Here is a 50,833-nt window from a genome sequence, read left to right as displayed (position 1 = left end):
GGCATTCCGAGGCCGTGGCTCGACGAGCTGTACGACGGCCCCGCCCTTGTCACCGATCCGGACGGGCGCGCCGCGGTTCTCAATGAAATGGCCTACGCCGCCAGCCGGCGAAAGGAAGTCGATGCCAACGTGCTGTCCGACATGCTGGAGCTGTCCGAAGCAGCCAGGACCTGGGCTCTGCTCGAGCACGAGGAGGCCTGGGCCATGGGCCTGTTGAGGTATGAATCTGCAGAGGAGTGGGAGATGGACGAGCCAGAACGGATCGTGGTCGGCAGAACGCCGGGGAATGCCGCTTAGGCATAATGGATAGTTGCGTCGCTCGGACCAATTCTCGGTCCAACCTGTGTGTTTCGGTGGGGGGAGTAGGGGAGTTTCACCCAGCAAAATCAACGCTCTGGCACACCTTAACCCCCACCGCATAGCGCATGGTGATATTGGCGGTAGAAATCAAGTGCTTGTCCTGCGGGGGTTCCAGAGGTGTATTTAGGCCCTTTCGTCAGTCTTGGGCCAATCTTGGGCCAATTCGACTCGGGGCAGCAGCTTCTCCAGCTCCCTCCAGTCCGAGGAGGAGCTGATCCATTTCGCGTAGGTAGAGAGCAACATCTCGACGCCATGGCCGAGCTGGTTCGCGATGAACACTTCGGTTCATCCCGGCCATCAGGCACAGGGTTGCGTAGGTGTGGCGGGTGTCGTACTGCCGGCGTTCACGGATGTTCAGCGCCTTGAGCGCTGATTTGCAGTGGCGGATTGTAACACTTGGTTCGTTGATCCACAGCCCACCTTTACTCAGCTGGAACACAAATGGGCTTGTAGGGTGGGCCGATTTTGAAGCCATCCGCCTCACGTTGGCCAGGCGCTGAGCGCTCGGTTTTTCAGCAACACCACCCGGTTCGTCCGGTCGGCGCGGCTGGCGGTCAACGATGATGCGCTGGATTGTTGCGGTGCGGTCCCCGAGGTCGATGTCCTGCCATTGCAGACCCATGGTTTCACTAGGGGGGGCGTCCGATCGCCGTCTGCTCTTAGACTTCACGCCTTTTTCGCAAGCCTTCAAAGGATTGAACCATGGCCTGAAACTCTGAGTTTGCATGCGCTTCTATTGCGGCAAGACGCGTTTCAACCGTGTTTACAGGACGTGATCGCTGAGATCAGCCTTCCGTCCAGGGTGGATGGGTGGATAGCTAACTGGTAAGCTACTCGTTTTAGATATCAAAATGCCATGATTACGCGGATTATTGCGGCGACGATCGCTGCGTTTAGCTTGTTTGTAAGTCCATATGCAGCTGCTTGGTGGATGGAGGATGGTAAACCTAGGTATTTGGTATCCGAGGTCAGATGGTGCCAACTCGTAGCCATAGATGCCGTCGACGTAATGGCGGCGAAGCAGTTCAAAGAGCCTCTTGCAGAGTACGACGGAATCCTCGGTGAGTTAGGGGTTGGCTATAGATTTCGACTAGAAGAGAAGGCAAAGGGGTATCCCGTTGGCGATACCCAAGACGAAAAAACCAAAATCCTTCGCCAGTTTGTAGAGGATGTACAGGTTATGTGCTGGGATGATCACAGGAAAGTGGTTGCACCCACCGAGCCTAAGCCAGGTCCATCCTTCCGTGGTTGAGCTTTTCACCAATAGATCCGGCTGACGCCATATTTCAAGCAAGCCCGCAAAGCGGGTTTTTATGCCTGGAGAAATGTATGACGACACGGGGGCGGATCGCATCCACAGCATCCATCCAGTGCGCCAGCGCCTCGACAGATCGCTGCCTCTCATCGTCGGGCATCTTCGAACCATTCAAGTGAGTGGTTGGAGAGGGTAAGGGCGGCCCAAATGGAAGGGGTGAATGCCCTTCGGTGCTAGCGATCAAAGCCGATGACCTTCTGCGCGTTTTTTCTAGAGACGGCATTTGACTGTTTACATGGATGTATGGATTCTGGCGCTATCGAACGTTTCTCTGAGCTTCAGCAATGACTAGTTTACGTGCCGCGACAGTCGAACTAAATGGAGTCGCTTCCACCGCGGAGTTACATGCTGTACTAAGCGAGGCGCTAGGTTTTCCGAATTGGTACGGCTGCAATTGGGATGCCTTTTGGGATGCAGTCACTGGATTGGTTGAGATGCCAGGTCAGCTGCGGTTACTGGGGTGGAGATCGTTAGTGGGATGCCTGCCTGTTGACGCTGCATTGCTGAAAGAGTGCTTAGACGATCTCGCTACCGAGTATCCAGAGCTGGCTCCAATGGTGATTTTCGACTGATGTGATGCATGACTTGGCTATCGCTTGGCTGTGGTAGAGTTCGACCTCTTAACAAGGAGGTGTCAATGAGCAGCAGAGGAACAGATTGTCAGATCGACAATATCGAATTCAACGTCAGCGACATCAAACGCAGCAAGGAGTTTTACGGCGCAGTATTCGGTTGGAGCTTCGTTGACTACGGCCCCACATACACTGAGTTCAGCGACGGCCGGCTCACTGGTGGTTTCACCACGGGCGAGCCTGTCAGGCCCGGTGGCCCGCTGGTCATCTTGTATTCGGACGACCTCATTGATGCCCAAGGCAAAGTAGTGGCTGCGGGCGGAAAGATCAGCCGAGAGGTGTTTTCGTTTCCGGGCGGCAAGCGATTCCACTTCACTGATCATGATGGGTATGAACTGGCCGTCTGGACCGCAGCGAACTGAGCGAAGGAAGCCCTGCGACTTGCTGAAAACTTCCTCCCGGTACCGCCTCAGACTCTCATTGGAACGGTAATCGGCAGTGATGGTGAGCACATGCCTTTGACCAACTGAAGACGCATTGGATAGCCCCGGCCAGGCTGGACCACATTCTCGGTTTCAACTGGCGGGCGGTCACCTGCGCGTACGCATCCACTCATCCGCGACATCCCCCATGGTGGAGGGTGCTCCGCTCTTGATCCAGGCCATGAAGGTCCGATCGAACTTGAACGCCGCGCCGCATTCACCGAGCAGGAACTGCCGGACCTTCTGCGTGTTGCGGTAGTTCTTGTCGAGCAGGGTCGTGCGGGTGATAGGTCCTGCGTGCCAGTCGAAGCTCATTTCCACTACCTTGGATGGCCAGGTTCGCTGGAGCCTAGCATCACTTGTTGTGGTCTGGCGCCTCTCCGGCAGCCATGCGGCTTTCGCCGTGACGGGCCCATCGTCACGGCTCAACGCCTTCAATTCGCTGGGCGGCAGGTGCACATGCAGCTGCCGACGGCGCTGCTGGATGATTTTCTGGATGCGTCTCATCGGGGCACACCTCGATTGGCATCCTTGCGTAGAGCCGGAGTGAGTGATCAGTAAGCGCCTGTTTGCGCGATAGACCCACCACGTCTGACCAATGGACATGGTCCTGAAGCGGGCAGGCTGGAATGGGAGTTGCTTGAGTCAAGCAAACCCACCAGGCGGGAGTGCAGACATGTTCCAGGATGACCTCTATTTCATGAGCTTCGTGGTGGCCGCCGTGCTGGCCGTGGATGTGGTGGCGGTTTTCGTATTCTTGCAGGCCAGTGCCTGATCCCCGCGCCTGGGGACACGTCCCCAGAATCGGGGCCGGGCGCAAGGGTGTCGCGGTTCGCTCGCGGTGATAAACTTTGCCGTTTGCCAGACAGGGAGTGTGGTATGGGCTTGCGTGAAAGGCATGCAGCGTTGCTGGAATGGCTGACGCCCCGGCGCAGACGCCAGATAGGTGGAGGCTTTGCTGGCGTCTGGGTGGTAGGTGTTTTGGTGCACCCAGGGCAGTACCTGACCTATATCGTAATCTTTGCCAGCGTCATCATGATGGGGGCCTGGTCGCCCGCTTCGCCAGACAAGCACTGAGGAACATCGTCCAGGCGGTGATTGCGATTTCAAGGAGAACATCATCAAGACTTTGTCGATTTACTGGAGCGCGCTGATGGGCCGGGTAAAGGCTGCAACTGAGCGATTCACGGCCCGGCAACGCTGCGTTGTCGGCGGGGCCTTTCTGGTTGCCTGGGGTGTTGGAATTGTCGCGTTCCCCGGCGTCGATCTTGTCTTGCTGTATATCGGTTCCATGCTCATGTTCTTCAGCGCGGTGACCGTACGGATCAATACACGGCGCTGAGAGACCTTGCGGTGCATGGCAGCGGCTTTGCCGACACCCGGCCAAATCCGCTGTTGCAGATCCCTGCTCATGGCTGAAACAGTTCATGTTGTCGGGTGAATGTCTGATTTTTCGTTCGACACTCATTTGCGTGTTCCGCTTGTCCGCCAGCAGTGCCGACTGGTCGGGCGCTTGTAGACTCACCAGTGCTGTACGCAAATCCTACTCATAAGGAGCATGAGTCATGACACAGCAACGGGCTTTCAAAGAAGAACTGACCGCCGATATTCAGGTACCCCCTGGTTATGTCTACCTGAGCAGCGGTCGTTGCGATGTTAAGGGCAAGGAAGGTGAGCGGGCCGGCGCTAACTTCGTCGAAGCGCAGATCCAGCAGTACAAATCCTTCATCCTCAGGACCACTGCCGGCGCGGGCACCTTCATGGTTCGCCTGGACTATTCCGGTGGCAGCGACAAGAACCTGCAGTACGTCAGCATCGATGACAGCTACTCCACCCAGGAGACCTTCAACATTCGCAGCGTTTCGATGAACAATCTGCGCGGTTTGTTCGCCGCCGGCAAGAGCTCGGCCAACCTGAGCTTCTATGTGTTCGGCAAACCTTGATCGCGATTGATTGACCTGTCCGGGCTCCGGTCGATTGAGGGCCGGAGTTCCGCGGTCATGCGCATGTGCTAGATTCCCCTGCCTCGCTGGCATCGCAAGGCGATGTCGGTCATGTCTGGTAGAAGGGAGCTGCGCCTTACCCATGTTCATCGAGACTCCTCGTCTTGTCCTGCGCCCTTGGGCAGAGCGGGACATCGAAGCCTTTGCCCTCGTCAACGCCGACCCCGAAGTCAGGCGCTACTACTACCCGGCAATACTGACGCCCGCTGAAACCTGCACGATGCTTGCCGAGTGCGATCGGCACCTGCAAACGCACGGTTTCGGCTTTGTCGCGGTCGAGCGCAAGGTGGATGGCGCGTTGATCGGCGGGCTTGGCTTGTCCTCGACCGGGGACGAGATACCGGGCGGCCCGCATGTCGAAATCGGCTGGATCCTCGGGCGTGAACACTGGCGCAAGGGCTACGCATTCGAGGCGGCCAGCGCGTGCCTGGCCTACGCGTGGTCGACCCTTGGGTTGCCCCAGATCATCGGTTACACCTCGAGCATCAACACACCCTCCAGGGCATTGATGCAGAGGCTGGGCATGCGTTCGGATCCGCTGGAGGACTTCCTCGACGTGACGGTGCCTGAAGGCAATCCGTTGCGACCCCACGTGCTCTACCGGATCGACCGGCCCACCCAGGCGATATAGCGAACCGGCATACCGCCCCCGTCACTCCGGGGCTAGGCTTGTAGATCGTAAGCAGACTATTAAAAAGGGTGGTGGCTGTGTGACTCTGTCCAGGGCATCCTGCTGGGGTGGTTGGAGTCTGTATGAATCGCTTGATGATGGCATTGGCCGCCAGCCTGCTGCTGGCCGGTTGCGCGCATGATCCCGATATCCGGGCCGGGCGCGACAACACCTTCGGCGTGACCGCGAAAGCCCCGCCGGATTACCTGAACTGCGTCAAAGCCGAGCTTCCCGCAAACGCGACGACCTTTATCGTGCAGAACCAGGACGCCCTCGAGCTGTTTGTCGCCAGCCTTGATCCGAACAAGGCCGACGGCCTGGTGAAGGTCCAGGGCTCCCCTGGGCGGCAACAATACTCCGCCTATCAACGCGATGCCTGGTATGACAAGGGGCGCCTGCTCGATGCCGCGCTGATGTGTTCGAGGGTATGATCGGCGCTTCGCGGGACGCTGCCGTTTGCCTCGTCCCGCGAAACGCTCTTGTCCTACTTCACTTCGGACGATTCTCATGTTGAACGGATTCAACCATCTCACCCTGGCCGTCTCCAACCTCGCCGACAGCATCGTGTTCTACCAGCAGGTACTGGGCTTCAGGCTCAGTGCTCAGTGGGAGCGGGGTGCCTATCTGAGCCTGGGCGAGCTGTGGCTGTGCCTGTCGGTCGATCAGGTAGAGGCGGGCGACCTGCAGCGCACGTACACGCACTACGCGTTTTCCATTTGCCAGGGCGACTTCGCGGCCTTCGCCCAGCGCTTGCGCGAACACGACGTGCGCCTGTGGAAGCAGGACAGCAGCGAAGGAGACTCGCTGTATTTCCTCGACCCGGATGGCCACCAGCTCGAAGCGCATGTCGGTGATCTGCAATCGCGGCTGGCGGCCTGCCGGGCGAAGCCTTATGCAGGCATGGTGTTCTACGACTGACGCAACCGCGCCATGCACAGCGCGTCGACAAACACCCCATCGCGCACACCGTAGTCGCGCAACCGGCCTTCGACCTCGAAGCCGAACTTGCGATACAGCGCCAGTGCCGGTTCGTTGTCGGCGTAGACGGTGAGCTGGACCCGGCGCAGGTTCATCCAGTTGTCGGCAATGTCGAGGATGGCCGTCATCAGCCGTGAGCCGACGCCCTTGCCTTGCCAGGCCTGGGCAACGCCCATCAGCAGTTCGCCCAGGTGCGCCTGGCGGATGCGTGTGCTCTGGTCGAGGCCGATATTGCCGATCACCTGGCCTTGGTGCACCGCCACCAGGCGGATTTGTCGGTCATGGTAGGCGGCCAGGCGCTCGCGCCACACTTCGACGCCCTGATAGGGCATCTGCAGCACCTGGCGGCACACCGCGGGTTCGTTGTAGAGCGCGGTGATACCGTACAGGTGCTGCTCGGCAAAGCGTTCGATGACGATGTCGGGCGAGGCGTCGTTCACTGTGTTTCCGTCCTTTGAAAAACGAGTGGCGCCTCAGTGTACGGGGCGGCGCTGCGGACTGGCCAGTGGCGATGGCTGGGCAAGAAAGCGGATGCGTGGCCGCGCCGCGATGGGTACAGTGCAGCGAACGTCATCCTGCCGGAGCCTGCCATGTCCTGTGCCTTCACCCTCATGCAATCGCCTGTCGGCACCCTGACCCTGGTGGCGCGGGGCGAGCGGCTGGCCGCCGTGCTGTGGGAGCATGAGCGGGACAACCGGGTGCGCCTCGGCGAGCTGCACCGCGACGACCAGCACGGCGTGCTGCGCGAGACCGCCCGCCAGCTGGGCGAGTACTTCGCCGGGCAACGCCAGCGCTTCGAGCTGGACCTGGACTTTGCCGGGACCGCGTTCCAGCGTGAGGTGTGGGCGGCGCTGTTGAGCATTCCCTTCGGCGAGACCCGCAGCTACGGCCAGATCGCCCGGCAGATCGGCAAGCCCGATGCGGTTCGGGCGGTGGGCGCGGCCAACGGCCGCAACCCGATCTCGATCATCGCGCCCTGCCACCGGGTGATCGGGGCCTCGGGCAGTCTCACTGGTTTCGCCGGTGGCTTGCCGGCCAAGCAGTATCTGCTGGCGCTGGAGGGGCGCCAGAGCCTAGGCGTCAGCTGAGCCAGGCACAGAATACCGTCAACACCAGCGCCAGCACGGTGCCGGCAAACAGGCTGTAGTGGCGGTGGGCACGGCGGGCGTGGGCTTCGACTTCGCGCAGGTACTGCCCCGCAGGCGGGGCGTCCGGGCGATGGCGCAGACCTTCGGCGATATCGGCCAGGCGCCCGCGAATCAGGGTGCCCACCAGGTACCAGACACTGGCATAACTGGCCAGGATCACCAGCGCATACTTCATGCGCACAGCTCCAGCGGCCATGCCTGGGCAGTGCCGGTCGCCGTGTCGAGCAGCAGCAGGCCTGGCGCTACGTCTCCGAGGCAGGCCAGCAGGTTGCCTTCGGCATCCCAGGCCGCGGACTGCCCGGCCCCCACGTAAATGTCCGCAGGGCCGACGCAGTTACTCATGATCACCGGCATGCGCAGCCGCCGGGCAACCTGCGGGTAGTGCGCAGCCCCTGCGCGGATGCCTTCCTCGGTCTTGACCACGCTGACCAGATAAAGGTCGGCGCCCTGGGCCTGGGCGTGCGCGGCGTGCTCGAGGAACATCGATTCATAGCAGATGGCCGGCGCCACCTGGTGGCTGCCGGCGGCGAACACCAGCGAGGTGCTGCCGGGCACGAAGTAGTCCAGTTCGTCGTCATGCAGGCGCTGCTTCGCATACACCAGCGGCGCCAGCCTCGGGCGCAATACCAGCATGCCGATGCGCACGCCGGCCATGGTCGGCATCGGCAGGCCGACCGCCGCCGTTACGCCGAAGCGATCGCACGCGGCTTGCAGCGGTACCAGTTGCGGCGAGTCGGCGGGCATGGCCAGTTGCCGGGCCAGCGTTGGTTCGTAGCCGGTCAAGGACAGTTCGGGGAACACCAGCAGTTCGGCGCCCAGGGCCGCGGCCTGTTCGATGGCGTGCAAATGATGGGCGATATTGGCGGCCACATCGCCTTTGCTCAAAGCCAGCTGTACTGCGCAGCTCTTCATGGAGTATCCGTCCTTGGCATGTCGTCGGCAGTCGAGGATACAATCGACGGCCGTTCCCTCCCAGTACCGATGTGTCGATTTCATGGACGAAAACACAATGACCCACGCCGCCACCATACCCGCCGACTCGCTGATCGCAGCGCATGCTGCTAAGGCGGGTTTTCGCCATTGCCGGGCGATTGAAATTGCGGACGACGGGCGGCCCGCCATGGCGCACTTCCTGCGCCTGATGACAAGCATGCCCGGCTGGATCGACACGCTGATGGTGCTGCGCAACCGCCTGGTCGCGCTGCTCGGCCTCAAGGACCTGGGACGCTTGACCGCCATAGACCCGGCCCGCGCCCCGGGCAGCTACCAGCCCGGAGAGCGGGTGGGGATTTTCACCCTGGTGGCCAACACCGAGGATGAGGTGCTGCTGGTCGACCGCGACCAGCACCTGGACGTGCACATCGCCCTGCTGCGACGCCCGACGGCCGAGGGTCGTTGCGAGGTGCTGGTGAGCACCGTGGTGCGCACGCACAATCGGCTTGGCCGCCTGTACATGCTGCCGGTGGCACCGTTCCATCGGCTGATCGCGCCCATCGCCCTGCGCCGTCTGGCGTGGTGACGCTCAAGAGGGCGGCTGGGCGAAGCGCTGGCGGAACCAGTCGCCGAGCATGGCCTTCTCCGCATACAGCCGGTCGTTGTTGCCCAGGCGGCCTGGGCGGCTGAGGTACGTCTTGTCGCTCAGGTGCTCCTGGGCCTTGAGCGCGGGCTGGCCGGGCTGCTGCAGGGTGTAGTCGAGGTCGATGCTGGGCCAGGTGACTTCGCGCATGAAGCGCACATCGTAGGCCTGGCTGTGCCAGGGCTCGAACTGGCCGGCCAGGTCGATGTCGCGGATGTCGATGACCAGTTGCTGGCCGGGCCGCAAGTAGCGCTGGCCGAGTTTCTGCAGGTGCAGGGTGAGGACTTTCAGCACCTGCGGGTCGGCGCTGCGAGGGTAGGCCCGATTGTCGAGGCTGGCATCGCGGAATTTCTCGGGGTGCTCGAAACGCACCTCGACCTGCGCGGTCGAGGCGCCCTGTGCCATGCTGTCTAGTGCCAGCACCATCAGCACGGCACTGGCCAGGGTGGTTCGCATGATGCACCTCCGGGTTCGGGCGGTTTACCCGCTTATTTTACGCCGGTGCCGGAAAGAAGCAGAGGAATGATGCAATGACTGCGTTCAGGCGGATCGCCGCCAACAGCCGTGGCCGTGACTTGGCCGTGGGCGATATCCATGGGCATTTCAAGCGTTTGCGTGAATGCCTGGAGGCGGTCGGTTTCGATCCGCTGGTCGACCGTTTGTTCAGCGTCGGCGACCTGGTCGACCGTGGGCCGGGCAGCGCACAGGCGCTGCAATGGCTGGCCGAGCCCTGGTTCCATGCGGTGCAGGGCAACCACGAGTCGCTGGCGGTCAATCACCTGCGCGGCGACCGGGTCGACCTGGACATGTACCGGGCGGCCGGCGGCGGATGGTTCCTCGATTTGCCAAAGGCCGAGCAGGTGCGGTTCGTCGAGGTGTTCGAACGCCTGCCGATCGCCTTGCAAGTCGACACGGCGGGCGGGCCGGTCGGCCTGCTGCATGCCGACAGCCCGTTCGACGACTGGGCGCAGCTGTGTGCGAGCCTGCAGGCCGGGGATGACATGCAGGTGCGTGAGGTGTGCCAGTGGTCGCGCCGGCGCCTCAAGGAGGGCGACAGCCGCCCGGTCAAGGGCCTGCGCGCCTTGCTGGTAGGCCATACACCGGTGCTGGAGATCAAGGTGCTGGGCAACGTCTGGCACCTGGACACCGGCGGCTGGAGCCGTGGTCACTTCACCCTGCTCGAACTGGATGGCCTTAAGCCGCTCAGCGCCAAGCCAGGTGCGTGAGAACAGCGCCGGCCAGCAGGATCAACATCAAGCCCGAGGCGCGCTCGAGCCAGGGCAGGGCGCGGGCGAAGCGGCGCAGTACCCGCGGGTTGCCGATGGCCACGGCAACCGCGAGGTCCCAGGCCAGGACGATGGCGAACATCCAGATGCCATAGCCCAGCTTGGCCCAGGTACCGCTGCTGGCGATCATGCTCGCGAGGCTTGCATAGAACAGTGCGTTCTTCGGGTTGAGGATGCCCGAGGCGAAGCCCATGCCCAAACTGTTCAGCCAGCCACGCGCAGACGTTGCCAGGCCAGGTTCGCGGGGCGTCAGGGTTGCTTGCCCGGCATGGCGCAGGAACAGTTGGCCGAGGTAGAGCATGTAGCCACAGCCAGCCAGCTGGATGGTGACGAACAGAGGGCCGCCATCGCGTAAAAAGGACACCCCGGTAAACGCCGCACAGATGAACATGCCGTTGGCCAGGGCGATCCCGGCACAGGCGCCACTGGCGAGCCGCCAGCCGGCGCTGGCCGAGGTGCGGGCCACCAGGAAAAAGTCCGGGCCGGGTGAGAGCAGGGCGAGGAAGTGGGCGGTGGCGACGAGCATGAACAGTTGCATGGGGGCGGGCTTCCTGGTGGAGGTAGCCGCAGTCTGTTGCTGGTGATGGGTGGAGTATTGAAGATTATTGCAGGGGGCCGCTGTGCGGTGATGTCAGTGCTTCAGTGCCGCCCGGTAGGCCCCAGGCGTCACCCCGACATGCGCCTTGAACACCCGCTGGAAGTGGCTCTGGTCGGCAAAGCCCAGGTTATAGGCCACCTCCGCCAGCGCCTGGCCCTGGCGCAGCAGACACCGGGCTTTGTTCACCCGCGCGTTGAGCAGGCAGGCGTGAGGGGTCATGCCGGTAGCGACGCTGAACGCCCGTATTAACTGGTAGCGCCCCATGCCGGCTTGGCGCGCCAGGCGCTCCAGGCTCAGTTCGGCCAGGTCCTGCTCCTGTGCGTGGTCCAACAGTTCGCGCAGTGTCGACGGCGGCAATGGTGGCGCCGCCAGCAAGGCCGGGTGCATGGAGAAATCATGTTCGCCGATGAAGGCCACCAACGCAGCCTCTTTCTCGAAGGTTGGCGCCGGTGAAAACAGCAACCTGTTCAGCGCGCAGAACTGCAGGTACAGCGCCTGTGAGCGAGTGACCCGGGCCACGGCACCGGGCTCGCCTGCGGCAACGCCGGATTCGAGGCGTAGCTGACGCAGCCACTCGGCATCCAGGTGCAGCATCTGGTAACTCCAGGCCTGACCCGGTTGCGGGTTGCAGGCATGCACCCGCTGCGCCGGCACGAACACCAGGGTACCCGGCGTCAAGCGCTCCTCACCGCTGGCGGCGCCGGTGAAGCGGCTGCTGCCGGCATCCACTGCGCCGATGGAAAAGCTGGGGTGGCTATGAGCCTTGTAGCAGGCGCGGCTATGGCAAGCGCGCCGGCTCTCGACGTACGGCATGGCCGGGTCGTACCAGATTTCGCTGCTCGGGCGGGTCATGGCGAGGTGCCTTGAGACGGACGGAGGGCGCCAGTCTAGCGTCTGGTCGCTGTTACGGCCATTTGCCGCGCCACTGTGCTTGACGGGCCTGCCCGCCAGGCGCGACGCTGCACCGGTCCCTGCCGGAGAACAAGAATGGACCTGTCGAGCCTGCTGCTGTTCATCCCCGCCTGTTTCGCTCTGAACATGGCGCCGGGCCCCAACAACCTGCTGTCCCTGCACAATGCCAGCCGCTATGGCCTGCGCACCGCTTGTGTGGCCGGTGCCGGGCGCCTGCTCGCCTTCAGCGGCATGATCGCCCTGGCCGCGATGGGCCTGGCCGTGGTGCTGCACACCAGCGAGTACCTGTTCCTGGCGATCAAGGTGCTGGGCGCGGCTTACCTGTTCTATATCGCCTGGCAGCTGTGGCGGGCACCGGTTGGCGAGGCGGCGGTGGCCGGCGAGCAACCTCGCGGCACCTGGAAACTGGCGCGCCAGGAGTTCTGGGTGGCGGCGGGCAATCCCAAGGCAATACTCATCTTCACCGCGTTCCTGCCGCAGTTCGTCACCGTGGGCAGCGCCACCCCGGTCAGTGAACAGTTCCTGCGCCTGGGCGTGCTGTTCCTGTTGCTGGAGTGGGCGGCCATCGCCATCTATGCCGGGCTTGGCGCGTACCTGCAGCGCTGGTTCGCACGGCCCGGGCCACGGCGCATGTTCAACCGGGTCAGCGCCTCGCTGCTGGGGTGCGCGGGGCTTGGCCTGCTGGCGGCCCGTCGCTGATCCGCTGTTTTCCATCGCAGCTGAGTATTGCCGCGCTTTGCGCTTGCTGAGACCTTTCCATGTTTCTGCCCGGAGCTTTTTCGCCGGGTGACAGGCGGTGGGTCTATCCCGGGAGCGTGGTGTGAAGTGGTGGAGCAAGGCAGGTCGGCAAGACCCGCGGATCAAGGAGCTGAACGTCGCCCTGGAGCATTCCCGTTCACAGTTGGCGGCATCTGAGCAGCGCGTCCGCGAGGCGGAATCAAGGGCTGAGGAACTGGCGCGAGAGAACCAGGTGCTCGGGCACCTGGCCGGCAACCTCTCGGCGTTCTCGCATTCCCTGGAAATGACCCAGACGTCGTTCGCCAGCCTCGCCCACAGCATGGAGCAGGAAAGACAGTACGCCATCCGCATCCAGGGCATTGCCAGCAGCAACCAGGCCAGCATTGATGCCATCGCGACCAACCTCGAGCAGCTGGCCGATGCCTCCGGCGAGGCGTCGGAGAAGGTCGGCAGGCTCGATCATCAGGCCCAGCAGGTTGGCGGTGTGCTGGAGATCATCCGCGAGGTGGCAGACCAGACCAACCTGCTGGCCCTGAACGCGGCCATCGAGGCGGCGCGGGCGGGCGATGCCGGGCGCGGCTTTGCCGTGGTGGCCGATGAGGTCAGGACCCTGGCCAGGCGCACAGCCGACGCCACCGCCGAGATCGGCACGCTGGTCTCGGCCATTCGTGCCGACAGTGCGCAAAGCCGAGGACATATCGCCAGCCTGGCCGAGCATTCGTCGTCATACAGCGGGGTCGGCCAGTCCGCGGCCAGTACCATGCGCCAGTTGCTCGACATGTCAACGGTGGCCGAAGGATCGGCATCGGTGTCGGCGCTGCGCAGCTTCTGCGAGCTGGCCAAGCTCGATCACCTGATCTACAAGTTCCGCGTCTACAAGGTGCTGTTCGGCGTTTCGCAGGAGCGCGGTTCGGACTTTACCGACCATACCCACTGTCGCCTGGGCAAGTGGTATCGCGAGGGGGACGGGGCGCTGCACTATGCGCATCTTGCCGGGTACAAGGATATCGACGCGCCCCATGCCGCCGTGCACCGCTGCGCATTCGACGCCATCGATGCCCATGCCAGCGGCGATACCGCAGCGATGCTCAAGGCGGTGGCCGACATGGAGAGCGCCAGCCTTGCCGTGCAGGAGGGTTTGGAGCGCGTGGTCGCCAGTGGTGAGCAATCGCCTGCGTTGTTGCAGAGACGGCGCGAGAGCGAGGCTCAGTCGCGATAGAACGTTTGCACCAGGTGATAGCCGAACTTGCTCTTGATCGGTCCGTGCACCACCCGCAGGGGCTTCTTGAAGATCACCTGGTCGATGGCGCCGACCATCTGGCCCGGGCGTATTTCACCCAGGTCGCCGCCGCGCTTGCCGGACGGGCAGGTGGAAAATTTCTTCGCCAGCACGTCGAAAGCCTCGCCGTTGGCGATGCGCTGCTTGAGCTTTTCGGCTTCGTCAGCGGTCTTGACCAGGATGTGGCGGGCTTGGGCTTTCATGGGGTTACCTGTGCTTCGGGGCAAAAGGGCGACATTATGCCTGATGTCGCCCTCAGCGTAACTCCGGGCGGTCGCGGAACTGCTGCAGCGCCCCGGGGTTGGCCAGGGCGTCGGTGTTCTTCACCGGCCGGCCATGCACCACGTCGCGGATCGCCAGCTCCACCAGCTTGCCGCTGAGGGTGCGCGGGATGTCGCTGACCTGGACTATCACCGCCGGCACATGGCGCGGTGTGGTGAACTGGCGAATCACCTGACGGATACGCAGGCTGAGCGCCTCGTCGAGCTGCAGACCGTCGCGCAGGCGCACGAACAGCACCACGCGCACATCGTTATTCCAGTCCTGGCCGATGGCCACGCTCTCCAGTACCTCCTCGACCTTTTCCACCTGGCGGTAGATCTCGGCGGTGCCGATACGCACGCCGCCGGGATTGAGCACGGCGTCGGAGCGGCCATGGATGATCAGCCCGCTGCCAGGCACCTGCTCGGCGTAGTCGCCCTGGCACCAGACACCTTCGAACTGGCTGAAGTAGGCGTCACGGTAGCGCTGGCCGTCAGCGTCGCCCCAGAAGCCGAGCGGCATCGAGGGGAAGGGATGGATGCAGACCAGCTCGCCTTTCGCGCCGCTGACCGGCTGGCGTTGTTCATCCCAGACTTCCACCGCCATGCCCAGGCCCTTGCCGGAGATCTCGCCACGACGCACCGGCAGCAGCGGGTTGCCGGCCACGAAGCAGGCGACGATATCGGTGCCACCGGACATCGAGGCCAGGCACACGTCGGCCTTTATCTTGGCGTAGACATAGTCGTAGCTGTGGGGCGACAACGGCGAGCCGGTGCAGAGGATCAGGCGCAGGCTGCCCAGGCCATGGGATTTCGCCGGCTCCACAGCGGCCTGCTCCAGGGCGGCGAGGTACTTGGGGCTGGTGCCGAAGGCGCGGATGCCTTCGGCATCGATCAGGTCGAGCAAACGCTCGGGCCCGGGGTGAAACGGCGAGCCGTCATACAGCACCAGGGTGGCGCCGACCGCCAGCCCGCTGGCCAGCCAGTTCCACATCATCCAGCCACAGGTGGTGTAGTAGAACAGCACATCGTCGGCCTTGAGGTCGTTGTGCAGGCCGTGTTCCTTGAGGTGCTGCAACAGCACGCCGCCAGCGCGGTGGACGATGCACTTGGGCACGCCGGTGGTGCCGCTGGAATAGAGGATATACAGCGGATGATCGAAGGGCTGCGCGGCGAAGGTCGGCGTCCCGCCGGGCGTAAAGTAATCGGCCCACAGGGCCGTCGGCTTGCCGGTGAACTCATCGGCGCGGGTCTGCGGCCGGGTATGCGGCACCACCAGCAACTGCTCGATGCTCGGTAGCTGGGCCACGACCTGGTTGATCTTCTCCACCTGGTCGATGACCTTGCCGGCATATTGATAACCGGCGCAAACCACCAGCAGCCGAGGGGCGATCTGGCCGAAGCGGTCGATGATGCCGTGGCTGCCAAAGTCCGGCGAGCAGCTGGACCAGACCGCGCCGAGGCTGGTGGCGGCGAGCATGGCCACCAGGGTTTCCCAGGTGTTGGGCATGACCGCGGCGATACGATCGCCCGGCGCGATGCCGGCCTGGCGAAAAGCCTGCTGCAAGCCGGCGACCTGCGCGGCCAGTTGATTGTGGGTGAGGCTGTGGCGGCCGCCGTCCTCGCGCACGGCCACCACGGCCGGACGGTCATCGCGGCGCTGCAGCAGGTGTTCGGCGAAATTCAGGGTGGCGCCGCGGAACCAGCGCGCGTCGGCCATGTGTTCGCCTTCCTCGAGGATGCTCGATGGCGGCGTGTGCCACTGCACATGGAAGTACTCGGCGAGGGTCTGCCAGAACTGCGGGCGCTGCTCGATGCTCCAGCGGTGCAGGGCGGCGTAGTCGTCGAGCTGAAGGTTGAAACGCCGGTTGACGCGACGACGGAAGGCGTCCATCCGGCTGGCTTCGATCTGGGTGGTGGTGGGGCGCCAGAGTACGTCGTTCATGCGGAAGTCTCGGTCAGGGCTGAGAGTCTTGTCGCGGTGCGAGCCCGCTCCGCTACAGGAACGGGCTTGTCTTGTTCCACTCTAGCCTTTACTGGGCGAGCCAACCGCCATCGACGTTCCAGGCGGCGCCACGGACCTGGCTGCCGGCCTCGCTGCACAGGAACAGCACCAGTTCGCCGAGGTGGCGAGGGGTGACGAAGGCGAGGGAGGGCTGTTTCTCGGCCAGCAGGTCGTGTTGCGCCTGCTTTGCATCGCCACCGCCGGCGGCGCGGTCGTCAATCTGCTTCTGCACCAGCGGCGTCAGTACCCACCCCGGGCAGATGGCGTTGCAGGTGACGTTGCTGGTGGCGGTCTCCAGGCCGATCACCTTGGTCAGGCCGACCACGCCATGCTTGGCGGCCACGTAGGCGGCCTTACCGGTGGAACCGACCAGGCCGTGCACCGAGGCGATATTGACGATCCGCCCCCAGCCACGCGCGCGCATGCCCGGCAACACCAGGCGGCTGCCATGGAACACCGCCGAGAGGTTCAGGGCGATGATCTTGTCCCAGGCCTCCACCGGAAACTGCTCGACCGGTGCCACATGCTGGATGCCGGCATTGTTGACGAGGATGTCGACCGCGCCGAACTCGCGCTCGGCCAGGGCGAACATTTGCTCGATTTGTGCGACGTCGGACAGATCGGCCGGATGATGGGCGACCTTGACCCCGAACCGCCTGATCTCGGCGATGGCCGCGGCCGGGTCGCCGAAACCGTTGAGCAGGATATCGGCGCCGGCCTCGGCCAGCACTTGGGCTATTCCCAAGCCGATGCCGCTGGTGGAACCGGTGACCAGTGCGGTCTTGCCTTTGAGCGTCATGCCTTTCTCCTTCATACGATGCCGGTGGCGTAGAACGTGGCGATGACCACGAACACGGCCAGGGTCTTGATCAGGGTAATACCGAAAATGTCCTTGTAGGCTTCGCGGTGGGTCAACCCGGTGACCGCCAGCAAGGTGATCACCGCGCCGTTGTGCGGCAGGGTGTCCATGCCGCCGCTGGCCATGGCGGCGACCCGGTGCAGTACCTCCAGCGGAATGTTGGCGGCGTTGGCGGCGGCGATGAAACTGTCGCTCATGGCTGCCAGGGCGATGCTCATGCCGCCGGAGGCGGAGCCGGTAATGCCGGCAAGCAGGGTGACGGTGATGGCTTCGTTGACCAGCGGGTTGGGGATGCCGCGCAGGGCGTCGGCCAGTACCAGGAAACCAGGCAGCGAGGCGATCACGGCGCCGAAGCCGTATTCCGAGGCCGTGTTCATCGCTGCCAGCAAGGCGCCGCTCACCGCGCTCTTGGTGCCTTCGGCCAGGCGCTGGCGAATGGTGCCGAAGGCGCACACCAGCACCATCAGGATGCCCACCAGCAACGCCGCCTGCACCGCCCAGATCGCCGTGAGCTTGGCCACGTCGCTCTGCACCGGCGCGGCCATGCCCGGCAGTTGCAGGGTGTGGCTGGTGCCGTACCAATGCGGGATCCAGTGGGTGAACAGCAGGTTCATCACGCCTACCAGAAGCAGCGGCGCCAGGGCCAGCCAGGGATTGGGCAGGGCGATGTCGTCGGCGGTCTCCGGTTCGTTGCGCAGGTTGCTGCCATAACCTTCGCCCTTGCGCTGGGCCTTGTTGCGCTGGCGTTGCAGGTAGAGCATGCCGGCGCTGAACACGAACAACGTGCCGATCAGGCCCAGCCAGGGCGCGGCCCAGGCGGTAGTGTTGAAGAATGTGCTGGGGATGATGTTCTGGATCTGCGGAGTGCCGGGCAGGGCGTCCATGGTGAAGGAGAACGCGCCCAGGGCGATGGTCGCCGGGATCAGCCGCTTGGGGATGTCGCTCTGGCGGAACATCTCGGCGGCGAATGGGTATACCGCGAACACCACAACGAACAGCGACACGCCGCCGTAGGTGAGCAGGGCGCAGACCAGCACGATCACCAGCATGGCCTGGCGGGTGCCGAGCAGGCGGATGGCGGCGGCGACGATCGAGCGCGAGAAGCCCGACAGCTCGATCAGCTTGCCGAACACCGCGCCTAGCAGGAACACCGGGAAGTAGAGCTTGATGAAGCCGACCATTTTCTCCATGAACACCCCGGTGAAGGCCGGGGCCACGGCGGCGGGGTCGGTGAGCAGCACCGCGCCGAGGGCGGCGATGGGCGCGAAGAGGATCACGCTGTAGCCGCGGTATGCAGCGAGCATCAGCAGGGCCAGGGCGGCCAGGGCGATGAGCACGGTCATCCTAAGGGGATCTCCAACTGTTGTTTTTATGGTTGGAATGCAGATAGCGGAAATCGTGCCAAGTTACTAAGTCATTGAATTTATTGCGTTTTATTATTTATCTGAAGCTCAGTGTCTCTGATTTGAGAAAGTGGGGTCGCGCCGCGATCCATCGCCGGCTTCCACAGTTGATCGCGGTACGCCCCTGTGGGAGCCGGCTTGCCGGCGAAAGAGGGCGCAGCCCTGGACGGATCTCGGTAATGAGATGCGAGTCTCGTTATTGAGACTCGATTTCCAGAATCGCCATCTTCTTGTACAGCGTGGACCGTCCCAAGCCCAATGCCTGCGCCGCCTCCGGCACGTTTCCGGCGCTGCGCGCCAAGGCATCGATAATCAATCCTCGCTCGAACTGGGCGCATGCCTGGCGGTAATCCAGCGCGGGTGCGGCCAATGCCACCGGGCTCAATGGCCCCAGTGCGTTCGCCAGGTCATGCACGCCCAGTCGCGGCTGGTCCGCCAGCAGGGTCGCCCGCTCCAGCACGTTGCGCAGCTCACGGATATTCCCTGGCCAGGCATGGCGCCGCAACAACGCCTGGGCCTCGGCCTCCAGCTCGTACTGGCTGCCCAGTTCGGCGAGGATCGCCTCGCACAGCGCCGGCAGGTCCTCCAGGCGTTCGCGCAGCGGCGGCACCTGCACCGGCAGCACGTTCAGCCGGTAGTACAGGTCGGCGCGGAACGCACCCCGGGCCATGGCCGCCTGCAGGTCGATGGAGGTAGCGGCGATGATCCGCACGTCGCTGCGCAGCATCTGGTTGCTGCCCACCGGCTCGTATTCCTTTTCCTGCAGCACGCGCAACAGCTTGCTTTGCAGGGTCAGCGGCATGTCGCCGATCTCGTCGAGGAAAAGCGTGCCACCCTCGGCCAGTTGCAGCTTGCCGCTGCGCCCCTTGCGGTCGGCGCCGGTGAAGGCGCCTGGGGCGGTGCCGAAGAACTCGGCTTCGAGCAACGCTTCGGGGATCGCCGCGCTGTTGATGCTGACAAAGGCCTTGTGCGCGCGGGCCGAGGCGGCATGAATGGCGTGGGCCAGCAGTTCCTTGCCGGTGCCGGTCTCGCCCAGCAACAGTACCGGCGAGTCGCTGCCGGCCCCACGCCGGGCGCGGCGCTTGGCCTCGAGGCAGGCGGGGCTGCTGCCGACGAACTGGGCGAAGCTGTAGCGGGCCTGGCGCGCGCGCAGCTGCGAGCGGGTCGAGGCCAGCTCCTGCTGCATGCTGGCGTAGCGCTTGAGCAGCGGCGACAGGCTGCGCAGCTCGTCGAACAGGGCGAAGCCGATGGCGCCGATCAGCGCGCCCTGGTCGTTGTGGATCGGCAGGCGCATCACCACCAGCGGTTCGTTCGGCGTGTCGAGCATGTCCAGCAGGATCGGCTTGCCGTTGCTCACCACCTCGCGCATCAGGCTACCGGGGATCACCGTCTCGCACGGTTTGCCGATGGCGCTGGCGGCGTCCTCAAGGCCGAAGCGGCGGGCATAGCGCTCGTTCATCCAGACGATGCGCGCCTGGCGGTCGACGATCACCGTGCCTTCGCTGGACTGCTCGATGATCTCGAACAGCGAGCGTATGGCCAGTTGGCGAACCTGGGGGTAGTCCTTGAGGTTGTCGTGCATGCATTGGCCTTGTGTTGGACGTGAAGGCCTCATCGCCGATGAATACCAGCAACGACAGGATCAGCGCCAGGGCAAAGAATGCGGTGAAGCCTAGCCACGGCGCCTCGAGGTGCTGCTTGCCCTGGGTCACCAGCTCGCCCAGCGAGGCGCTGCCGGCGGGCATGCCGAAGCCGAGGAAGTCCAGCGCGGTCAGGGTGGTGATCGCCCCGGTGAGCATGAACGGCACGTAGGTCAGGGTCGCGTTGAGGGCGTTGGGCAGGATATGCCGCAGCATCACCTGGGTATCGGAAAGCCCCAGTGCGCGAGCGGCCTTGACGTATTCCAGGTTGCGCCCACGCAGGAACTCGGCGCGTACCACATCCACCAGGGTCAGCCAGGAGAACAGCGCCATGATCCCCAGCAACCACCAGAAATCCGGCTCGACGAACCCCGACAGGATGATCAGCAGGTACAGCACCGGCAACCCCGACCACACCTCCAGCAGGCGCTGGCCGAGCAGGTCGACCCAGCCGCCGTGGTAGCCCTGCAGGGCGCCGGCCGTGACGCCGATCAGCACGCTGAGCAGGGTCAGGGCGAAAGCGAACAGCAGCGAGACCCGCGTGCCGTACAGCACCCGCGCCAGCACGACGCGGCCCTGGTCGTCGGTACCCAGCCAGTTGCTCGTGCTGGGCGGGCTGGGGGTGGGCACCTGCAGGTCGTAGTTGGGCGTGTCGGCGCTGAACGGGATCGGCGCGAAGAGCATCCAGCCGCCCTGGCCCTCGATCAGCTGACGCACGTATTGGCTGCGGTAGTCGGGCTGGAACGGCAGTTGCCCGCCGAACTGCTGCTCGGTGTAGCGCTTGAGCGCCGGGGTGTACAGCTCGCCCTGGTAGCCGAGCAGCAAGGGCTTGTCATTGGCCACCAGCTCCGCCCCCAGGCTCAGCAGCAACAGCCCGGCGAACAGCGACAGCGAGATCCAGCCGCGGCGGTTGTCGCGAAAGCGGCGCAGCCGGCGCCGGGCGATGGGCGAGAACATCAGTGGCCCCTCGCGTCGAAGTCGATGCGCGGGTCGAGCACCGTGTAGCACAGGTCGCCCAGCAGGCGGATCAACAGCCCGGCCAGGGTAAAGATGAACAGGGTGCCAAACACCACCGGGTAGTCCCGCGACACCGCTGCCTCGTAGCTCATACGCCCGAGGCCATCGAGGGAGAAGATCACCTCGATCAGCAGGGAGCCCGCGAAGAACACCGTGATCAGCGCCTGGGGTAGCCCAGCCACCACCAGCAACATGGCGTTGCGCAGCACATGGCCGTATAACACGCGCCGTTCGCTCAGGCCCTTGGCCCGGGCGGTGACCACGTACTGGCGCGCGATCTCGTCGAGGAAGGCGTTCTTGGTCAGCAGGGTCAGGGTAGCGAAGCCGCCGATCACCAGGGCGCCGACCGGCAGCACCAGGTGCCAGAAGTAGTCGGCGACCTTGCCCAGCAGGCTGAGCTGGTCGAAATCGTCGGAGACCAGGCCGCGCACCGGGAACCAGTTGAGTGAGGTACCGCCAGCGAACAGCACGATCAGCAGCAGGGCGAACAGGAACGATGGCAAGGCGTAGCCGATCACGATCAGCGCGCTGCTCCAGGCATCGAAGCGGCTGCCATGGCGTACCGCCTTGCGGATGCCCAGCGGGATCGACACCAGGTAGGTGATCAGCGTGGCCCAGAAGCCCAGCGACAGGGTCACCGGCAGTTTCTGCACGATCAGGTCGGTGACTTTGGCGCCGCGGAAGAAACTCTGCCCGAAGTCCAATCGGGCGTACTGTCCGAGCATCAGCCACAGGCGTTCGGGCGCGGACTTGTCGAAGCCGTACTGGCGCTTGATCTCCTCGATCAGCTTGGGGTCCAGGCCACGGGTGGCGCGGGACCCGCCTTGCACCGCCTCGACCCGTGCACCAGGCGCGCCGCCGCCGATACCCTGCAGGCGCGCCACGGCCTGTTCCACCGGCCCGCCGGGCGCGGCCTGGACGATGGCGAAGTTCACCAGCAGGATCGCCAGCAGGGTGGGAATGATCAGCAGCAGGCGGCGCAGGATGTAGGTGGTCATGGCCCTTTCCCCAGGCGCTCGGCCATCTGTTGGGTGGTCAGTGCCCGTGGGCTGACTTCCCACCAGGTGTCCAGGCCTTCGTCATAGGCCGCCTGCACCTTGGGCAGGCCGAAGCGGTTCCACCACACCGTCGAGCTGCCAGGCGGGTAGTAGTTGGGGATCCAGTAGTAGCTCCATTGCAGCACCCGGTCCAGGGCGCGGGCGTGACGCAGCATGTCAGCCTGGCTGTTGGCGCGCACCAGACCGTCGAGCAGGCGGTCCACCGCCGGGTCCTTGAGCACCATCAGATTGTTCGAGCCGGGGTCGTTGGCCGCTGCGGAACCGAAGTAGTTGTACTGCTCGCTGCCCGGCGACAGGGTCACCGGGTAGCCGGTGACGATCATGTCATAGTCGCGGGCCATCACGCGGTTGACGTACTGGGCGGCGTCGACGTTGCGGATGTTCAGCTCGACGCCGATCTGCGCCAGGTTGCGCTTCCACGGCAGCAGCAGGCGCTCCAGGCCCGACTGGCCATTGAGGAAGGTGAAGCTCAGCGGCTGGCCCTGGGCGTTGACCAGTCGATCGCCCTGGGGATGCCAGCCGGCTTCCTGCAGCAAGGCCAGCGCCTGCAACTGCTGCTGGCGGATGATGCCGGAGCCGTCGGTGACTGGCGCATTGAACACCTGGCTGAACACTTCGTCCGGCACCTGGCCGCGCAGCGGCTCGAGCAGCTTGAGTTCCTCTGCGTCGGGCAGGGCGCGGGCGGCCAGCGGCGTGTTGGCGTACAGGCTCTGTTGGCGGATGTACATGTTGCGCATCATCTGCCGGTTGCTCCACTCGAAATCCCAGAGCATGGCCAGGGCCTGGCGCACGCGGCGGTCCTTGAACTGCGGCTGGTCCAGGTTGAACACGAAGCCCTGGGCGATCTGCGGCTTGGCCGGGCCCAGGTGGGCACGGCGCAGGCGCCCGTCATCCAGGGCCGCGCCGTTGTAGCCGAGGGTGTAGGCGGTGGCGGAGTACTCGCGGTTGTAGTCGTAGCCACCGCCCTTGAGTACCTGGCGGGCCACTTCGGTGTCGCCGAAGAATTCGACGCTAATGCGGGCGAAGTTGTACAGCCCGCGTGCGACCGGCAGGTCCCGCGCCCACCAGTTCGCATCGCGCTCGAAGGTGATGCTGCGGCCGTTGTCGATCCTGCCGATGCGATAGGGGCCGCTGCCAACGGGTTTGTCGAAGCCGCCGCCGTTGGCGAAGTCGCGCTGGCGCCAGTCATGCTCGGGCAGCACCGGCAGGCCGGCCAGCTCCAGCGGCAGGGTGCGGCCATGGGGCTGCTTGAAGTCGAAGCGCACCTGGCGCGGGCCTTCGACGGTGACCCCGGCGACGTCGGCAAACTGGGTGCGGAACTTGAGGCTGCCCTGGCTCATCAGCAGGTCGTAGCTGAAGCGCACATCCTCGGCGCGCACCGGATTGCCGTCGGCGAAAGTGGCGCGCGGGTCGAGGTAGAAGCGCAACCAGGCGTCGTCGGGGCCGCGCTCCAGGCGCTGGGCGATCAGGCCGTAGACGGTGTAGGGCTCGTCGAGCGAGCGTATGGCCAGCGGCGCATATAACCAGCCGTCGACCTGGCTGACGCCGATGCCCTTGTCGATATAGGGCAGGATATGGTCGAACTGGCCGATCTCGATGGCCGAGCGGCGCAGGCTGCCGCCCTTGGGGGCGCCAGGGTTGACGTAGTCGAAGTGGTGGAAGTTCGCGGGATAGCGGGGGGCTTCACCGTAGACGGTGAGGGCGTGGGTGGGGGCGGCCTGTAGTGAAAACGGCAGGATCAGGCACACGCAACTTGCAACCACACAGCGCATGATCATGTCGAAACGGCTTTTGTGGGAGCGGGGCAAGCCCGCTCCCACAACGTTCGCTCCTACAGGAACGAGCACGGCAATGCCGGATCAGTCCTGGCGGCTGGTCACTTCCAGCAGGTGGTAGCCGAACTGAGTCTTCACCGGGCCCTGGACGACGTTCAGCGGCGCGCTGAAGACCACGGTATCGAACTCGCGAACCATCTGGCCCGGGCCGAACGAGCCCAGGTCGCCGCCCTGGCGGCTGGATGGGCAGGTAGAGTTGGCCTTGGCGACTTCGGCGAAGTCGGCGCCAGCTTCGATCTGCGCTTTGAGTTCGTTGCACTTGTCTTCGCTGGCAACCAGGATGTGGCGGGCGGTGGCTCGGGCCATGGGTACTGCTCCTTAGGTTCGAAAAGGCAAGCCTAGCGCACTTGCTCGTGCCCTGTCTCGCCAGGCTTGCCGCAGAGACTCACAGGCGCGCGGCGGCGTCGCGCAGCAGTGCTTGCGTTGCGTCCCAGCCCAGGCAGCCGTCGGTGATCGACACGCCGTACTTCAGCGCGCCTTTGCCGAGAGTCTGGCAGCCGTCGAACAGGTGGCCCTCGAGCATCACCCCGAGCAGCGAGCGGTCACCGCCCAGGCGCTGGGCCAGCACGTCCTCGAACACCGCCGGCTGGCGCGCCGGATCCTTGCCGCTGTTGGCGTGGCTGCAGTCGACCATGATGCGTGGCGCCAGACCTGCCTTGGACAGACCCTGACGCGCCAGGGCGACGCTCTGGGCGTCGTAGTTCGGGCCCTTGTGCCCGCCGCGCAGCACCAGGTGGGTGTCGGGGTTGCCCAGGGTCTCGATGATCGCCGGGTGGCCCTGCGTGTCCATGCCGAAGTGACGATGCGGGTGGGCGGCGCTGCGCATGGCGTCGCAGGCGATGCCGATACCGCCGTCGGTGCCGTTCTTGAAGCCGACCGGCAGCTCCAGGCCACTGACCATCTCGCGGTGAATCTGCGACTCGGTGGTGCGCGCGCCGATGGCGGCCCAGCCCAGCAGGTCGTCGAAGTAGCCGGCAGCCATCGGCTGCAGCAGCTCGGTGGCGATCGGCAGGCCGCGCTCGAGCATGCCCAGCATCAGGCCGCGGGACAGGGCGATGCCGGCGTGCATGTCATCGCTGCCGTCGAGGTGCGGATCGTAGGCCAGGCCTTTCCAGCCCACGGTGGTGCGCGGTTTTTCCACGTAGGCGCGCATCACCAGCAGCAGCTTGTCGTCGACCTCGCGGCTGAGCGCGGCCAGGCGGTCGGCGTACTCGAGGGCAGAGCGCGGATCATGGATCGAGCAGGGGCCGACCACCACCAGCAGGCGTTCGTCGCGGCCTTCGAGAATGGCGCGGATCGCCTGGCGCTGGGCATGGACTTGCTGGGTGAGTTCGCTGGACAGCGGCATCTGCTGCTTGAGCAGGTGCGGGCTGGGCAGGCGCTGGCTGACGGTGGTGTTGGCTGCGTGCGGCTGGGTCAGGGGCAGGGCGAGATTCGAGGCTTGCATGGCGTTTTATCCCTGGGCGGACGGCGGGTTCTGGCCCGCGCGGTCGGCCCTATAGAGGTGTTCGACTGATCGTCAAATGGGGTGTCTGTGCGGCATTGCCACCGGAAATCGACCGAACGGAGGCGGCAGGCTGGCCCGAACGGAACTGGCTAAATCGCCATGCATAGGTGCGGTAGTAGGTGGTGTGGTTCATGACGCTGTCCTCAAGGTAATCGGTATGTTTCGTGGGCCCGGAAAAGCAAAACCCCCGGTCGGGGAGCCGACCGGGGGTTTGAGTATTCTCATGTTCGGCGGCCCCTCGAAGGTGGGCGCCGGATGGGTAATCGGCGCCTAGTGGCTAAACCAATACCCAAAATAAAAGCTGGCAACGGCGTTACGACCGGCAACGGCCAGCACGCGGTGCGCGGAGCGACCGGTGTGGTTGGCGTGGTTGCGGGTTTGTTTCGACATGTTGCTCTCCAGTGATTGGACCGAGCTTACTGCACCTTTGCGGGGGTGTTCAATCACTAAATGCTATCGAGGCGATTGACCCGGCTTCAGCCCTTCAGCCTGCGCTCCAATGCGGCCCCCAATTAAGGGGGAAAATGCCCAGTTCATCCTTCTCCATCTCGCAAATATCTGATTAACAACGACTAAATTCATGGCATAAGCCTTGCTCACCTCCCCGCAGTATCCCTGTGTCCCCGGAGGTGCCCCATGTCGACCCTTCGCAAAGGCCTGGTCCTGTCCACCTTGCTGCTGGCCTTGCTGGGCTGGCAGGTCTCCAGCGAGGCCGCCGTGCAGTGCCAGCGCACGCTGGTGGCCAACGTGGTGGCGCTGGATCAGCCACTGATGTTCAACCGCCTCGGCGCGCAGAACGCCAACGGCATGATGTTCGCCCTGCGCCAGGACGTGGTGGACGAGCACCGTGTGCCCCTGAGCAAGGGCGGTGCGGCGGTGCCGGGCAAGGTCACCCTGCGCCCGGACAAGCGCCCGCGGCCGATCGTGCTGCGGGTGGCGGCTGGGGACTGCCTGACAGTCAACTTGAGCAACCTGCTGGCCTACCAGGCCAACCCCAACAAGCACGGCATCGATCACGACGAGAACGAAGTCGAAGGCGAGGAAGAAGAGGGCGCCGAGGTCGAGAACGAGGGCAACGAGCACTTCGTCGCCGACGAGCAGGTTACCGATCGCCATGTGGGTTTCCAGGTCAATGGCCTGCAGGCGGTCAACAGCATCGGCGACATCGCCGCCAACACCGGGCGCAACGGCAACTTCCTGGTCGCCCCGGGCGGCACCCGCAGCTACACCCTGTACGCGGAGCGCGAAGGCGCCTTCGCCGTTACCAGCCAAGGCGCGACCTTCGGCGGGCAGGGCGGCGGCGGCAACGTCGCCAATGGCCTGTTCGGCCAGGTGGTGGTGGTGCCCAAAGCCGGGCGCACCTACCGCAACACCCTGACCGAGGAAGAAATGCGCCTGGCCACCACCGGCCGCACGGCCACCGGTCAGCCAGTGATCGACTATCAGGCACGCTACCCCAACGTCGAGCCGTGGATCGCCGAGGGCAAGGCCGGCAAACCGATCATTGCCATGGTCGACGGCAACGAGATCCAGAGCAGCGAGACCGACGCCATCGTCATGGGCCCCAACCCCGACGGCAGCTTCCCTGCCAGCACCTATCCGCTGGAAAGCGTCGGCAAGCGCAACCCGGCGCTGCCCAATCGCCTGGAAGCGTTCCGCGACTTCGCCTCGCAGTTCGCCGACGAGGTCGCCGCCACCCAGGCCTTCCCCGCCTACTGGGCCGACCCGGTCATGGGCCACGTGCTGGAGCCGACCCGCGACTCGTTCATGATCAACTACGGCTCCGGCGGCATGGGCGCCGAGGTGGTGGCCAACCGTCTCGGCGTGGGGCCGATGCACGACTGCCTGTCGTGCGCCTACGAGGAATTCTTCCTCAGTGCCCACACTGTCGGTGATATCGGCACCCTGGTGGATATCCCGGCCAACGTCGGGCTGGAGAACATCCGTCCGGGCGAAACGCCGCCGGCCAGCGCCACCGGGGTCAAGGCGACCATGGCCCTGTACCCGGCGGAACCGGCCAACGTGCACCACAGCTACATCGGTGACTTCACCAAGTTCCGCAACACCCACAATGGCCACGAGCAGCACATCTTCCACCTGCACGGGCACCAGTGGCTGTTCAACCCCAACGATGACAACTCCGACTATATCGACGCCCAAGGCATCGGCCCGGGCGTGGGCTACACATACGAAATCGCCAACGGCGGCTCCGGCAACCGCAACCGGGTCGCGGGCGACGCCATCTACCATTGCCATTTCTATCCGCACTTCGCCCAGGGCATGTGGGCCATGTGGCGGGTACATGATGTGTTCGAGCCGGGCACGCGCCTGGCGGTCAGCGGCGAGGGCGAGAACGGCTTCCACACCACGCCGTTCGCCCTGCGCAATGGCAAGCCGGCCCCGGGTGCCCGGGCGCTGCCCGACGGCGAGATCATCGCCGGCACGCCGATCCCGGCCATCGTGCCGTTGCCGGGCAAGGCCATGGCGCCGATGCCGGGCAAGGTCACGGTGGTGCCCAAGCTGGCCGAAACCCTGGTCGCCGAACATGACGATGAAGAAGAGGAGGAGGGCGACGATCACCCCGACGAGCCCGCCACGCCGCGTGCGGTTGGCTCCCTCGCGCTGGTCGATCGCAGCGAGACCAATCGCAACGCCGACGGCAGCCTGAAAAACCCCGGCTACCCGTTCTGGATCGGCGGCATGGAAAGCAGCGTCGGCCAGCGTCCGCCGACTCCGCCGCTGGACATGCTCGACCCGGCCCTGGCCCGGCAGCTCAAGGACAGCGGCAAGGCACTGTGGGCCAACCTCGATCCCAACCAGGTCGACGGTTGGGACGGTGGCCTTGGCCGGCACACCCTCGACGGCGTATCTGCCGGTGGCGACGCCGTGACCACCACCACCAAGCTGGACTTCTCTAAGGTGGTGCACAAGGCCAAGCCGATCTACCTGCCCGAAGAGGGCACCGAGGTCGAACAGGCGGCCATGCAGTTCCACGCCAAGGCCGAGCACCAAAGCTTTGCCCTGATCCCCGGCGGCGCGCCGGTGGCCAAGGCCTTCCGCACCAACGGCGCCTTGCCGACGGCGGGCGCGCCGTACTATGAGCCGTGCATGGACGACCGTGGCAAGCGCCTGACCCAGTCTTCGGGCGTCGGCGAGTTCTTCAGCGGCGAAAACCTCACCGGCATGAGTTTCCGCGGTTCGTCCACCTTCACCGCCGACCGGCCGCGTATGTACAAGGCGGCCAATATCCAGTTCGACGCGGTGTACAACAAGGTCGGCTACCACTTCCCGCAGGCGCGCATCCTCGCCCTGTGGGAAGACGCCTGGCCGGTGATCACCAAGCAGCGCCCGCCAGAGCCTTTGGTGATGCGCATGAACACCTTCGACTGCACCCAGTACGTGCACACCAACCTGATCCCGTCGTTCTACGAGATGGATGACTACCAGGTACGCACCCCGACCGACGTGATCGGCCAGCATATCCACCTGCCCAAGTGGGACCTGACCGCCGCCGACGGCTCGGCCAACGGCTGGAACTACGAAGACGGCATCCTCTCGCCCGGCAGCGTGGTCGAGCGCGTGCACGCCATTCGCAGCTTCAACAACTGCACCGAAGGCGATAGCCGCGACGGCACCGCCGCCTGCCCGAAAGCCAAGCAGCATCCGTACTTCGGACGCTTCGGCCGGGCCGACTGGCTCGGCGCGCGCAGCGCGATGCAACGCTGGTTCGCCGACCCCCTGGTAAACGTGCACAACGTCGACCGTGGCCTGGGTACCATCTTCACCCATGACCACCTCGGCCCATCGACCCACCAGCAGCTCGGGCTGTACGCCACCGTGCTGGCCGAGCCCGCAGGCTCTACCTGGTACCACGCCGAGACCGGCGAACAGCTGTACAACCCGGCGACCCGCCAGGATGGCGGCCCGACCTCGTGGCAGGCGGTGATCCAGACCGCCGATCACGACGGCGATGGCAAGAACGACAGCTACCGCGAGTTCTTCCTGGAGTACAGCGACTTCCAGCATGCCTATGAAGCCGGCGTGTATGTCGGCGCCGGCCCCAACGGCGTGCCGGACGGCCAGGCCTATCCGGCCACCGCCGACAGCTTCCGCTACGCCATCAACCCGCCCGTGCGGCAAAAGGCCTCGACGCTGCTCGAGTCGGTGGTCGAATCCCGTGGCGGGCTGAGCCCGGGCTGCCCGACCCGGCCATGCCCGCAGGCGATCTCGGTGGATGACCCCGGCATGTTCGTCGTCAACTACCGCAACGAACCGCTGGCCCTGCGCGTGTTCGACCCGAACAAGGTCGGCCCGGACGGCAAGCGTGGCATGCAGGCCGACGGCCTCGGCGGCGACCTGGCCTACGCCATGCAGAGCCGCACCGACCGCGCCATCCCGGCGATGAACCTGGCGCCTTCGGCGATCACCCAGGCCACCGGCCCCACCGGCGGCACCACGCTGTTCCCGCCGCACGTCAACAAGGGCAGCGAGCCGGGTGACCCGTTCACTCCGCTGCTGCGCACCTATTCCGGTGACAACGTCCGCCTGCGCATGCATGCCGGCGGCCATGAGGAGGAACACAACGTCACCCTGCACGGCGTGAAGTGGCTGCAGAACGGCTCAGGCTTCGGCAACAGCTCCAACTCGGGGTGGAAGTCGTCGCAGATGGTGGGCATCTCCGAGCAGCTCGGGTTCATGGCGCCGGTGTCGATGATTTCCAGCTCCGCCGCCACCAACGGCGACTACCTGTACTCGCTAGATGCGGCGCTGGAAGGCTACTGGAACGGCATCTGGGGCATCATGCGCAACTACACCGCGCAACGCGCCGACCTGTTCGCCCTGCCGAACAATCCGCAGCCGGTGGCCATGCGCAACACCGTCAATTTCGACGGCATCTGTCCGAAGACCACGGCCAACGCCAATGGCATCGGCACGCGGCCGACGGTCAAGCGCAGCTACGAGATCGTCGCGGCCCTGGCCAACGACATTCTCGAGAACCGCCACGGGGTCAGCATCAATGACCCGGCCGGCATCGGCCAGCACGTCGGTGGCGCGCTCAAGGCCAATGGCGGCACTCTGGTGTTCAACAGCCGCAAGGTCGATATCCCCATGGCCACGGTCACCGACGAGGAGGATGGCGCGACCTTCACCGTGGGCGGACACAGCTCGCCGCTGCACGATCCGACCGCGGTGCTCTACGTGCGCAAGGCCGACCTCGACGCGAGCACTGGCAAGCTCAAGGCCGGCGTGCCGGTCGAGCCGCTGGTGCTGCGCGCCAATGCTGGCGACTGCATCAGCATCACCCTGGAGAACCGCCTGCCGCTGATGATGCCCGACCTGCCCAGCAGCGCGGTGATGCAGAACGTGGTCAAGCGCGACCGCGCCGGCGGCGATGGCTCCACGGCGTTCAACAACAACCTGATGCGCCCGTCCAGCCACGTCGGCCTGCATACGCAGCTGCTGGCCTACGACATCACCAAGTCGGACGGCGTCAACGTCGGCCTCAACCCGGTGCAGACCGTGCCGCCGCGCAACGGCAGCAGCGGCGCCTACCCGAACCGGGTGTACCAGTACTACGCCGGGCATCTGGAGCGGGAAGGCAAGCCGGTACTGCAACTGGGCCGCACGGTGGACAACATCAACACCACGGCCATCGAGTTCGGCGGCCTCAACCTGACCCCGGCGGATGTCATCAAGCAGCCGCAGAAAGGCCTGGTGGGCGCCATGAGCGTGCTGCCGCAAAGCGCGACATGGACCGAGGACACCGCCAGCCGCGCCCAGGCCACGGTGAAGGTCAGCGGCCAGCCCGACTACCGCGACTTCGTCACCGTGTGGCAGCGCTCGCTGAACATGCGCTGGGCTGATGGCCGGCCGGTGGAGGGCATCGCCACCGAGGGCAACGGCGTGCCCGGCGATCCGAAGGACAACGGCAACATGGCGATGAACTACAAGACCGAACCGCTGTGGCTGCGCTTCGGCCTGGCGCCGGACGCGCCGTTCGGCCATGCCGATGGCTTCGGCTTCGCCGATGTGCCCAATGCCCACATGGCCTACAGCAATGCTCTGGTCGGCGGCGATCCGCAGACCCCGGTGCTCTGGGCCAAGCCCGGCCAGCCGGCGCGCAGCCACGTACTGATGCCCAGCGGTGGCAGCCGCGGCATCACCTATCAGCTCGATGGGCACCTGTGGCCGCTGCACAACTACCAGGCCGAGAAGAGCGATGTGCAGGGCTACCCCATGGGCCTGCCGGGCATCGGCTCGGTGCGCTTCGGCTACAACCCGATGGCAATGTACGTGGGTGCACAGGAAAGCGTGCTGCCGGCGGCCCACTTCAGCTTCATGCTGCCCAGCGCGGGTGGTGCCAACGCGGTGCCCGGGGATTACCTGTTCCGCGACTATGCGGCATATGGCAACACATCCGGGCTGTGGGGGATCCTGCGGGTGACCAACGAGCAACCGCCGGCGGTGGCGCCTGCGCAGTAAAGGGGCCTGGCGGCCTGACCGGGAAGTGGTAAGGCCGCCAGGCATTCGCCGACAGGACTGCAATCGCGTCGGTAAACAACAAGCCATCAAAATTTTCGGCTTTATCGCCTTGCCGCTGACTCACCTTGAATGCCGACCTGGCTGGAATGTACGCCGTATCAAAGCCCCACCCAGCGAACTCTGCCAGCCAACGGCACCACCTCGCCCCCTGCCGTGGGCAGTGCCCGCCCCAGCAGCCCCATGCCTTCGCTGACCAACACCCCATCGCGCACCAGGCACAGGTTGGACGGGGTATCCAGGCCTTGGGCAAGCACCGTCACCTGCTCGGTCTGCAGGTTGCAGTGCAGGAGCCTGCCTGAGAAACGGGTGAAGCCGCCATGCCGCGCCTCACCTTGCCAGTCGGGCGTCAAAGGTTGCTGCACGCTGTCGCAGAGCTCCAGCACCAGCAGGTTGCCGCTGCGATCCAGGGCCAGGCCGGTGGGCAGCTGCAACCCCTGGACAACTACCTCGATGCGTCCATCGGCTGGCCAGACCCGGATAACCTGTCCGGCCCTGTCGGCAAAGTCGATGCCCTTGCGCAGCGGGTCACCGTGCAGCTCGCCGGAGAACAGACTGATCAGCACTGCGTCCGTGTCAGGTTCGTACACCAGTGTGACGGGCACGGCCTCCTGGCCTTGCTCCAGTTCGGGCAGCTGCGCCAGCACGTGCTCCTGCTGGTCATCGACGAACTCCACCAACTGGTTGCTATCGGGCTTGACCGCCAGCCAACTGCGCCGGGATGGATGAAAGCACAGTGCGTTGAGGTTGCCGCGGCAGTGAAACACCGGCTCGGGCGAGTTGAACTGCAGGTCGAGCAACCTCGAGCCCTCGACATAGTCGGTCTGGCTGGCCAGGCAGCGTCCGTCACCGCAGGCGATGTCCGACAACCCCATGATTTCGTCGCGCAACATGCGCGCTTGCATGTTCATGGTGCGAAAACCCTGTGCCAGGGTTTCCCTGGGCAAGTAGGCGCCGGGTGAGGTCGGGTCCGGTCGCAGTCGACTGATCCGGCCGCTGAAGGGCTGCTCGGGCAGGCCGGACCCGGCCTCGGCCAGCAGCAGGCTGCCATCGGCCTGCAGACAGATGCCGCGTGGGTTGAGCAGACCCTCGGCGATGAGGGTGCTGGGGCGCAGCGTTGCGCGTGGATGGGTGGGGATATGAATAGCTGCAGACATCGGCTTCTCTCCGTGAGCGAACAGGGGTAGCGGCTACTGCGGTGGCTGCCACGGCTCGCCGGTGAGGTAGGCGCGCAGCAGCGCCCGCTGACTCGGCGACATCGAACGCACCACCGGCATGAACAGCGTGGTGCCTTTGTAGGCATCGGCGGTGCGGGCGAGGATCGGCCCCTTCGCCGCCATGATCGCGTCGGGCTGGTTCAGCGGCACGTACCGGGACATGGCGGGGAAGGCCAGGTAGTGAAAGCGCAGGACAGTTGGGTACACCTGCTGCCAAGTGATGATGCTGCCCGTGGCGATGCCGAAGTCGGTGCTGGCGAACTTGCGGAAGTTGGTGAAAAAACTGCCAGTGGCCAGGCCGTTGACGGAGTAGCTCAGGGCGACGAACCCGGCCTGTGCGTCGGTACCGGGCTTGACCTTGACCGGGAGGCTGACCGCGAGCTGGCCGGCCTCGACGACCAAGGTATCGGGCACGTCGAGAAAGTCCCAGTTTTCCGGCGCTCCGTAGACCGGGCCGGAAGGGCCGGTGCCGAGCGCTATCTTGCTCAGGGTGGTTACCGGGCCACCCAGGTAGCGGACCTGCAGGGTGATCGACAGGCCGTCGGGGTAGTCCTCGGTATAGACATTGCGCTGGTCGGCGTAGACCCGATAGACCGACTCGCAGGCATGCAACAGGGTGCCGGCGACGGCGCCGGGGGCGTCGACGTGCAGCACCGAGGTTTTCGTCGCCTGCTGCTGGCTGGGGTCGAGCGGCAAGTCGACCAGGCCGCCATACACGTAGTAGTTGCGCAGCAGGTCGCTGTTCGGATCGAGCGTGGCCAGGGGTACGGTACCGGCGGTGAAGGTGACGGGTCCGTAGTTGGCGTTGGGCCCGATGGGGCTGGTGATGTCGTCGCGCACGGCCCTGAAGGTCTGCTTGGGAATCAGGTTGACCATGTCGACGCTCAGCAGGCCGCTGCCGGCGAGCTCGGCGTAGGCGGTGCCGCCGGTGCTCTGGTTGACCAGCTGGCGTCCGGGCTGGCAGTTGGCGGGTTCGTTGGCAAAAGCCGGGGCCAGGGTGCCGATGACCCGACCGATGCTCGGGTTCGGGGTATATCGGCCCGCGGCGTAGTCGGCGTCCAGTTGCGCGGTGGTCATCGCCGGGCACATCTCGAACATCACGAAGCGCAACACGATCCCGGTCGCCCCGGGCGCCTGGATGATCGCGCGCAGCCCGGGGCTGTCGCGGTTCCAGCTGACGATGCTGGCGAGCGGGAAGGTCAGCTGGAAGGTGCCGCTCAGGCGGAACGAGCCCGGCGCGTCCATCGACGCGGGCAGCAGCACGCGCTTCTTCACATCAAGGCTGCTGCAGACGGTGTCGCAGCGGATCAGCAGCTGGGTATCGCTGTTGCCACCGATCTGCAGGCCGCCGACGAAGATCTGCGTGGTGGTCGTCGAGGTCGGATCCAGGTCCACCATCATCGGGCCGGAGTTGGTTGGCTGGCCGGTCGCCGGGTCCAGCGAGCCAAGCAGGTACACCGGTTGCCCCACCAGGTCACCGCTGGTGCTGACGCTGCCGGGGCTGCCCTGCGAGCTGATCATGGCGTTCTGCAGATCGACCAGGTGCTGCCCGTAGTGGTTCCAGCCACCGGCGGTGTAGTAGTCACCTGTCGGCGCATTGAGCATGGCGTTCAACTGGTCGTCGGTGAAGGACTGGGCGCCCGGCGCCAGGGTCGAGGTGGTCAGGTCGAAGATCGGCCACTCGTCGTTGCCATCGTAGGGGATGGTCGGCGAGTTGTTCGGCAGGCTGACATCGGTGCGGATGCCACCCCAGAAATTAAGGCGTGGGCCATTCAGGATGCTCATGGTTCAATCCTCGTCCTTGATGGTTTTGCCCAGGGGCGCATGGGCGAATTTGAACAGGTAGGAGAAGTCGGACTTGTACGGGCTCCTCACCGCCGTGGCCATGGAGTGGCAGTTCATGCAGCTGCTGTTGGGCTGGATGTAGCTTTCCATGGTGACGTTGGCTGACAGTGAGGGCGTCGGCTGGCCCAGCGGATTACCGGGGTTGTCGGGCATCAGCGGGCGCTGGGTGGTGACCAGTTGGTAGTACTTGAGCACGCTGCGTTGCAGCCCAGAGGCGGCGCGGTAGGCGGCGTTGACCTGTTGGGTGACATCGGCGATCGGGGTGACTCGGTTCAGCGGGTTGGGGGTCTGGAAGGTGGTGCCGGGCTTGGGCACGCAGACCAGTTGCGTGCCCTGGGTCTGCCAGTCGCAGGGCGACTGGTTGAGGCTCGCGGCGGGCGCGTCGGCGTTGAAGTAGGAATAAGCGGTGCCGGATGCCGGCTGGTCGACCCACTGGCCGCCCACCAGCGCTTTGGGCGGCACGTTGTCGATCTGCTCGAATGTCGACCAGATCCACTGCGGATAGCCCTTGGCCTTGGTGATCACATGCAGGCCCACCAGGCCGAGGAAGGCCTCGGTCACGCCGTTGCGCCGACCCTGGTCATCGAAGGTGGCCACCCGCGCCAGCATGGTCAGGTAGCGGCTGGCGTTGTCACGGGGGCCGAGGATGCGCCAGCTCGACTTGATCTCGATGACGCCATAAGGGAACTGGATGTTGGCTGCCCTGGACACCACATCGGCGTTGTAGAACTGGTTGGCGACGATGTAGTCGTAGGATGCCTCGTTGGCCGAGATATCGTAGTAGGTCGGGTTGCCGGCCTGGTCGATCAGCCAGCCGCCAACCGCCTGGTCGATGGCGTTGACCAGCGAGCTGTTCTTCAGCGCGGCGATGTTGATGATGCCCAGGCTCCTGGCGCCCTGCGGGGTGTTCCAGGGGCCGGGATTGGCGCCACCGGGCAGGAAGATCTCATCGAAGCTCTTGTAGGTCTGCCAGACGGTGTAGCCGGCGTCCCCAGGCTGCCGGGTGCAGTCCGGGTTGCCGCGCTGGCGGTCCTGGGCCGGCCAGTTCAAGGCGATGAACAGCTGCCAGCTGTAGCGATCGAACTGGTCCTGGCTGGCGTTGGCGGCCGGCGCGCTGCTGGGTGGCTGGCAATCGAGCTGGGTGGCCTGGGACGAGGGCAAGGCCTGTTCCCTGGCCAATGCCGTCAGGCTGGCCAGGCCCAGGGTTATCACGGATAAACGCAGTATGGCTTTCATGGCGATCCTTCGTCGTGGCTCAGGGTTTGCGCTGCATCAGTTTGTTCCACTGCGCCTTGTGCCCGTTGCTCTGGCCGGTTGGCGGCTCGAACAGCTGGCAGGGCGGCGGGTTCGATGGGCACATGGCGGCGACCTGCGCCCAGGTCTGGGCCGGGTCGGGCTTGGCAATGCGAAAGCCGGTGTAGTTCTGGCTGACGATCGGTGCGTTGGCGATGCTGGCATCCCCGGAAAAGTAGAACGACTGCGGTTGCCGGTAGGGCGGCTGGCCCGAGGCCTTGTTGTAGAAGGCATAGCCGAACAGGATCGGTCCCTGCGGCGAGTCCAGGTCCAGTGCATAGGCCTGCACGCTGGCGTCCAGGTGCTGGCTGCGGGTGGCGCTGTAGGGCAGGTGCTTGATGAAATCCTGCCGAGGCGGGTGGTTCATCGGCGAGAACATGCAGCAGGCCGGCATGTCCTTGGGCCGGTCCTGCGGGTAGGTGAGGAAGTAGGCCTTGTTGCCCAGGGACACGAACGAGCAGGTGTAGTTGTTGTTCTTGATCGGGAAGATCGGCAGGCAGTACTTCTCGTAGTGCTCCATCATGGCGCCGAAGCCGTCGCCATCGGCTGGAATGTAGGTGGTGTCGTAGTAGCTGGTGCCACGGGACACGGTGTAGTCGGCCGGGGCCAGGGTGGCCGGTGGGTTGCTGTAGGGCGGCGGATTCTTCTGGTAGTTGTGCATCACCCGGTACATCGTCCAGTCGCTGATCCAGTAGGCCGGAAAGAACGGATCGGACGGGTCGCTCGGTGCGCGTTTGGCGATGCAGTTGCCGTTGCTTGCATCGCAGCCCAGGGTGTTGTGCACGCCCATGGTGAAGTAGACGGCGCTGTCGTCGGCCTGGGCGACCAGCGAGGGGCACAGCAGCAGGACAAGCAGCAACAGTCGGTAGAGGATGCGGGTTTTCATGGGACACTCCTGTGAAGTGTGCCGGGTGACAGCCTCGTCACCCGGCAGTCCTGCCGGTCAGCCTTGCGGGAAGTCGCTCATGCTCAGCGGGATGGGGGGGTAGTTGCGTTTCACCAGGGCCTGGGCCCAGAGCTCCAGCACCGCCCGGCGGCTTTGCGGCATGTCCCGGGTGATGGGCATCGCCAGGGTGCTTTCCTCCTGGTACTCCTTGCTGATCAGCACGATCAACTGGTCGACCGCGCCTTCTATACGCGCCAGGGAGTTCAGCGGCATGTACTTGTTCATGATCGGGTACATGTAGAAGAACGGCTGCAGGATGAACGGGTAGATGAAGCTTTCCCAGATCAGCTGGCCGGCGTTCTGCTGCTTGTAGACCTGGTTCCAGGCATCGACGAATGCCTGCTGTATCTCCGGCTCCTGCGGCAACACGCGCAGCGGCGCGAGGAAGTCGGTGTAGGTTTGCATCAATTTGAAGCTGAACGGGATCTGCGGCGGCTGCTTGTCCTCATGCACGAAGAAGCGCAAGGTCGGGAAGCCCGGCGCCACGGCCTTGACAGTCAGCAGGGCAACCCCGTTGGCGTCGGTGGTGATCTGCGTGGTGCTGAACTGCACGTTGCCCTTCGGCTCATCCTTCAGTGTGCCCTGGCCCTGGACGGGGTTGGCGAATGCCAGGCTGGGGCTCAGGGCCACCGAACCTGGCGTGGGCAGGTACTGCTGGTAGCTAACCGCTTTCATGTCGGTGGTCGGGCCGGCGGGGTGGACCGCCGTGAGCCTACGGCCCGTGCCTTCGCTCAGCTGGCGGGTGAGCGACGGGGTACCGACGAACTGCGGCAGGTTGGGGGTGTTGTTGGCGGGATTGTCCGGGTCCTCCAGGAACAGCGTGAAGTCGGCCGGGTTGCTGAACGCCAGGTAATAGTCGGTGGTGCACATCATGTAGGCGTTGTTGTATTCGGCCACCGTCAGCACGGTACCGGCCGGCGCGGGCAGGCCGTCGTACTGCACCATGATCTGCAAGGTCTTGCTGTCGCCGACGTCGATGAAGCTGGCGCTCTCGACCACTTCGGCGGTCCACATCTGCTGGGTCGCCGCCTGCACGGGGGTGGCGCCTTGCTGCTGCAGCTCCAGCGCTCCGCTTTGCAGCTGTTTCTGCGCCTCGGCGCTCAACGGCAGGTCGAGGATCCCCGAACGTTTGTCGAAGGCTGCCTGCTGATAGTCGTCGTAGCCGAAACCGGCCAAAGGCGTGAACTGCTCGCCCTGGCGTATCCCCAGCTTGTAGCTGCCGGCGTCGAACTTCGCCGCCACCGGTATCTTGGCCTTCGGGTCGAGCGAATAGCTGGGGAACCCATTGAGCAGGTCCAGCGACAGGGTGTCGTCATGCACCTGCGCCGAGATGACCCCCAATGTCATGGATTTGAAGTTCACACCGTCCTTCTGCAACTGTACCGGATCAGCAGGGACCAGCCGCCGCCCGGCCGGTGCCGTGGGGAACTCGTCGTCGAACCACAGGCCCAGGGTGCCGGCGGTGCGGCTGTAGGCGGGGTTGAAGAAGATGCTGCCGACATTGTCCAGGCCTTTCTGGTACATCGCCTGCACATTGGCCAGGATCTTCGAGTCGACGGTGTGGGTGATGATGGGCGGTTGGTCGTTGAAAATGCCGTTCATGTCGTAGCAGGTCAGGTAGGTAGAGAAACGGAACATCAGCCCTTTGGCCTTCTGCTGCTCCATCTGTTGCTGCAGGTTCTGCAGCAGTTGCGAGTTGCCGAGGGCCCAGCTCAGGTTCTCTTTGGGGAAGCACGTCTGCCAGGTGGTGGTCACATAGATCAGCCCACCGAGGGTCGCCCAGTTGAAGTTGAGGAAGCGGTCGAGCATGCGGTGCTCGCGCTTGAGCGTCAGGCCGCACTGGGCGTCGCCAAGTACCAGCCGGTCGAAGTACAGCGCGGTGAAGGTGTTCTGCCAGGGGCTGACGTCGACGAAGCGCGCCGGGGTGGGGGCGTCACTGCCGAACGGGTTGCCGAGCAGGTTGTAGGTCTGGTTGATCAGCGGGTCCTGGCTGACATAGCCGCCACCGGGCAGCTCGCCGCCGGTGATGACGGAGGCGGTCGCCGGGATCGTGGGGTCTGCTGGCGTGTAGTTGACGGTGCCGCAGGCATTGTCGCCAAACAGGTTCCACTCGCCGGGGATCATCACGCTGGGATTCTGCGAGACGTTGCCCGGCACCTGGGTCACATAGGTTGGCGCTTCGAGCAGCACTTGCGGGGCGATGACCCATGGCATCAACTTGCTGCTGGCATTCGCCGGGTTGATTCCGTAGTACTCGAGGAAACGCCAGTTCAGACGCATCTTCGAAGCATCGTAGAGCGGGAACATGTCGTTGTTGTTGGCGGTCGGCGGGCTCCAGAACATATGGCCGCCGAGATAGATGCGCGGGAAGTTCAGTACGCTCATGTCATGCTCCTTAGCGTTGCCACTGGGCGCGTTTCAGCGACCAGACAAAGTCCAGTTTGTTGTACCCGGCGAACTCGGACGCCGGCACTTCGGCAGTCGGATAGACAATCCCGCCTTGCTGCTTCTGGGCGAAATTGAAATAGCCCTTGGTCTTGGAGTAGGCCGCCGTGCCATGGCAGGCGAAGCACGAGGACTGGCTCTGGAAGGCCGACTCGAGCTGGGAGTTGGCCAGCAACTTCGGATTGGTCTCGGACTGGGTGCCGATCAGCTCGTACTGCGCCAGCGCCGGGTACATGGCCTGGAAGGTGGTGTTGGCGGTCTGCGCCGCCGGGGTCGGCCCGGTGCTGTTGCTCATCGGGGTCGGGGGAATCGCGTTGGTCACGGTGTACTTGCCGTTGTTGCGATTCTCGAAGGTGGTCCAGACCCATTGCGGGTTCAGCTTGTTGACCACGTGCAGGCCACTGAGCGCGGCGTAGCCGACCTGGTACTGGCCGTTGTCCTGCTGGTAGTAGGCCTGGGCGATGTAGTAGCCATCGCCTTGCAGTTGCTGCTGATAATCCGGGTCATTGCCGATCCACAGCCAGGCGGCCTTGAGCTCCCAGGCGGTGGAGGGAAAGGCCAGGTTGCTGGTCAAGGCGGCCTGGCCGTTCACGTTGTACACCTGCTTTTGCACGATGTAGTCGAAGGTGTCCTCGCCCATCAACAGCTGGAAACGCACCGGTTGCCCCTGTTGCGCGGTGGGTACCGCGCCGCCCATTTCCAGGATCAGGCCGTCCACCTGCTGCACGGCGTTGAGGTTGTGGAACGTGCGGTCGGGGTTCAGGCCCTGGGCCTGGGCGGCCTGCAGCACCGCGACCGGCACCGGCTCGCTCTGGCCCCAGGGCAGCGGTGCGGCGCCATTGCTCAGGTAGACCTGGTCCGAAGGCTTGAGAGTTTCCCAGACCCGATTGGGGCTGTTCGACTCGACCGGCTGGTTCAGGCAGACGAACCAGTTCCAGCTCATGCTTTCCGGCCCTTGGGCGAAGGTCTGCCGGGCTTGGTCGACGTTGCCGCCAAACTGCATGAACTGGTTGCAATCGAAGGGGGTAGAGCCCTCGGCCTGGGCCAGTCCGGCCAGTGCGCTGAGGACGGTTATTGAGATGGCTCGCCGCATGTAAGCTCCTTGGCTTTGGCCAGGTCGGTGTATGAGTGCCCCAGGAAATGCTGCAGGAGCAGTTGCTTCACCGCGGTCGCCGGCAGGCTGCCCGGCAACGGCAGATCACAATCGGTAATGAGCAGTGGCCCGGTCTGCGCGCTGGCGGGCAGACGGCCGTGGCTGCCACGCACCATCGAGGTGTCGAGCGGGATCAGGTCCATGTAGTAGCGAAAGCCGAGCTTCTTCTGCAGCAGGCGCCGCGCCACTTTCAGCCTGGGGAAGCGGATGGCGGGGTCGATGAACAGCTCCAGCGGGTCGTAGCCGGGCTTGCGGTGGATGTCCACGGTGCGGGCGAAGTCCGGTGCCTTGCGATCGTCGAGCCAGTAGCGGTAGTCGAACCAATGATCGGCGGCGGCTATGGCGACCAGTTCGCCACTGCGCGCGTGGTTCAGCTGCCAGGCCTGCTGCTCGGTCCTGTCCAGCACCCGCTCGATGCCGGGCTGGCCTTGCAACAGGGCTTTGACCCGAGGGATGTCGCGGGCCTGGCGGACGTAGACATGGGCAATCTGGTGGTCGACGACGGCGAAGGCAGCGCTGGCGCCGGGGTCGAGCAGTTCCCAGGTCAGTGACTGGCGCACCTGCAGCAGACCTTCAGCGCGCAGCAGGCAATTGATGGACACCGATTGACTGACTGCCTCGATGCCGTACTCCGACAGCAGCATCACGGCCGCGCCTTGCGTCTTGGCGAAGCCCAACAGGCGGCCGACCTCGGCGTCGATGGCCTGCACTTCGTCGACGATAGACGGGTGCCCTGGCCCGAGGCGCTGCAGGCAGTAGTCGAGGTGGGGCAGGTAGACCAGCTGCAGGTCCGGGCGATCGAGCTGGAACTCGGCCATGGAGCAATCGACGATCCAGCGGCTGGAGGCGATGCCGGCGGCAGGCCCCCAGAACGCCGGGAACGGAAACGCGCCGATCTGCTCTTCGATCCGCGCATGCAGGTTTGCCGGGGACGAGTACAGGCCGAACAGCTTGCGGCCATCGGCCGGATAGTGCGGGCGCGGGGTGATGGCGGCATCGACGTCGGCGTACATGTTGTACCACCAGAACAACTGGCTGCAGCGAAAGCCCGGCAGTTCGCGCTTGAGCGTCTGCCAGACCTTCTCGCCCTGGATCAGGGCGTTGGGTTGCAGCCAGAAACGCACTTCGGCCTGGTCGCGAAAGTACCAGCCATTGCCGACGATGCCGTGCCCGGCCGGTGGCAGGCCGGTGAGGATCGAGGCCTGCACCGTGGAGGTGACGGCAGGGAACACCGGTTGCAGGCTGGCCATCCTGGCGTTTTGCAACAGCCGGTTGATGTGCGGCGTCGCCGAGCCCAGCAGCGCAGGCGTCAGCCCGACCACGTTGATCAGCAGCAGCGGTTGGCGGGGCTGTTCAGAGGGCATCGGCGCAGACCTCCTGTGCGTTGGGTTGCAGCAGGCGACGCTGGCGCAACTGCTCCTCGACCCAACGCAACTCGTCGCTGATGCCCTGTTGCTGCGCAGCGGCGGTGGTGGGTCGCAGTTGCGCAGGCAGAACGCCCCAGCTGTAGGTTTCCACTTCCAGGACGGGGCGGATGTCTTCGTGCGCCGCGAGAAAATCGAAGGTCTGCGCCAGAGCGGCCTGGCTGGCGCCAAGCTCCGGCAGCAGCAGGTGTTCGCTGAACAGCGGGATGTGGAAGTGAACCCGCAACTCCCGGTAGCGCCCGGGCTCCGCCAGGCAGGCAGCGAGCGCAGCAGGCAGGTCCGCCCAGGCGCACAGGTGGCCTTGGCTGTCGCGCGCCTGTACCTGGTGCAGATAGGTGGCTTCGGCAAAGCCGCCCAGCACCTCGAGTACCTGGGCGCAACGGCGAATGTCCTGGGCCGGCAGGCGGCAGATCATCGCATTGGAAAGCTGGATCTTGCCGATGGGCACCCCGGCCTGGCGCAGCCTTTCCAGGGACTGCCGGCAGTCTTCGAACATCACCGCCTGGTGGCAGACGTCGAAGCACAGTGCCAGGTATTCATGGTGTGGGTCGCTGGCCTGCCAGTGGTGGAAGAAGGCGACGGCCTGGTCGGTAGTTTGCAACACGCAGTCCGGCTCCATTTCCAGGCATACGATGATCTTCTTGCCGGTTTCCTGGTGCAGACGGGCCAGCGCCGAGGTGAGCTGGCGCAGCTGTTCCTCGGCACGCTGCTGCAGCGCCGGGCTCCAGTGGGCGGCATAGCCCAGCGGCACGCTGGAAATCACCCCTTGCCGGCAGTCCGGCGGCAGCGCTTCGGCCAGCAGCCGTGCCAGCTCCAGGCTGTACGCCAGCCGTTGCTGTCGGCCCAGCTGGGCAGGTAGACGGCAGCCTTCACCGCGCCCTCATGGAACTGCCCGTAGGGGAAGCCGTTGAGCGAGGTCAGGCGCAGCCCGCTGCGTCGCAGCAGGTCGAGAAACGCCTGCCGTGCCGGCGCCTGGCGCAACTCGGAAGCGGCGCGGGCGCTGATCCACAGCCCGCTGTCTTGCACGTCGAGCCCGCGCAGTCTGCGCACGCCCTGGAAGTGTTGCTCGATGGAGGCGCGCAGCGCGGCCAGGTCAGGTGCCGGGTGCACGTTGCCGCAGTAGCCGAGCTGCGAGGCGCTCCAACCCCGGCCAGCGCTCATTTGACCACCGGATCCTGGCCGCGCAGGGCCGAGTTTTCCTGCCACTGGCGACGCTGGTCGATGGGCAGCGGGGTGCTGACCAGGGTCTTGTCCAGCTGGCCACTCTGGGCAAAGAAATCCACCGGGTTGTGGAACAGCACCTGTTCGACCTGGGCCTCGCTGAAGCCTGCGGCCAGCATCGCCTGGCCGGTTTTTGGCACCTTGAGCGGGTCACTGATGCCCCAGTCGGCGGCGCTGTTGACCACCATTTTTTCCGTACCGTACTGCTGCAGCAGCGCGACCATGCGTTGCTCGGACATCTTGGTGTTGGGGTAGATCGAATGGCCGCGCCAGCAATCGCTGTCGAGCACCAGCGGCAGGGTCAGTTCGTTGAGGTGGTCGATGATCACCAGATGCTCGGCGATGCCGACTTCGCGGATCACCGCCAGGGTGCGCTTGGTGCCGCCGATCTTGTCGCGGTGTGGGGTGTGCACCAGCACCGGCAGGTTGAATTGCCTGGCAAGCTCAAGTTGCGCGGCGAGAAAGCGGTCTTCCTCGGGGGTGATGTCGTCGTAGCCGATTTCACCCACCGCCACCACGCCGTCCTTGACCAGGTAGCGCGGCAGGACCTCGAGTACCTCATAGGCGATCGACAGGTCGTTGGCCTCCTTGGGGTTGAGGCCGATGGTGCAGAAGTGATGGATGCCGAACATGCTGGCGCGAAAACGCTCCCAGCCCAGCAGGGTGTCGAAGTAGTCGATGAAGCTGCCGAGGCTGGTCCTGGCCTGGCCCTGCCAGAACGCGGGTTCGATCACCCCGGTGATGCCGGCGGCAGCCATGTTCTGGTAGTCATCGGTGGTGCGGCTGACCATATGGATATGCGGGTCGAAGTACTTGGGCATGGTGGATCCTCGTCAGGGAGAAGGCATCGTCGGGTATCAGGTCGGTAAGTGGCCGGCCAGGTGCTCATGCCAGCCGGGGGGCAGGCATTGCTGGCGGCTGAGGCCAAGTAGACGCTGGTGCTGCGCCGGGCTGAGCAGGTTGAAGGCAATCGCCAGGTACAGACCGCCGGAAACCGGGCGCGCGGCAGCCAGTTGCTCATCCAGCAGATCGAGGGCCAGTTGGTTGAGGGCGACGCCCTGACGCTCGCTCAGACCGCGCAGGCGGCTCACGTCCAGCCCCATGCCGAGCGCTTTGAGCACCAGCTGGTGGAACGCCCGCTCCGGGTAATGGCGGGACGGGTAGAGGGTGTCGAGGGCGAGGGCGGCGAACACCTGGCTGTTGCTGGTACGCCCGGCCTGCAAGGCCAGCTCCAGGCACGAGCCATGGCTGTCGAGCCAGTCCAGGGCCTTGAGCAGGGCGACCTTTTCCTGGTCGTCGCCCCACAGGAACAACTGGCGCAGCAAAGGCAGCTGCTCGGCCTCGGGCTGCTGGTCGATGACCTGCGCCAGCAGCAGTGCGCGTGCCAGTTGCAACTGGCTCCAGCCCTCATCGTCGTGCATGGCCCGATCGCCGATCCGGCGCTTGCACTGGCTGCTCAGGAGGGCGGCGGTGTTGGCGTCCGGCGACTGCCCGAGGCGCGCCAGCGCCTGCTGCCACCACTGCAACTCGGCCTGATCGAGTTGCGCGATCAAGGCCTGCTGCCGTTCGGCCAGGCAGTCGTGGCGCATGTCCAGCGCCGCCGTTGGCGACGCAGCGATATGACTGTTCATGTCGGTTTGATCCAGCGTTGGAGGTATGGAAGCAGGAAGAACACCAGGACGCACAGCAGGCTGCCCAGGGGCTGGTCAGCCACCGCCAGCACCAGGGCATCGAACAGCGGGAGGGCCGCCAGCCCCGCGCCGATGAAGGCGCGTACTTGTCGGCGCCGCGGATCGGCGAGGTGCAGCCAGTAGTGCCAGCCCAACCAGCCCAGCCACAGCAGCAACACCGGCCAGAACCACAGGGTGTCGGCGTAAGCCGCCAGGGCCAGCGGGCTGAGCATCAGCAGCAGGGGCAGGCGGCTGAGCAACTGGTTGAGGTGCTCCTGGCGTGCCAGGTAGGTCAGGCCGCTGATGTACACGCCCAGCAGGATCGCGCACAGCCAGATGGGCTGCGCCGGCACCGCCAGGCTGGCTGCCGCGGTGAGGTACAGCGCCGAGCGGCACGCGCCCATCAACCAGACACTGTGGACGTGGGTCTTGTGCAGCAGGTTGTAGCCGAGAATGCAGCCCACCAGCAGGGTGACGCTGCCCAGCAGCCAGTGCGGCTGTTCGACCAGGCGGCTCAGGCCGAGCGCAGCGGTCGCGGCCAGCAGCAGCAACCCGTAGATGGCCAGGCGCACCTGCCGCCGGCTGACCAGCCCGAGGGTGATGGGGCGGGCGTTGCTGTGCTGTTGGTCCCAATCGGCGTCCAGCAGGTCGTTCAGCAGCATGCCGGCCAGGTACAGCAGCGACAGCATGGCCAGCAGCAGGAGCCACACCAGAGAGGAGGGTGGCGCCAGGGCGCCGGCGCTGCTGGCCAGCAGGGCGGCGGCGAGGGTGTTGGTCCACACCGTGGGCAGGTTGGAGACCCGGCCAACGGTCAGCCAGGTTTTCAGGTCCGGCGCGATCGGGTTCATTGCGCGCAGCCCTCGCCCAGGGTGAGGGGCGCGCGCTGGCTGACCAGCCGCAGCAGCGCCTGTTCCATCAGGGCGTCATCGATCTCGTGCAGGTCGACCGATGTGCCGATGCAGCTCAGCATGGGGATGGACAGCTGCCCGCCCAGGTGCTGGCGAAACTCCTCGAGCCCAAGCAACACTCGCGAACGTCCATGCGCATCTTTCAGGCTCAGCTCCGGCGGGCACAGGTTGAAGCCAAGCCTGAGCAACAGGCTGATGACGCGCTCGCTGTCGGCATCGCTCAACAGACCCAGGGCATTGGCATAGAGCCCGTCGAGGGCCATGCCCACCGCCACCGCTTCACCGTGGCGCAGGCGGTGCTGGCTGAGGTTTTCCAGCTTGTGCGCCGCCCAGTGGCCGTAGTCCAGTGGGCGCCCGTTGCCGCGTTCGAAGGGGTCGCCAGCGCCGGTGATGTGCCCCAGGTGCAGCTCGGCGCAACGGCGGATGGCGTAACGGCTGGCCGGATGATCGAAGTGGGCGAGGGCGTCGGCCTCCCGCTCCATCCACTCGAAGAAGGCGCGGTCCTTGATCAGCGCCACCTTGACCGCCTCGGCCAGGCCGGCGATGCGGTCGCGGTGGGCAAGCGTGGTGAGCAGCTGGAAGTCATTGATCACTGCGCAGGCGGGGTAGAAGGCGCCGAGCAGGTTCTTCTGGCCGAAGGCGTTGATGCCGTTCTTCACGCCGATGCCGGCGTCGTTCTGTGCCAGTACCGTGCTGGGGATGCGGATCAGGCGCATGCCCCGGTGAAAGGTGGCGCAGGCGTAGCCCACCGCGTCCAGCACGGCGCCGCCGCCCAGGGCCAGGACGAAGCAATGGCGGTCCAGCCCATGGCTCAGCATGTCGCTGTACAGCTGTTGCAATACCTGTGCGTCCTTGCTCAGCTCACCGGCCGGCACGGCGATGGGCGCGGCTTTCAGGTTCAGGTCCGCAGCATGGGCGGCAAAGTAGGCGTCGATCTGGCCCGGCAGGTGCGGTGCGCAGCGCAGCAGCTGTTCGTCGGCGAACACCAGCACCGTTACCCGACCACGCTGCTGTGCGGTGAGCTGGCGATGCAGGCAGGTGTTGAGCGGATCGAACAGGTGCTCGGTGAACACCACGGGGTAGTCGTAACTGACCGTGAAACGCCCGCGCAGTGGTTCACCCCTGCGCAAGGTCTTGAACAGGCTGTACCCGGCAATGAACAACGCGGGCAGGACCATGCCGGCGAGCAGGGTCACCAGCAGCGCGTTCTGCGCGACCAGGAAGCTGCCGATGGCGCTGTAGGCCAGTGCCAGGCCGGCATTGGCCAAGGTGGTGACCAGGATGAAGGCGCGCAACGGATAGCGCTGCATGCCGGCCGCCACCACCGAGGTTTCCGCCAGCACCGGCACGCCGCGCAGGCAGATCAACGACAGCGTGCCCAGCCGATACGCCAGTTGCCCCGGCTGGCGCTGGTGCAGGCCCAGGCGGCTGGACAGCAGGCGAAAATACCCCGCCCCTAGCGCATACCCCAGCCCGGCACCCAGGCACAGGCCGATGAAGATCACCAGGTAGCCGCCAACGCTGCCAAGCGTCGCCACCGCAAACAGCGCGACCATGCTCGACGGCACGGGTAGTACCACGTCCAGCGCCAGCAAGCCGATCAGCAGCACCGCCAGGGTAAGCATCTGGGCGGGGGTCGAAGGCAGGAAGTGTTCGAGGTGGGAAAGGAAGTTCTGGATCTGTTGTTCGAATAATACAAAGCTGGCGATCACCAGGCCTGAGAAGCACAGTACTGACAACCAGAAATGTTTGCCCGGCCCTCTTTGCGAGAGCGCACGATACCCGCGGCTGCGCTTCATCAAGCGTCCCTCTTGTTATTTGACTGATTTCCGTTTCAGCAATCGAACGTCACGCCCAATGGGCGCAAGGACATGGACTCCTCTGAACTTATTGGCGAGGGAGTTGTATCTATGATGTTGGCGAAGACAAACACAAAACTAGTCGGCCGCTTCGCTTTTGCAAGGAAATGTGGGGCGAAGGGTTAGATGAAACACGTGATTTTTATGAGTGCATTAGAATGCTTGCGAATTATTAATCCTGACTATATATAAATAATTAATCTTGAAGCTTGTATGGTTTGCCTGGTGAATGATAATCAATTAATTTGGTCATTATTCTTCGCCTTGCAAGTTAGTAGCTGAAGTCAAGTTAGATAGTCTTCTAGCTAGTACGCAGCTATTTAAAATGACGCGTGCTGAGTGAAGGCTCTTTACTCACCAACGGTAATCCTCGCATATACGCCCATGGAGAACATCTGTACTCCAGCTGGCAGGACGCCGCCTCGATGCTGAGTTGAGGTAATATCGCCGCCTCGCCACCGGCAGCCCAACGCGCCAGACAAAGGATTGCATGCCCGCCACCCCGTCCCTGCGTCATCTGTTCTTCTGTGTCGTGCTCGGCGCGCTCGCCGGCTGCCGGCCTGAGCCCGCACTGCCGCTCGACCAGCAGCTCTATATCTGGCAACGCCAATGGCAACCCGCCCATGAGCAAGCCCTGGCGGACAGCCGCGCCGACTTTTCGACCTTGCGCGTACTGGCCTTGCAAGCGCAGCCCAAAGCCGGGTGGAGCAGGGCGCTGGTCGACCTGCCACGGCTCAAGGCCGATGGCCGGCCAGTGATCGCCGTGGTGCGCCTGGACGGCCAGTTGCCGGCCCTCGACCTGCAGGAGGCAGGCCCACAGATGGCGCGCCTGCTGGCGGACTGGCAGGCCGCGGGTGTGGCCCTGGAGGGGTTGGAGATCGACCATGACAGCGGCAGTGCTCGCCTTGCAGGCTATGGCGAATTTCTCCTGAAACTGCGCGCACAACTGCCGCCGGGCCTGAAGCTGAGCATCACCGCATTGCCCGCCTGGCTCGACAGCCCGCAGCTGCCGGCGCTGTTGCAGGCGGTGGACAGCAGTGTGTTGCAGGTGCACGCAGTGAGCGACCCGCGGCGCGGCCTGTTCGATCCGGCACAGGCCAGGCAATGGGCCGAACGCTGGAGTCGCGTCGGTGACAAGCCGTTCTACCTGGCCTTGCCCGCCTATGGCGTCGCGTTGCTGCCTGATACCGGTGGCGCGCCCGTTGTGGAAAGCGAAACACCGTTGAATCGTGGCGGCGAACGCCGCGAACTGCTGGCCGATCCACAGCAACTGGCGGACCTGGGCAGACAATGGCGCAACCAGCCACCTGCGCACCTGGCCGGGCTGATCTGGTTCCGCCTACCGTTGCCCGGCGACCGCCGCGCCTGGAGCCTGACCACCTTGAAGGCAGTGGCGCGAGGCGACGCGCTCGCCAGCCACTGGCGGGTCGAACTGTCCGGGCAGGCGGGGCTGCGCGACATCAATCTGGTCAACGTCGGCAATCTCGACCTGCCGATACCTGCGCGGGTGGAGCTGAACGTCGCATCCTGTGACGCCGCAGACGGGCTCAACGGCTACCGCTTGCAGCAATCCCCGCAACACCTCATCTTCAACCGCCAGTCCAGCGCGCGTCTCGCCGCTGGCGGCCGGCGCGTCCTCGGCTGGGCGCGCTGCCATGGAATCGATCAAGGAGCATGGAATGTCTACCCGTAACTGGCCCCGGCGCCTGCTGTACCTGTCCCTGAGCGTGCCGGCCGTTCCGGCGCTGGCCTGTGGCCCGGACTTCCCGATGCAGTTGCTCGGCGATCGGGCGCACACCCTGGCCGAGTTGCCGGAGGGCAATTTCGGCTTCGAGGTGAATCGCCTCGGCGAGCAGATCGCAGGCCTCAAGCCCGCCACCGATGTGACCCTGACGCCTTACTGGGACAGTGACGACAACGACCGACCTTACCGTGAGCAGCGCAGCCGCATCGAGGCAAGCGAGCTACCGGAATCGCTGCGCGAAAAGGTCGCGCAACTGCGTGCCCTGGCGGATCCGCAACAAGTGCTGGAGCAGGGCGCCGAATTGCCGGATGAACTGCGCCTGTACATTGCCGGCGCGGTGGCTTTCGACACCGGCGACCACGCCCTGGCCGCGGATTATTTTGCCAAGGTGCTGGCCCTGCCAGCTGAACAACGCAAGCTGCGCAGCACCTGGGCAGCCTACTCGCTGGGGCGGGCCTTGATGGCCCGCAGCTTCGCGGCCAGTGATGATCCGCAACAGACCCCGCAGGCCCTGCAAGCCCGGGCGCGCGAGGCTTTCCAGCAAGCCCGCGCGCTCAGCGCCGAAGGCTTCAGCGACCCATTGGAACTGGGGGTTGCCAGCCTTGGCGAGGAGGCCCGCCTGGCCAAGCTCGCTGGCGACTGGAACAGCGCCATCCGCTTGTATGCCAGCCAGAGCCGTCTGGGCTCGGGCAGTGGCTACAGCTCGCTCAGGCAACTTGCCAACGAACTGGTGAGCCTGCCAGATGAACAGCTGAAGACGCAGTTGGCGCAACCGATGCCACGCAAGCTGCTCACCGCCTATCTGCTCAGCCATGTCGGTTGGGACTACGACGGCCAGCCGCCAACCCAGGCCCGGCGCCTGCCCGGGTTGCTGCAGGCCAGTGTCGGCGACAAGCTGGAAGACGCCGACCGCCTGGCTGCATTGACCTACCAGCAAGGCAGCTATGCCGCGACCAGGAGCTATCTGCAGCAGGCCGGCGATACCGGCCTTGCCTGGTGGCTGCGCGCCAAGCTGGCCTTGCGCGATGGCGACAAGGCCCAGGCAGCCGCTGCCTATGCCAAGGCCG

General features: G+C 64.9%; 43 protein-coding genes and 4 pseudogenes (1 of these 47 running past the window's edge). 16 read left to right on the top strand and 31 right to left on the bottom strand.

The annotated features are described in order from the left end of the window. The coding region (locus tag OH705_RS19645) for a hypothetical protein (RefSeq protein ID WP_267302814.1) at nt 1-297 on the top strand (297 nt) is incomplete at its 5' end. Between the two features lie 186 nt (nt 298-483). Here the strand turns inward: OH705_RS19645 and OH705_RS19640 are convergent. Next, nucleotides 484-835, bottom strand: a pseudogene (locus tag OH705_RS19640) (integrase). Nucleotides 836-1,959: 1,124 nt separating this feature from the next. Between OH705_RS19640 and OH705_RS19635 the strand changes: the two are divergent. Together OH705_RS19635 and OH705_RS19630 are read left to right on the top strand one after the other, a co-directional pair. Further along, entirely contained in the window at nt 1,960-2,247 is a 288-nt protein-coding gene (locus tag OH705_RS19635) for a barstar family protein (RefSeq protein ID WP_267302812.1), read from the top strand. 65 nt (nt 2,248-2,312) lie between these two features. Continuing rightward, the gene (locus tag OH705_RS19630; RefSeq protein WP_267302811.1) at nt 2,313-2,669 is read left to right on the top strand and encodes a VOC family protein; all 357 of its coding nucleotides are present in this window, start codon (nt 2,313-2,315) and stop codon (nt 2,667-2,669) included. A gap of 168 nt (nt 2,670-2,837) precedes the next feature. Here OH705_RS19630 and OH705_RS19625 read toward each other — a convergent pair whose 3' ends face one another. Further along, nucleotides 2,838-3,044 carry a DUF6434 domain-containing protein gene (locus OH705_RS19625; RefSeq protein WP_023629947.1) on the bottom strand — a complete coding sequence of 69 codons (207 nt, stop codon included), beginning with the start codon at nt 3,042-3,044 and terminating at the stop codon, nt 2,838-2,840. 718 nt (nt 3,045-3,762) lie between these two features. After that, complete coding sequence (locus OH705_RS19620; RefSeq protein WP_267302810.1) at nt 3,763-4,197, bottom strand: hypothetical protein; 435 nt, start codon at nt 4,195-4,197, stop codon at nt 3,763-3,765. Between the two features lie 97 nt (nt 4,198-4,294). Between OH705_RS19620 and OH705_RS19615 the strand changes: the two genes are divergently transcribed. The 4 genes from OH705_RS19615 (at nt 4,295) to fos (ending at nt 6,320) form a co-directional block, all read left to right on the top strand. Beyond that, on the top strand, nt 4,295-4,672 hold the full coding sequence (locus OH705_RS19615) for a hypothetical protein (RefSeq protein ID WP_267302809.1): 378 nt from the start codon (nt 4,295-4,297) through the stop codon (nt 4,670-4,672). A gap of 142 nt (nt 4,673-4,814) precedes the next feature. Continuing rightward, nucleotides 4,815-5,363, top strand: a complete 549-nt coding sequence (locus tag OH705_RS19610; protein WP_267302808.1) for a GNAT family N-acetyltransferase — start codon at nt 4,815-4,817, stop codon at nt 5,361-5,363. A gap of 122 nt (nt 5,364-5,485) precedes the next feature. Continuing rightward, nucleotides 5,486-5,833 (top strand): hypothetical protein, encoded by a 348-nt coding sequence (locus tag OH705_RS19605; protein ID WP_023629951.1) that lies wholly within the window; start codon nt 5,486-5,488, stop codon nt 5,831-5,833. A 76-nt stretch (nt 5,834-5,909) separates the two neighbouring features. Continuing rightward, nucleotides 5,910-6,320, top strand: a complete 411-nt coding sequence (gene fos, locus OH705_RS19600; protein WP_267302807.1) for a fosfomycin resistance glutathione transferase — start codon at nt 5,910-5,912, stop codon at nt 6,318-6,320. Here fos and OH705_RS19595 read toward each other — a convergent pair. Beyond that, nucleotides 6,311-6,820 (bottom strand): GNAT family N-acetyltransferase, encoded by a 510-nt coding sequence (locus tag OH705_RS19595; RefSeq protein WP_267302806.1) that lies wholly within the window; start codon nt 6,818-6,820, stop codon nt 6,311-6,313. The two genes, fos and OH705_RS19595, sit on opposite strands and share 10 nt — an antisense overlap. 150 nt (nt 6,821-6,970) lie before the next feature. Between OH705_RS19595 and OH705_RS19590 the strand changes: the two genes are divergently transcribed. Beyond that, nucleotides 6,971-7,468 carry a methylated-DNA--[protein]-cysteine S-methyltransferase gene (locus tag OH705_RS19590; protein WP_094010351.1) on the top strand — a complete coding sequence of 166 codons (498 nt, stop codon included), beginning with the start codon at nt 6,971-6,973 and terminating at the stop codon, nt 7,466-7,468. Here the strand turns inward: OH705_RS19590 and OH705_RS19585 are convergent. Both OH705_RS19585 and OH705_RS19580 read right to left on the bottom strand, forming a co-directional pair. Further along, nucleotides 7,461-7,703, bottom strand: coding sequence for a hypothetical protein (locus OH705_RS19585; RefSeq protein ID WP_038706186.1), 243 nt, complete (start codon nt 7,701-7,703; stop codon nt 7,461-7,463). The two genes, OH705_RS19590 and OH705_RS19585, sit on opposite strands and share 8 nt — an antisense overlap. Continuing rightward, entirely contained in the window at nt 7,700-8,440 is a 741-nt protein-coding gene (locus OH705_RS19580) for a carbon-nitrogen hydrolase family protein (RefSeq protein WP_267302805.1), read from the bottom strand. Before OH705_RS19580 ends, OH705_RS19585 begins: the two co-directional genes overlap by 4 nt. Nucleotides 8,441-8,522: 82 nt before the next feature. Between OH705_RS19580 and OH705_RS19575 the strand changes: the two genes are divergently transcribed. Then, nucleotides 8,523-9,047 (top strand): DUF2867 domain-containing protein, encoded by a 525-nt coding sequence (locus OH705_RS19575; RefSeq protein ID WP_232888138.1) that lies wholly within the window; start codon nt 8,523-8,525, stop codon nt 9,045-9,047. Nucleotides 9,048-9,050: 3 nt separating this feature from the next. On the opposite strand, the gene OH705_RS19570 is transcribed toward OH705_RS19575, so the two are convergent. Then, a complete protein-coding gene (locus OH705_RS19570; protein WP_267302804.1) occupies nt 9,051-9,560 on the bottom strand; it encodes a DUF3016 domain-containing protein in 510 nt (169 codons plus the stop codon). Nucleotides 9,561-9,634: 74 nt separating this feature from the next. On the opposite strand from OH705_RS19570, the gene OH705_RS19565 reads away from it, so the two are divergent. After that, nucleotides 9,635-10,330: a metallophosphoesterase gene (locus tag OH705_RS19565; protein WP_267302803.1), complete on the top strand. Its 696-nt coding sequence runs from the start codon at nt 9,635-9,637 to the stop codon at nt 10,328-10,330. Here the strand turns inward: OH705_RS19565 and OH705_RS19560 are convergent. After that, a complete protein-coding gene (locus OH705_RS19560) occupies nt 10,308-10,928 on the bottom strand; it encodes a LysE family translocator (protein WP_267302802.1) in 621 nt (206 codons plus the stop codon). The two genes, OH705_RS19565 and OH705_RS19560, sit on opposite strands and share 23 nt — an antisense overlap. A gap of 93 nt (nt 10,929-11,021) precedes the next feature. Next, nucleotides 11,022-11,840 carry an AraC family transcriptional regulator gene (locus tag OH705_RS19555; RefSeq protein ID WP_267302801.1) on the bottom strand — a complete coding sequence of 273 codons (819 nt, stop codon included), beginning with the start codon at nt 11,838-11,840 and terminating at the stop codon, nt 11,022-11,024. Between the two features lie 135 nt (nt 11,841-11,975). Here OH705_RS19555 and OH705_RS19550 point away from each other — a divergent pair, with 135 nt between their 5' ends. From OH705_RS19550 to OH705_RS29365, 3 genes and pseudogenes are all read left to right on the top strand, one after another. Then, nucleotides 11,976-12,599 carry a LysE family translocator gene (locus tag OH705_RS19550; RefSeq protein WP_104443802.1) on the top strand — a complete coding sequence of 208 codons (624 nt, stop codon included), beginning with the start codon at nt 11,976-11,978 and terminating at the stop codon, nt 12,597-12,599. A gap of 523 nt (nt 12,600-13,122) precedes the next feature. Further along, a pseudogene (locus OH705_RS29370) lies at nt 13,123-13,362 on the top strand (methyl-accepting chemotaxis protein); the annotation flags it as partial. A 36-nt stretch (nt 13,363-13,398) separates the two neighbouring features. Further along, the gene (locus tag OH705_RS29365; RefSeq protein ID WP_416383585.1) at nt 13,399-13,857 is read left to right on the top strand and encodes a CZB domain-containing protein; all 459 of its coding nucleotides are present in this window, start codon (nt 13,399-13,401) and stop codon (nt 13,855-13,857) included. Here the strand turns inward: OH705_RS29365 and OH705_RS19535 are convergent. The 10 genes and pseudogenes from OH705_RS19535 to OH705_RS19490 form a co-directional block, all read right to left on the bottom strand. Continuing rightward, nucleotides 13,845-14,120 (bottom strand): peptidylprolyl isomerase, encoded by a 276-nt coding sequence (locus tag OH705_RS19535; RefSeq protein ID WP_013972552.1) that lies wholly within the window; start codon nt 14,118-14,120, stop codon nt 13,845-13,847. The two genes, OH705_RS29365 and OH705_RS19535, sit on opposite strands and share 13 nt — an antisense overlap. 52 nt (nt 14,121-14,172) lie before the next feature. Next, nucleotides 14,173-16,122 carry an acetoacetate--CoA ligase gene (locus OH705_RS19530; RefSeq protein WP_267302800.1) on the bottom strand — a complete coding sequence of 650 codons (1,950 nt, stop codon included), beginning with the start codon at nt 16,120-16,122 and terminating at the stop codon, nt 14,173-14,175. A gap of 88 nt (nt 16,123-16,210) precedes the next feature. Continuing rightward, nucleotides 16,211-16,981 carry a 3-hydroxybutyrate dehydrogenase gene (gene hbdH / locus OH705_RS19525; RefSeq protein WP_267302799.1) on the bottom strand — a complete coding sequence of 257 codons (771 nt, stop codon included), beginning with the start codon at nt 16,979-16,981 and terminating at the stop codon, nt 16,211-16,213. A gap of 11 nt (nt 16,982-16,992) precedes the next feature. Continuing rightward, on the bottom strand, nt 16,993-18,384 hold the full coding sequence (locus tag OH705_RS19520) for a GntP family permease (protein ID WP_038706178.1): 1,392 nt from the start codon (nt 18,382-18,384) through the stop codon (nt 16,993-16,995). Between the two features lie 256 nt (nt 18,385-18,640). Continuing rightward, on the bottom strand, nt 18,641-20,026 hold the full coding sequence (locus OH705_RS19515; RefSeq protein WP_267302798.1) for a sigma-54 interaction domain-containing protein: 1,386 nt from the start codon (nt 20,024-20,026) through the stop codon (nt 18,641-18,643). Between the two features lie 22 nt (nt 20,027-20,048). Continuing rightward, nucleotides 20,049-21,041: pseudogene (locus OH705_RS19510) on the bottom strand (ABC transporter permease); the annotation flags it as partial. Beyond that, nucleotides 21,041-22,099, bottom strand: coding sequence for a microcin C ABC transporter permease YejB (locus OH705_RS19505; protein WP_094009977.1), 1,059 nt, complete (start codon nt 22,097-22,099; stop codon nt 21,041-21,043). The pseudogene OH705_RS19510 and the gene OH705_RS19505, both read right to left, overlap by 1 nt. Next, complete coding sequence (locus tag OH705_RS19500; protein WP_267302818.1) at nt 22,096-23,937, bottom strand: extracellular solute-binding protein; 1,842 nt, start codon at nt 23,935-23,937, stop codon at nt 22,096-22,098. Before OH705_RS19500 ends, OH705_RS19505 begins: the two co-directional genes overlap by 4 nt. A gap of 81 nt (nt 23,938-24,018) precedes the next feature. After that, nucleotides 24,019-24,300: a peptidylprolyl isomerase gene (locus OH705_RS19495; protein WP_094009975.1), complete on the bottom strand. Its 282-nt coding sequence runs from the start codon at nt 24,298-24,300 to the stop codon at nt 24,019-24,021. 79 nt (nt 24,301-24,379) lie between these two features. Next, entirely contained in the window at nt 24,380-25,441 is a 1,062-nt protein-coding gene (locus OH705_RS19490; RefSeq protein WP_267302797.1) for a 3-deoxy-7-phosphoheptulonate synthase, read from the bottom strand. A gap of 696 nt (nt 25,442-26,137) precedes the next feature. On the opposite strand from OH705_RS19490, the gene mnxG reads away from it, so the two are divergent. Further along, on the top strand, nt 26,138-31,984 hold the full coding sequence (mnxG, locus tag OH705_RS19485) for a manganese-oxidizing multicopper oxidase MnxG (RefSeq protein ID WP_267302796.1): 5,847 nt from the start codon (nt 26,138-26,140) through the stop codon (nt 31,982-31,984). Between the two features lie 158 nt (nt 31,985-32,142). On the opposite strand, the gene OH705_RS19480 is transcribed toward mnxG, so the two are convergent. The 12 genes and pseudogenes from OH705_RS19480 to OH705_RS19425 all read right to left on the bottom strand — a co-directional run bounded on the left by OH705_RS19480 (nt 32,143) and on the right by OH705_RS19425 (nt 47,962). Beyond that, nucleotides 32,143-33,198: a hypothetical protein gene (locus tag OH705_RS19480; protein WP_267302795.1), complete on the bottom strand. Its 1,056-nt coding sequence runs from the start codon at nt 33,196-33,198 to the stop codon at nt 32,143-32,145. A gap of 33 nt (nt 33,199-33,231) precedes the next feature. Next, a complete protein-coding gene (locus tag OH705_RS19475; protein WP_267302794.1) occupies nt 33,232-35,043 on the bottom strand; it encodes a hypothetical protein in 1,812 nt (603 codons plus the stop codon). A gap of 3 nt (nt 35,044-35,046) precedes the next feature. Next, complete coding sequence (locus tag OH705_RS19470) at nt 35,047-36,339, bottom strand: hypothetical protein (protein WP_267302793.1); 1,293 nt, start codon at nt 36,337-36,339, stop codon at nt 35,047-35,049. 19 nt (nt 36,340-36,358) lie between these two features. Then, nucleotides 36,359-37,282: a hypothetical protein gene (locus tag OH705_RS19465; protein WP_094009970.1), complete on the bottom strand. Its 924-nt coding sequence runs from the start codon at nt 37,280-37,282 to the stop codon at nt 36,359-36,361. Between the two features lie 57 nt (nt 37,283-37,339). Continuing rightward, a complete protein-coding gene (locus tag OH705_RS19460; protein WP_267302792.1) occupies nt 37,340-39,727 on the bottom strand; it encodes a hypothetical protein in 2,388 nt (795 codons plus the stop codon). A 10-nt stretch (nt 39,728-39,737) separates the two neighbouring features. After that, complete coding sequence (locus OH705_RS19455; RefSeq protein WP_267302791.1) at nt 39,738-40,880, bottom strand: hypothetical protein; 1,143 nt, start codon at nt 40,878-40,880, stop codon at nt 39,738-39,740. Then, the gene (locus OH705_RS19450; protein WP_267302790.1) at nt 40,859-42,304 is read right to left on the bottom strand and encodes an alkaline phosphatase family protein; all 1,446 of its coding nucleotides are present in this window, start codon (nt 42,302-42,304) and stop codon (nt 40,859-40,861) included. Before OH705_RS19450 ends, OH705_RS19455 begins: the two co-directional genes overlap by 22 nt. Then, nucleotides 42,294-43,525: pseudogene (gene eboE / locus OH705_RS19445) on the bottom strand (metabolite traffic protein EboE). Before eboE ends, OH705_RS19450 begins: the two are co-directional and overlap by 11 nt. Beyond that, complete coding sequence (locus OH705_RS19440) at nt 43,522-44,406, bottom strand: TatD family hydrolase (protein WP_023631477.1); 885 nt, start codon at nt 44,404-44,406, stop codon at nt 43,522-43,524. The pseudogene eboE and the gene OH705_RS19440 overlap by 4 nt, the downstream one beginning before the upstream one ends. A 36-nt stretch (nt 44,407-44,442) precedes the next feature. Continuing rightward, nucleotides 44,443-45,216 (bottom strand): EboA domain-containing protein, encoded by a 774-nt coding sequence (locus tag OH705_RS19435; RefSeq protein WP_267302789.1) that lies wholly within the window; start codon nt 45,214-45,216, stop codon nt 44,443-44,445. Then, nucleotides 45,213-46,103: a UbiA family prenyltransferase gene (locus OH705_RS19430; RefSeq protein WP_267302788.1), complete on the bottom strand. Its 891-nt coding sequence runs from the start codon at nt 46,101-46,103 to the stop codon at nt 45,213-45,215. Before OH705_RS19430 ends, OH705_RS19435 begins: the two co-directional genes overlap by 4 nt. Further along, entirely contained in the window at nt 46,100-47,962 is a 1,863-nt protein-coding gene (locus OH705_RS19425) for a 3-dehydroquinate synthase (RefSeq protein WP_267302787.1), read from the bottom strand. Before OH705_RS19425 ends, OH705_RS19430 begins: the two co-directional genes overlap by 4 nt. A gap of 550 nt (nt 47,963-48,512) precedes the next feature. Between OH705_RS19425 and OH705_RS19420 the strand changes: the two genes are divergently transcribed. Beyond that, nucleotides 48,513-49,715 (top strand): DUF3142 domain-containing protein, encoded by a 1,203-nt coding sequence (locus tag OH705_RS19420; RefSeq protein ID WP_267302786.1) that lies wholly within the window; start codon nt 48,513-48,515, stop codon nt 49,713-49,715. Beyond that, nucleotides 49,702-50,833 carry the 5' portion of a hypothetical protein gene (locus OH705_RS19415; protein ID WP_267302785.1) on the top strand. It continues 1,016 nt past the right edge of the window, so only the first 1,132 of its 2,148 coding nucleotides appear in the window; the start codon lies at nt 49,702-49,704; the stop codon falls past the right edge of the window. The genes OH705_RS19420 and OH705_RS19415 overlap by 14 nt, the downstream gene beginning before the upstream one ends.

Origin of the sequence: Pseudomonas sp. BJa3 (assembly GCF_026343815.1) — a bacterium.
GTDB lineage: Bacteria > Pseudomonadota > Gammaproteobacteria > Pseudomonadales > Pseudomonadaceae > Aquipseudomonas > Aquipseudomonas soli.
Note: the sequence above shows the minus strand (reverse complement) of the source record. Positions and strands in the feature narration are given on the sequence as shown.

Coding starts and splice junctions, on each gene's coding strand:
- OH705_RS19500 (WP_267302818.1), bottom strand. CDS start 23,937: ATGATCATGCGCTGTGTGGTTGCAAGTTGCGTGTGCCTGATCCTGCCG.
- OH705_RS19440 (WP_023631477.1), bottom strand. CDS start 44,406: ATGCCCAAGTACTTCGACCCGCATATCCATATGGTCAGCCGCACCACC.
- OH705_RS19455 (WP_267302791.1), bottom strand. CDS start 40,880: ATGCGGCGAGCCATCTCAATAACCGTCCTCAGCGCACTGGCCGGACTG.
- OH705_RS19625 (WP_023629947.1), bottom strand. CDS start 3,044: ATGAGCTTCGACTGGCACGCAGGACCTATCACCCGCACGACCCTGCTC.
- OH705_RS19635 (WP_267302812.1), top strand. CDS start 1,960: ATGACTAGTTTACGTGCCGCGACAGTCGAACTAAATGGAGTCGCTTCC.
- OH705_RS29365 (WP_416383585.1), top strand. CDS start 13,399: ATGCGCCAGTTGCTCGACATGTCAACGGTGGCCGAAGGATCGGCATCG.
- OH705_RS19580 (WP_267302805.1), bottom strand. CDS start 8,440: ATGAAGAGCTGCGCAGTACAGCTGGCTTTGAGCAAAGGCGATGTGGCC.
- OH705_RS19470 (WP_267302793.1), bottom strand. CDS start 36,339: ATGAAAGCCATACTGCGTTTATCCGTGATAACCCTGGGCCTGGCCAGC.
- OH705_RS19530 (WP_267302800.1), bottom strand. CDS start 16,122: ATGAACGACGTACTCTGGCGCCCCACCACCACCCAGATCGAAGCCAGC.
- OH705_RS19535 (WP_013972552.1), bottom strand. CDS start 14,120: ATGAAAGCCCAAGCCCGCCACATCCTGGTCAAGACCGCTGACGAAGCC.
- mnxG (WP_267302796.1), top strand. CDS start 26,138: ATGTCGACCCTTCGCAAAGGCCTGGTCCTGTCCACCTTGCTGCTGGCC.
- OH705_RS19495 (WP_094009975.1), bottom strand. CDS start 24,300: ATGGCCCGAGCCACCGCCCGCCACATCCTGGTTGCCAGCGAAGACAAG.
- OH705_RS19450 (WP_267302790.1), bottom strand. CDS start 42,304: ATGCCCTCTGAACAGCCCCGCCAACCGCTGCTGCTGATCAACGTGGTC.
- OH705_RS19610 (WP_267302808.1), top strand. CDS start 4,815: ATGTTCATCGAGACTCCTCGTCTTGTCCTGCGCCCTTGGGCAGAGCGG.
- OH705_RS19490 (WP_267302797.1), bottom strand. CDS start 25,441: ATGCAAGCCTCGAATCTCGCCCTGCCCCTGACCCAGCCGCACGCAGCC.
- OH705_RS19590 (WP_094010351.1), top strand. CDS start 6,971: ATGTCCTGTGCCTTCACCCTCATGCAATCGCCTGTCGGCACCCTGACC.
- OH705_RS19460 (WP_267302792.1), bottom strand. CDS start 39,727: ATGAGCGTACTGAACTTCCCGCGCATCTATCTCGGCGGCCATATGTTC.
- OH705_RS19520 (WP_038706178.1), bottom strand. CDS start 18,384: ATGACCGTGCTCATCGCCCTGGCCGCCCTGGCCCTGCTGATGCTCGCT.
- OH705_RS19560 (WP_267302802.1), bottom strand. CDS start 10,928: ATGCAACTGTTCATGCTCGTCGCCACCGCCCACTTCCTCGCCCTGCTC.
- OH705_RS19575 (WP_232888138.1), top strand. CDS start 8,523: ATGGACGAAAACACAATGACCCACGCCGCCACCATACCCGCCGACTCG.
- OH705_RS19605 (WP_023629951.1), top strand. CDS start 5,486: ATGAATCGCTTGATGATGGCATTGGCCGCCAGCCTGCTGCTGGCCGGT.
- OH705_RS19475 (WP_267302794.1), bottom strand. CDS start 35,043: ATGAGCATCCTGAATGGCCCACGCCTTAATTTCTGGGGTGGCATCCGC.
- OH705_RS19585 (WP_038706186.1), bottom strand. CDS start 7,703: ATGAAGTATGCGCTGGTGATCCTGGCCAGTTATGCCAGTGTCTGGTAC.
- OH705_RS19550 (WP_104443802.1), top strand. CDS start 11,976: ATGGACCTGTCGAGCCTGCTGCTGTTCATCCCCGCCTGTTTCGCTCTG.
- OH705_RS19620 (WP_267302810.1), bottom strand. CDS start 4,197: ATGAGTGTCGAACGAAAAATCAGACATTCACCCGACAACATGAACTGT.
- OH705_RS19430 (WP_267302788.1), bottom strand. CDS start 46,103: ATGAACCCGATCGCGCCGGACCTGAAAACCTGGCTGACCGTTGGCCGG.
- OH705_RS19465 (WP_094009970.1), bottom strand. CDS start 37,282: ATGAAAACCCGCATCCTCTACCGACTGTTGCTGCTTGTCCTGCTGCTG.
- OH705_RS19435 (WP_267302789.1), bottom strand. CDS start 45,216: ATGAACAGTCATATCGCTGCGTCGCCAACGGCGGCGCTGGACATGCGC.
- hbdH (WP_267302799.1), bottom strand. CDS start 16,981: ATGACGCTCAAAGGCAAGACCGCACTGGTCACCGGTTCCACCAGCGGC.
- OH705_RS19570 (WP_267302804.1), bottom strand. CDS start 9,560: ATGCGAACCACCCTGGCCAGTGCCGTGCTGATGGTGCTGGCACTAGAC.
- OH705_RS19480 (WP_267302795.1), bottom strand. CDS start 33,198: ATGTCTGCAGCTATTCATATCCCCACCCATCCACGCGCAACGCTGCGC.
- OH705_RS19515 (WP_267302798.1), bottom strand. CDS start 20,026: ATGCACGACAACCTCAAGGACTACCCCCAGGTTCGCCAACTGGCCATA.
- OH705_RS19615 (WP_267302809.1), top strand. CDS start 4,295: ATGACACAGCAACGGGCTTTCAAAGAAGAACTGACCGCCGATATTCAG.
- OH705_RS19425 (WP_267302787.1), bottom strand. CDS start 47,962: ATGAAGCGCAGCCGCGGGTATCGTGCGCTCTCGCAAAGAGGGCCGGGC.
- OH705_RS19555 (WP_267302801.1), bottom strand. CDS start 11,840: ATGACCCGCCCGAGCAGCGAAATCTGGTACGACCCGGCCATGCCGTAC.
- OH705_RS19565 (WP_267302803.1), top strand. CDS start 9,635: ATGACTGCGTTCAGGCGGATCGCCGCCAACAGCCGTGGCCGTGACTTG.
- OH705_RS19630 (WP_267302811.1), top strand. CDS start 2,313: ATGAGCAGCAGAGGAACAGATTGTCAGATCGACAATATCGAATTCAAC.
- fos (WP_267302807.1), top strand. CDS start 5,910: ATGTTGAACGGATTCAACCATCTCACCCTGGCCGTCTCCAACCTCGCC.
- OH705_RS19420 (WP_267302786.1), top strand. CDS start 48,513: ATGCCCGCCACCCCGTCCCTGCGTCATCTGTTCTTCTGTGTCGTGCTC.
- OH705_RS19505 (WP_094009977.1), bottom strand. CDS start 22,099: ATGACCACCTACATCCTGCGCCGCCTGCTGCTGATCATTCCCACCCTG.